Here is a 41,665-nt window from a genome sequence, read left to right on the forward strand (position 1 = left end):
CGGTCACGGTGAATTCGTGTCCCGAGGCCGTGGTCACCACGACGGCAGGCCCGGTGCGCGTGACCAGGCCGTACCGCTTGCCGCCCTTGACCCGCAGGCCCCAGCCGCCCCAGTCCTGGAACGGGCGGGTCTCGGTGACCTTCGCCCCGACGATCTCGTCGAGGTCGTATCCGAGCGCGTCGGTGGCCAGATTCGACACCCGGATCCCGTCCGCGTCGACCACCACGGTGTAGCGGAGCAGACCCAGCACGAGCAGAGCGACGGGCGCGATCAAACCCAGCGGCCACCAGCTCTGCGTCGCACCGCACACGACGAGCGCGGGGATCAGGACGAGCAGCGACAGTCCCGCCGTCGTGCCCACACCGGTGCCCACCTGCTCGACGATCGGCAGTTCGGCACGACCGCGCGGCAGCGCCGGATCCGGAGCGGCGGTCGCCGCCTTCCGCTCCCGACCGTCGCGCAGGAGCCGTCCCCCGAACCAGCCCACCGCGATACCCACCCACATGCCGAGCACCGCCGGCCAGCCCTCCAACGCGGCCTGCGTGGCGTCGGTCGTGTCGAGCTGCCCCGCGAGACCGGCCAGGAACAGTGCGGTGATCGTGCCGGTGACCCCGAGACCGATCGCGAGCATGTAGCGACGCATGAGCAGTTGCGCCTGCGCGATCGCGGCGATCGCGCAGCACCCTCCCCCGACGAGCACGATCAGCAGGGCGGCGGTCCACGCCGAGGTCATGGGTGGTCCGAACGAATCGGGTGTCGTGCCCGACCAGTGCGTGGCGATCTCCTCGGGCAATCGTGGGATCCACGAGCGGGTGAGCACGAGTACGGCCACGGCACACAGCAACGGAACGGCCAGTCCGAGCAGCGCACCGACGGGGTCGACCTGACGCGTCGTCATGGGGTCAGCCTAGGGTGCGGGCCTCCACCGGCGCCGTCCTCGTTCCGCTCTCGTCGAACCATCCGTCGGGTCGCAGGTCGCCACCGAACCGGGGCATGTACTCGGTACACGCGAGTCGCGAGACGAGGCTGCGCCGGCTGTTCACACCGGTCTTGGTGAAGATGTTCTTCAGGTGGTCCTGCACGGTGTACGGGCTGATGAACAACCGACTCGCGATCTCGTTGCGAGACCGTCCGGCGAGCACTTCGACGAGTACCTCCGATTCGCGTGGCGTCAGACCGTAGGCGGCGGTGACCAGGGCGACGACCTCGGGCAGGCGTGCCCGCTCGAAGGTCATGACGACGCGGCCGGTCTCGTCGAAGATCGCGGCGCGCAGTACGAGCCATTCGCCGTCGAGGGTGCGGACACGCACATCCGCGGGCACGGGTCGTGTTCTACGGACCTGACGGGCGATCACATGCGCCGGTCCGGGGCGCCCCCGAGCGGGACTCTCCCAGCCGAGGCGTTCGAAGAAGATCATCGCTGCGGCAGTGACGGAATCGAATTCGTCGTCCGCCCCGATTACCACCACGGCCGGACCCGAGCATTCGCAGGCGGTGCCCTCGACGACCGTGTTCCGTGTTCGTGCGGATGCGTGCCGGATCAACGTGGTGCGGAATCCGTTCGCGATGTCGTCGAGAACGTCGTCGAGCATCGTGAGTTCGGCGTCGGAGAAACCTCGGCCCGACGCGCGGAGCAGATCACCGACACCCCAGCACCGACGGTCTCCGTCCCGGAAGACCAGCTGCACTTCGTGTCCCATGCCCAGATGCGACACGAGTTCGAGATACCGCCTGTTGCCGTATCCCGGTCCGCGGCCGGAGGGTTCTTCGATCCGCCGCACTCCGGACCGGTGCTGCATGAGCGCGTAGAGGCTGTCCGGATCGAGGTCCGGACCGTACTCGAACTCGATCGACAATCGGAGTACCTCGGCTGGGTCGTCGAGGCCGCGGGTGGTGAAGCCGGTGGGAACCCCGACGGCCGGGTCCACGGGTGCGACACAACCACCGTCGTACGGAATGAAAGCGCCGAGCACATCCATCACGAACTCGCGAAACTGCGCCCCGTCCGCAGCCGCGGATGCTGCGTCGTGGATGCCTGCCCTCAACCGCTGTGCAGAGCGCATATCCCGAAGTATCCCCCTCGAATGTGGGATTGAGAACACCTCACGCGGCGACGAGGCTCCATGGACACGGGGACATTCATACGGAAGTCGAGGTACCCGCCATGACCACCACTCACGCCACGCCGTTGTCCGCCGAGGATCTGGAGGTCGTGCATCTGATCCACTCCGCTCTACGCCGGGACACCGAACGTCTCGCCGACTTCGCACAGAAGTGGCGGACCGCCGATCCCGGCACGCACGATGCGCTGCTCCTCGGCTGGCACGGATTCAGCACCGAACTGCACACGCACCACTCCGTCGAGGACGTCTACGTCTGGCCGTTCATGCGGCCACGCCTCGCACACGATGCGGGGGCGATGGAGGTGCTCGATGCGATGGAGGCCGAACATTCCGTGATCGACCCGGCGTTGGCGGAGATCGAGGCTGTGCTCGACGACCGGGAGACGGCGACCGAGCGGCTCGGCGGTCTGCTCGACGGTCTCGTCACGTCGCTGGGTGCTCACCTCGCGCACGAGGAACGGGACGCCTTCCCGCTGATCGAACAATCCATCACCAAGGAGGAATGGCACGACATCTCGATGCGGGCGTTCGCGCAACTGGACAAGCGCGAGGTCTCCGAAATGCTGCCCTACCTCTTCGAGGGAGCACCGAAGGACCGCGTGGCCGTCGTGCTGAAGAGTCTCCCGGTACCGGTGCGGGTGCTCAACCGGTTCTGGTGGACACCGCGCTACGCACGGGAGCGCCGCTGGGCGTGAGGACTGCCGGTGGGAGGACCGTCAGGCGGTCGGCTCGCACGCCCCGCGCAGGCTGCACGCCCCGCACGAGGTACCGCAGCCGGCTGTCTCCTCCGGCTTCGTCGCCGCAGCGACCCGCGCTGCGACGGATCCGCCGGCTCCGGCGGTGATCAGGGCGGCCACCACGGTGACGACGACTGCGATGATCCCGGCGACGGTGGGCAGCGTCAGCGACGCGACACCACCGAGGGCGAGGAGCACCGCGGACCCGAGCATGCTGGGTGCGGCAACCTTGTTGGCCAGGGCGAACGCCTCGTCGTCACGCAGCGCGTCGGGGGTGCGCACACCGGCCCAGCGGTTGCGCGGGAGCTTGCCGGTCAGTGCCGCGACACCCACCGCGCCGACGACGAGAGCGAGCACGAAGAGCAGGACAGCGACGATGAGCACCCGACCAGGATACGCGGCCGGTGGTGCCACCGGTCTGCGCGGGTGCGGGCACGTTCTACCCTGGTGGGAGCACTCACACGCCCGGCCGAGTAGATAGTGATCACCGTGACCCGTCCCGAACAGACCTCCCAGCACGAACCCGGCAGCACTCCGCAGCATCGGTACACCGCCGAGCTCGCGGGGCGGATCGAGCAGCGCTGGCAGGAGCTCTGGCGCGAGCGCGGCACCTTCCACGCCCCCAATCCGGTGGGCGATCTCGCCGGCGAGGTGCCCTCCGACAAGCTGTTCGTGCAGGACATGTTCCCGTACCCCTCGGGCTCGGGCCTGCACGTGGGGCACCCGCTCGGGTACATCGCCACCGACGTGTATGCGCGCTTCAACCGCATGCAGGGCCGCAACGTGCTGCACACCCTCGGTTACGACGCCTTCGGTCTGCCGGCCGAGCAGTACGCCGTGCAGACGGGCACGCACCCGCGCACGACCACCGAGGCCAACATCGGGAACATGAAGCGGCAGCTCTCCCGTCTCGGTCTCGGGCACGACGAGCGTCGCTCGGTCGCGACGACCGACGTCGACTTCTACCGCTGGACGCAGTGGATCTTCCTGACGATCTACAACGCCTGGTACGACCGCGAGGCCGGCCGGGCGCGTCGCATCTCCGAACTCGAGGCCGAATTCGCCGACGGCACGCGTCGTCTCGAGGACGGACGCGACTGGGCGTCGCTGTCGGAGGGTGAGCGCGCCGACGTCATCGACTCGTACCGCTTGGTCTACCGGTCGGATTCGCTCGTCAACTGGTGCCCGGGTCTGGGCACGGTGCTCGCCAACGAGGAGGTCACGGCCGACGGCCGCTCCGAGCGCGGCAACTTCCCGGTCTTCCGGAAGAACCTGCGCCAGTGGATGATGCGGATCACCGCCTACTCCGACCGCCTGATCGACGATCTCGAGCATCTGGACTGGACCGACAAGGTCAAGTCCATGCAGCGCAACTGGATCGGGCGCTCGCACGGCGCCCAGGTGAAGTTCGCCGTCGCCGACCACGATTCGGCGATCGAGGTGTTCACCACCCGGCCCGACACCCTGTTCGGTGCCAGCTACGTGACCCTCGCTCCCGAGCACGAACTCGTCGACCGGATCGTCGCCGCGTCCTGGCCCGAGGGCGTCGACCAGCGCTGGACCGGTGGCGCCGCCGATCCGGCTGCCGCGGTCGCGGCCTACCGCGCGTCGATCGCCGCGAAGTCCGATCTCGAGCGGCAGGAGTCGAAGGAGAAGACCGGTGTCTTCCTCGGCGCCTACGCCGTGAACCCGGTCAACGGCGAGCGACTGCCGATCTTCATCGCCGACTACGTCCTCACCGGCTACGGTACCGGCGCGATCATGGCCGTTCCCGGCCACGACCAGCGCGACTGGGAGTTCGCGACCGCCTTCGGTCTGCCCATCCGCGAGGTCATCTCCGGCGGCGACGTCACCGCCGAGGCGTACACCGGCGACGGTGTGCTGGTGAACTCCGGCCTGCTCGACGGTCTCGACGTCGCCGAGGCGAAGAAGACGATCGTCGCGAAGCTCGAGGCGGACGGCGCCGGACGCGGCACCATCCAGTACAAGCTGCGCGACTGGCTGTTCGCGCGGCAGCGGTACTGGGGCGAGCCCTTCCCGATCGTCTACGACGAGCAGGGACGCGCCCATGCTCTGCCCGAATCCGCTCTGCCCGTGGAACTTCCCGAGGTGGAGGATTACGCGCCGGTCTCCTTCGATCCGGACGACGCCGATTCCGAACCGTCCCCGCCGCTCGCGAAGGCGGTGGATTGGATGAACGTCGAGCTCGATCTCGGCGACGGCCTGAAGCGCTACACGCGCGACACCAACGTGATGCCGCAGTGGGCCGGCAGCTCGTGGTACCAGCTGCGCTACATCGACCCCACCAACTCGGAAGCCTTCTGTGACAAGGAGAACGAGGCGTACTGGACCGGCCCGCGGCCGGAACTGCACGGCCCGAACGACCCGGGTGGCGTCGATCTCTACGTCGGCGGTGTCGAGCACGCGGTGCTGCACCTGCTGTACGCGCGGTTCTGGCACAAGGTGCTCTTCGACCTCGGGTACGTCACCTCCTCGGAGCCGTACCGTCGCCTGTTCAACCAGGGTTACATCCAGGCCTACGCCTACACCGACTCGCGCGGCGTGTATGTGCCGGCCGAGGAGGTCGTCGAGCGCGACGGCACGTTCTACTGGACCGGCCCGGACGGTGAGCAGGAGGTCGCTCGCGAGTACGGGAAGATGGGCAAGTCGCTCAAGAACTCCGTCAGCCCCGACCAGATCTTCGACGAGTACGGCGCCGACACCCTGCGCGTCTACGAGATGTCGATGGGCCCGCTCGACCAGTCGCGTCCGTGGGCGACCAAGGACGTCGTCGGCGCGCACCGCTTCCTGCAGCGCGTGTGGCGTCTCGTCGTCGAGGAGGAGGGTGGCGCGCTGCGCGTCACCGACGACACCCCCGGCGACGACACGCTGCGGGCGCTCAACAAGACGGTCGCGGGTGTGTCGGACGACTTCACCCACCTGCGCGACAACACGGCGATCGCCAAGCTCATCGAGTACACGAACCACCTGACGAAGCAGTACCCGTCGGGTGCGCCGCGCAGCGCCGTCGAACCGCTCGTGCTCATGCTCGGCCCGGTCGCCCCGCACCTCGCCGAGGAGATGTGGTCGCGTCTCGGACACACCGAATCGCTTGCGCACGGCCCGTTCCCGGTCGCCGACGAGAAGTGGCTCGTCGAGGACAGCGTCGAGTACCCGATCCAGGTCAACGGCAAGGTGCGCAGCCGCATCACCGTCCCGGCCGACGCCGCACCCCACGCGATCGAGGCCGCCGCGCTCGTGGACGAGAAGATCGCCGACCTGCTCGGCGGTGCCGCACCGCGCAAGGTGATCGTGGTTCCCGGCAAGATGGTCAATGTCGTGAAGTAGCAACCGCTTACGACGGACGAGACCCCGGTGCACAGGATGCACCGGGGTCTCGTCGACTACAACCGGGATCAGGGGTGCTTGTGTTCGATCTTCTCGAACTCGGCGACCTCGCCCGCATCGTGCGCGCGCTCCTCCGCTTCCTTCGCCTCGAGCTGCTTGGCGACGGCATCCTTGAGGGAGACCTTGGCGGGCTCGGCGGCCTCCTGCTCGGCCTTGCGGATGCGCTCCTCGCCCTTCTTCTTCGCGGTCTCGGCGGCCTGGCGCTTCGCGGCGGCCTCCTGGTCGGCCTTCGCGGTCTCGGCGGCCTTCTTCTGCTCGGCCTCCTTCTCCGCCTGCTTCGCGCGTTCCTGCGCACGCTCCCGGGCCTGCTCGACTTCGTTCTCGCGGTCGCGTCGCGCGGCTTCCTGCTGGGCAGCGGCACGTTCACGCGTTCGACGGAGTTCGGCGTCTGCCGCGCGCTTCTCGGCTGCGGCCTGCGCGTCGAGTTTCTCCGCGCGCTTCACCGCCTCGGCGCGTTCGGTGGCGAGCGCCCCGCGGGTGGCGATCTCCTGGTCGTCGAGCACGCTGCCGACGATGCCGTCCAGCATGCCCAGCCCCCGCTCGTACATCAGGCGCGGCGGGGCGTCGGTGGGCAGGAACCGCAACTGCTGCTCGATCAATCCCAGCGGGAAGCGGGCGATCTTGTACTGCAGTCGCAGAACGCTCTTGGGCAGAGTGGCGAGGTTCATGGGCGCATCTCCAACTTCGATGGGGGTACAGCTCCGGTAGGGAATGTCGGTGGTGTTCGTCAGCGATCCGGCTCGTCGGTCAGCGTGCGTTCGAGAGCGTCGGCCTTGCGGCGTTCCTCCTCGGCCTGGAGGCGTGCACGTTCGGCGTCGTGGGAGGCTCGTCGGTGGTCCTCGTCGGCGGCCGCGACCTCTGCGGCGGCATCCGTGACCTGCTCGTTCTCCTCGCGACGTGCCTGTTGTTCGGCGGCTGTGGCCTCACGGGCGGCGTCGGATCGCCCTCGGACGATGTTCTCCTGATGTTCGAGGTCGGCGGCCTGTTTGCGGACCCGTGCCTCCCGCTCGGCCTGCGACTCGACGGCGTCGGTCCGCTGCTGCACGGCCTCGCGTTCCTGTTGTCCGGCCTCGCGGACGGCGTCGAGCTGTTCGACCGCCTCGTCGCTCTCGGCCTCGGCCATGTGCGAGAGGGTGTCGGCCTTCCTGGTCTGCCGAGCCTGCTCCTGCTCGAGACGGCCTTCGGTGGTGAGGGAGTCGTTGCCGGTCAGAGCGCCGGCGACCTCCTTCGCCTTACCGACCACGGTCTGCTTCAACCCGAGGCGTGCCTTGTCGGCCGGACCGGGGCGAGCCCTGTCGGATGCACCAGGGCGAGCCCTGTCGGATGTGTTGTCTTCGACCACGGTCATCTCCTTCCGTACGGGACACGAAGGGGACGGCCCCCATGGCTTGGGGTAGCCAGACGCGGTCGGCTTCAATCCTCGAGAGTCTCGAGAGGGTGGATGTGCGCGCCGACGAAGTCGACGACATCGCCCAGGACCTCGTCCCGATTCGTCTCGTTGAAGATCTCGTGCCGCGCTTCGGGATAGGTCTTCGACGACGCCCCGCGACCTGCCAGCGACGACCATCCGGTGGCGGTGCCGTCGAGGGGAACCAGTCGATCGTCCTCGCCGTGTAACCACAACACGGGCACGTCGTCGACGGCACCGGCGGCGGTGATCGTGTCGATGCAGGTCTTCAGCGCCTGCACGGTGGTGCGCTTGAACGGGCCGTGCCAGACGAGCGGGTCGGCCACGTAGGCGCGACCCACCTCGGGATCACGGGAGAGGGTGGACGGATCGATGGGGGTATCGGGGATCTCCTCGGCCGCGAGCAGGGCGTCGACGGTGGCCCACCTGCCGAGGACCGGCCCGGACAGGACGACCGCGGTCAGCTCCGCTCCGTATCGCTGCGCGTACCGGGCGGCGATCATGCCGCCCATCGAGTGCCCGACGAGCGCGACCGGCAGGTCGGGATGTTCGCGTCGCGCCGTGAGATCGAGCAGGCGGAAGTCGTCGACCACCTTCTCGAAGTCGTCGATCAGAACGCGTTCGCCGTCGCTGAGACCGTGACCGATGTGGTCCACCGCATAGACGGCGGCGCCGTCGGCGACCAGGCGCGCTGCCACGTATTCGTAGCGTCCGCAGTGCTCGCCGTAACCGTGGCACAGCAGCGCCACGTAGCGCGGGGTCTCGTCGACCCACTTGCGCGCTGCGAGGGCGCCGGCGTGTCCGTCGAGGGTGAAGGCGACAGCGTCGATCATCGGGTCTCCGATCGTTCCGGGTGATGGCGATGTCATCGTCCTCCGGCGCGGGGTCTTCCGAGTGGGAATCGTGAGTGCATCCGCGGAACCGGCCCACTACCGTCGATTGAAACGTGTTCCCGATTCGAACGAAGGAGACCTCATGTCACCGAGTCGGGACGCGATCCGCGCCACCGTCGAGAACTACGTGAAGTCCGTTGCCTCGGGCACCGTCGACGACGTCCTCGCCCTGTACGCACCGGGCGCGACCGTCGAGGATCCGGTCGGCACACCCGTCCGCGCGACCGAGGCCGAGATCCGCGAGTTCTACGGAGTGGTCGAACCACTCGCGCAGACCGGTGAGGTGATCACCCTCAAGATCGCGGAGAACAACGCCGCTTTCGTGTTCCGCCTGGTCACGCACCTGGGTGAGCAGGATCTGATCATGGAGGTCGTCGACGTGATGACCTTCGACGACGACGCGAGGATCACGAGCATGAGGGCGTTCTGGAGCCAGGAGGACATGCAGACCGTCCCCGCCTCCTGATGGGCAGCCGCATCGTCGAGGTCGATGGTTTCACGTGGAACATCGACGATCGGGGTGACGGGCCCGCGGTCGTCTGTGCCACGGCTTCCCCGGCCTGGGGTATCGCTACCGGCACCAGTTCGCGCCGCTCGTCGACGCCGGATACCGTGCCGTCGCCCCCGACATGCCCGGCTACGGCCGAACCGACCGGCCCCGGGAGGCCGAGGAGTACACGAACGTCGCGATTTCCAATCGCCTCGTCCGACTGCTCGACGTCCTCGGGACGATGTCGGGGTCGTCGGCGCTCGAACGGATGCGTGCCTTCGTCCCCGATCTGCGCGGTGCCCACCTGCTCGAGGGCGCGGGGCATTTCGTGCAGATGGAACGTCGCGACGAGGTGAACAACCTCCTCCTGCGTTTCCTCTCCGGATCCGGATACCGACGAGAACCGCCGAACAGCACTTTCACCGGCGATCATCGACCTAGCATGACGGCGTGGCCAGCGACACGGTTCGTGGATTCGGTCTGGCACTCGCCCTGACGGCACTGGTGGCGGGTGCCTGCTCGTCGGGCGGTTCGGTCGAGACGACGACGCCCGTGCAACTGCATGTCGCCACCGCGCAGGACGACCCGTGGACGCCGCGTCTCGTGCCGCCGCAGGTGCCGGTCGCGGTGCCGCCAGCTCCCCCCGAAGTCGTCGAGGAAGGCGGTGATCCGGTCACCGCGACCGCCGGGACCCCGGCCGTTTCCGGTGATCGGCCGGCGCTCTACGGGGGCAGTCTCGACCGGCCCCTGTGCGACCGCGAAGGGCTCATCCTTCATCTGGAGGAGGATCCCGCCAAGGCCGAAGCGTGGCGCGGTGTCCTCGGCGTGCCCGACATCCGCGGCTACACCGACACCCTCACGGCGGTCCTGTTGCGCGCCGACACCCGGGTGACCATGCACGAGTACCGCGACGGTGCGGCGCGGCCCGTGCAGTCGCTGCTCGAACGCGGCACGATCGTCCTCGTCGACGAACTCGGTGTTCCGCGCGTGCGGTGCGTGCGCGGCAATCCGCTGTCCGCGCCGGTGCTCACCGGAAACGACGAACTCGAAGGTCCGAAATGGCCCGGACTGAACGCCGAGCGGATGTTCGTCGTCCAGCCCGCCGCGACTGCCGTGCGGGAGTTGGAGGTCATCGACATCACGACCGGCGCGATGGTCCCCGTGCCGGTCGGTGAGGCCCTGCCGAAAACCATGGCTCCGGCCGCACCGGAGACCACGGAGGAAACCCGCCCGGAGACCGAGGCGCTGCAGGTACCCGTTCCTGCACCGCGGCGCGATCCGGTGCCGGAAGCCGCGGCACCACCACCGCCTCCTCCCCCGGCCGCCGCCTCCGCAGATCCAGATCCAGATTCCGGGCGCTCCCCCGGTCGTGATCCCCCTGCCGTTCTGAGCCGCCAGCTCTTTCGAGTCGTCAGCGAGGACGCAGAACGACCTCGGTGGGGTGGGCGTCGACCGGCGCCTCGACGACCTGCCGCACCGCACGCGCCACCGTGCCGGGGCTGAGGAACTGCGACGGGTCGTACTCGCGGCCCTCCGACGCGACGATCGCGCGCTGCATGTCCGTGTCGATCCGGCCCGGGTGGATCGAGGTGACCCGCAGCGCGGGTTCCTCCTCGCGCAGCGCGTCGCCGAACGCCCGCAGTGCGAACTTGCTCGCGGCGTAGGCACCCCACCCGGGGCGAACGCGCAGACCCGCCCCCGAGTTGATGAGCACCACGTGGCCGTTCGCGGTCCGCAGGGCCGGTAGCAACACCTGCGTCAGGGCGACGACGGCGACGACGTTCGCCTCGAACGTCTCGCGCCACTGCCGGGGCTCGCTGTCGGCGATCGTGCCCAGTTCGGCGACGCCCGCGTTGTGGACGAGCACGTCGAGCCGATCGATGTCGGCGGCGGCCGCGGCGACGGCGACGTGATCGAGCAGGTCCACGGGCCACGGCGTGGCGTCGGGCAGTTCCTCGAGGATCGCATCGAGCGACTCGCGACGTCGTCCGCCGAGGAGCAGATCGTGGGTGGGAGCGAGTTCCTGGGCGATCGCGGCGCCGAGACCGCGACCCCCTCCGGTGACGAGAGCTGTGGGGCGCATGATCACGAGCCTAGGAAGCAGACGGTGGGGCGGCCACCGCACCGTGCTCGAGACCGGCCAGGATCTCGGCGAGCCGGTCGTCCGGAGGGGTCTCCACCGCCGGGTCGCGCGGGAACCGGAGTTCGAGGAACGCCTTGGGTCGCGACAGCACGTACTCGCGCGCCAGATTCCTCAGCCGCGTGCGCAGTCGCACGTCGTTGGCGGCGCGGACTCCGGCGATGTCGATGCCCGCCCGCCGGCACAACGCCACTGCGCGCGGAAGGTGGAAGGCCTGGGTCGTGATCAGCGCCTGCCGCACGCCGTAGGTGGCCACCGCACGCCGGGCGGTGTCGTAGGTGTCGAGACCGTACGGGTCGGCGACGATCCGTTCCCGGTTCACACCCTGCTCGACGAGATACGCGATCATCGCCTCGATCTCGTCGCCCGAGGTTCCGGCCCCGTCGCCCGAGACGAGCACGGCTTGCACCCGTCCCCGTGCCATCAACGCGACCGCGACGTCGAGGCGGCTGCGGAGCACCCGCATCGGACGGCCCTCGTGCACCCGCGCGCCCGGCACGATCACCACCGGGGCGGGCGGCGCGCCGTCCACCTCGTACATGAGGTCCTTCGCTTCGGACGCCACGCGGGCGGAGACGAGTGTCAGCGCGGACACCGCACCGACGACCAGTGCGGAGACCGCACCGAGGGGGGACGACGACCGGACGGATTCGAGCATGCGTCCCAGATTACGGACGCCCGGCGGCCACAATGGAGGGGTGGACCCCGTCGACGCACTCCGCGAAGTCGCCTTCTGGCTCGAACGCGAACACGCCGACACCTACCGTGTGCAGGCCTATCGACGCGCGGCGGAGGTGCTCGCCGAGGTGAGCGACCACAAGCGGGAGGTTCTGCGGAAGACCGACTCGTGGACCGATCTGCCGGGCGTCGGGAAGAAGACCGCGACGGTCGTCCGGGAGTCGTTCGACAAAGTGCCCGCCTATCTCGAGCAGTTACGCGAGGAGGCCGACCCGATCGGGCGCGGCGGCCGCGACCTGCTCGAGTCCCTGCGCGGCGACCTGCACACCCACTCGAACTGGTCCGACGGCGGCAGCCCGATCGACGAGATGCACCGCGTCGCGTCGACGATGATCGGGCACGAGTACTTTGCCCTCACCGACCACTCCCCTCGCCTGAAGGTCGCGAACGGGCTCACCGCGGAGCGGTTGCGCTCGCAGCTCGCCGTCGTCGCGGAGATCAACGAGAATGGCAGTGGTGCAAGGATTCTCACGGGTATCGAGGTCGATATCCTCGACGACGGGTCGCTCGACCAGGACGAGGGGCTGCTCGCCGAACTCGACGTCGTCGTCGCGAGCGTGCACTCGAACTTGCGGGCCGACCGGTCGGCGATGACGAAACGCATGCTGCGTGCGGCGGCGAATCCCCACGTCGACGTCCTCGGGCACTGCACCGGCCGGCTCGTCGCCGGGGGGCGCGGAAACCGTCCCGAGTCGAAGTTCGACGCCGAGAAGGTCTTCGCCGCGTGTCGCGATCACGACACCGCCGTCGAGATCAACTGCCGGCCCGAACGCCGCGACCCGCCGTCGCGTCTCATCGATCTCGCACTCGGGATGGGTTGCCTGTTCTCCATCGACACCGATGCACATGCACCGGGACAACTCGATTGGCTCGGGTACGGTTGCGAACGTGCCGCCGAGCGGGGCGTCGAACCCGAACAGGTGATCAACACCTGGGAGGTCGACGACCTGCTGGCGTGGGCCGACAGGTAGGAGATGCGCGTGGAACACGTCGACGTACTGATCGTGGGAGCCGGGCTGTCCGGCATCGATGCCGGTTACCGGTTGCAGACACAGTGCCCGGATTTGGGGTACGCCATCCTCGAGAGTCGCGACGCGATCGGTGGTACGTGGGATCTGTTCCGCTATCCCGGGATCCGGTCGGACAGCGACATGTACACGCTCGGCTTCCCGTTCCGCCCGTGGCGGGGTGAGAAGTCCATCGCCGACGGCCCCGACATTCTGCAGTACATCCGCGACACCGCTGCAGAATTCGGCATCGACCGGCAGATCCGTTTCGGCCACAAGGTGATCGACGCATCCTGGTCGTCGGATGATGCCCGGTGGACGGTGCGTGCCTCGACCGGGCAGGGTACCGTCGAGATGTCCTGTTCCTTCCTCTATCTCTGCAGCGGCTACTACAGCTACGAGTCCGGATACCTCCCCGACATCCCCGGCCTGCAGGACTTCGCGGGTACGGTCGTACATCCGCAGTTCTGGCCCGAGGACCTCGATTACGAGGGGAAGAAGATCGTGGTGATCGGCAGCGGCGCCACGGCCGTCACTCTCGTGCCCGCGCTCGCGGAGAAGGCCGAACACGTGACGATGCTGCAACGCTCCCCCACCTACGTGATGTCGCTGCCGGCGCGCGACCCGATCGCGACGCGGATACGACGCCTGTTGCCCGACAAGGTGGCCCATCGCGCGGTGCGGACGAAGAACGTCGTGGTCAACCTCGGTTTCTACCAGTTCTGTCAGCGGTTCCCGTCGGCTGCGAAACGCGTGCTGCGCACTCTCACCGAACGTCGCCTGCGCGGCAGGATCCCGGTCGATCCCCACTTCTCACCGCGTTACGACCCGTGGGATCAGCGACTGTGCGTGGTCCCCGACTCCGATCTGTTCCGCACCCTGCGCGCCGGGAACGCCGAGATCGTCACCGACCGGATCGACACCGTCACCGAGAAGAGCGTCCACCTCGAGTCCGGCCGCGAACTCGAGGCCGAGATCCTGATTCCCGCAACGGGTCTGCAACTGGTGCCCGCCGGGGGGATCGAGTTCGTCGTGGACGGGGAGAAGATCGACCTCTCCACCCGGTTCATCTACCGCGGGATGATGCTCGACGGCCTGCCCAATGCCGCGATGTGCCTCGGTTACACCAACGCGTCGTGGACCCTGCGCGCCGATCTCGCGTCCCTGTACGTGTGCCGGTTGCTGCGGTACATGCGCCGCAACGGCTACCGCTCGGCGGTGCCGAGGTATTCGGGCGACGGGCGTACCCGCCCGCTGCTCGGTCTCGACGCCGGCTACATCCACCGCGCGGAAGGTGCTCTGCCCAAGCAGGGTTCGCGCAGCCCATGGCTGATGCGGCAGAACTATCTCCTCGACCTGCCCACCATGCGGCTCGGGCGTGTCGACGAATCGATGCAGTTCACGCCCTGACGGTCAGCGCCGGCGCGCCGCCAGGTGGACGTCGGGAAAGCGATGGTCGGCGTCGGGACGGCCGACCGTCCGCCACACCTCGTCGAATCCGGCGTCGGACAAGGCCGCGGCGAGACGATCCGGGTGCCACCGCCAGGCCGGCGCCACCGCGTGGTCGAACTCGACCACCTCACCCGGCTCGTCGGTGGTCTGCCCCGCGACGAGCACCACGCCCCCGGGCGGGATCCTCTCCGCCCACCCGGCCAGGACCCTGGGGATCTCGAGCGGCGGAACGTGGATGAGGCTGAACCGCGCGATGATCGCGCTCGGAACCACACCGCGGAGATCGTCGGACCCAAGTCGCGCGTCGTCCCGCACGAATCGCAGCGCGGGGTAGGCGCCCCGCGCGATGCGCAGCATCTCGGTGCTGGGATCGAGGCCGATCACGTCGAGTCCGCGGTCGGCGAGATCCGCGGCCACGTATCCGGGCCCGCAGCCCACGTCCAGCACGACACCCTGCACCTGGCTCTGGCACACCATCTCGGCGAAGGCGGCGACGGTGTGGCGTTCGAGCGGAGTCAGGTACGGATCGGGAAACAGCTCGACGTACAGATCCGCGAGGGCATCGTATCCGGGCTGGGTCACCCCGGCATGGTACGACGGGCCGCGATGAGTTCGACCCCGTTCGCAGGTCCTATCCACGACGAGGCAGTGACCACGGGAGGGAATTCATGATCATCGTCGCAGGACATCTCACCGTCGACGCCGACAGGCGTGAGTTCTATCTGGCGACCTGCAGGTCCGTCGTCGAGGCCGCCCGTAGAGCGCCGGGCTGCCTCGACTTCGCTGTCACCGCCGACCTGATCGAGCCCGACCGCGTCTGCATCTACGAACGGTGGGAGTCACAGGCACACCTCGACGACTTCCGCGGCAGCGGACCCGACGACGATCAGGCCCGGGAGATCCGGTCGATGGAGGTCTCCGAGTACCTCGTCCCGGACGTGCAGCCGTCGAACGAGTAGTTCTCGTCGCAGATCCCGCCGGAAATCGACAGGATCTGCGCACGCCGTCAGCGTTGCTCGAGCTTCTCGTCGGGATACCGCGCGAACCGGCCGGCGTCACGTTCGTGCACGGGACCGTCGCTGTCCCAGGGCCATCCGCCGAATCCGGTGCGGCGGTAGTCCTCGAACGCCTGGCGGACACCCGCCTCGTCGTTGAGCACGAACGGGCCGTACGAGACGACGGGTTCGCCGATCGGGCGACCCTGCAGCATCAGGATCTGCGTGCCCTCGTCGCCGCCGGTGAGGTGCACCGGCACCGACGCGTCGACGACGACCCCGTGCCCGGACTCGATCGTCCGGTCACCGATCCGCACGGGGGAACCGTTGTACACGTACAGGACCCGTTGCGTCTGCTCACCGCGCGCGGCCGGCAGTTCCCAGCGCGCACCGGACGACAGGTCGATGTTCCAGATCGCCACGTCGGTGCCGGGTCGGGATGCCCACGAATTCGGCGGGGGCGGCGGCGGAGTCGCGCCGTCGAGCTCACCGGCGATGACGCGGATGGAGACGGTGCGTCCGTCCTCGTCCGCGACCGTCACGGTGGGGGTGTCCTCGTTCCACAGCATCGAGAAGTGCGGGTCGACGGTCTTCGACTCGGCGGGCAGGTTCAGCCAGATCTGGAACAGCTCGAGGGGATTGCCCGAATCCTTGTTCAGCAGAGGGAACATCTCGCTGTGGACGATGCCGTTTCCGGCGGTGAGCCACTGCGTGTCGCCCTCACCGAAACGCGCCGCCGCACCCACCGAATCGGAGTGGTCGACGAAACCCGAGCGCACGAAGGTCACCGTCTCGAAGCCGCGGTGCGGATGGCCGGGGAATCCCGGGACGGTGGTTCCGTGGTACATGCTCCAGCCCGCCGGGTTTCCGAAGTCCTGGCCGAGCGGGCGGCCGTCGAGCGACGCGTCGGGTCCGAGTTCGTCGTTGCCCGCCGGATACGCGTCGACATGGTGCGCGACGAACAGGAACGGATCGATGGTCTGCCAGGGCATACCGAGCCGGAAGACCTGGAGTACCGGAGTAGGGGCTGCTGACGTCATGACCCGTGCAACTCCGTGCCCGTGCTCTTTGTTCCGGGTGGTGTGGTGGCCTCGCTGTCGTCGAGCACACGCGCCCCGGCGGCGAACTTCTCCACCTGGTCACCCAGCCGGATCTGTGCCGGGACGGCACCGCCGAGCAGGTCGCGGGCCAGGGCCGGGGAGTCGCCGAGCGGCAGGTCGCTGCCGGCGATGACGACGTTGCCGTAGCGGCGTCCCTTGAGCATCGCGGGGTCGGCGACGATCACGGTGTGCTCGAAGACCGCACCGATCGTCGCGGCCTCACGTTTCGCGACGGTCAGGTCGCGGAAGTCGCCGCAGTTGACGACGTAGACACCGCCGGGCGCGAGCACGCGTCGGGCGTGCTGTGTGAACTGGAGGGTGGTGAGTGCGACGGGAGTGCGGTTGTAGGCGAAGACATCCCGCACGATCACGTCGCGGCTCGCGTCGGAGAGCGAGGTGAGGACCTGACGGGCCTCCCCCACCCGGATACGCAGCAACGGAGCGCGGGGCAGATCGAACCAGTGGCGGACGAGTTCGGCGAGGCGACCATCGATCTCGACGACGACCTGCCGAGCGTCGGGGTAGACCGCGGCGAAGTAGCGCGCCATCGTGCACGCACCCCCACCGAGGTGCAGCACGCGCAATCTCGAGTCGTGTTCGAACCTGCTCTCGACGAGCATCGCGATCCACCGCATGTACTCGAACTCGAGCAGGGCCGGGTCGCTCAGGTCGATGTGCGAGCTGGGCACCCCGTTGATCTCGAGGACCCATCCGTCGGCGAGATAGCGGTCCTTGACGAGCTCGCACGTACCCGTGTCGATGTCGTACAACCCCTCGGCCGGGCCGCCCGGTGCACCCGTCTTCTCCTTGCGCGGCGACGATGCGGCGCGGCCACCTCGTTGCCTGCTCATACGACGAGCCTAGTACCGGCTCGTTTGCCTCGGATCAGAGGCATCGTGCCGACGAACGAACTCTGGTCGGGGAAGAACAGCTGGTTGAACACCAGGCTCGCAGCCGTCGCGTAGAGGAAGAAGTCGTACCACTCCACCGTGGTGCCGAGCAGGCTCGCCGCGACCACGGTGCGTAGTCTCCTGCGACGATCGAGATCGGACTCGGGTGCGGAACTGGGCTGTGACAGCGTGGTCACGGACTCGATTCCCGGTGGTGGACAGCGTGCAACCCGGCGACGCCAACCACGTCCGACACATTCACACACGGGCGGGCAACGGCCCGGTCGACTTCAAGGCCGAATACATCCAGGTCGAGAACGCCCAGCTCCAGCGCATCCCCGATCCGGTGCCGCCGCTCTTCTTCGGCGGGTCCTCTCCCGCCGCCGGCACCGTCGCATCGCAGTTCTGCGACACCTATCTCACGTGGGGTGAGCCGCCGGCCGCCGTCGCCGACAAGATCGCGTGGATCCGCGGCCTTGCCGACATCCAGGGACGCACCCTCGACTACGGCATCCGCCTGCACGTCATCAGCCGGGACACCTCCGACGAGGCCTGGGCCGAGGCCGACCGCCTGCTCTCCGCGCTCGACCCCGCGACCATCGAGAAGGCCCAGCAGAGCCTGGCCCGCTCCGGTTCCGAGGGGCAGCGCCGGATGGTCGAGCTGCACGGCGGCGGCAGCGCTTACGCCGCGAGCAAGGACGCCCGCAGCCTCGAGGTCTCCCCCAACCTGTGGGCGGGCGTCGGACTCGTCCGTGGTGGCGCGGGCACCGCGCTCGTGGGTTCCCACGAGGAGGTCGCCGACCGCATCGCCGAGTACGCCGAGATCGGACTCGACCACTTCGTGCTGTCGGGCTACCCGCATCTCGAGGAGGCCTACCGCTTCGGTGAGGGCGTGCGTCCGATCCTCGAGCGTCGCGGCCTGCTCGTCCCGGCCTCCCACCGCCCGGGCGACCTGTCGGGCTCGACGGCCTTCCTGCCCTCCGCGCACTGACCATCCCCTGACACATCGATACAGCACAGCTCGACACAGCGCCGGCGCGAAATGTGTCGGCGCTGTTACAGCTGCGGCCCTCGTCGTGCGGATCCGTCCGCAGCACAGAGAATGGGGGCCATGCCGGACCGAGGATTCACCTCCACACAGCTCGCCGCACGCGCGGCGTACCTGCTGCGTGGGAACGACCTGGGCGCCATGACGAGTGCCGCTCCCAAGCTTTATCCACACATGTGGAGTTGGGATGCGGCGTTCGTCGCCGTGGGGCTCGCGCCGCTCAGTGTCGAACGGGCGGTGGTCGAACTCGACACCCTGCTCTCGGCGCAGTGGAAGAACGGGATGATCCCACACATCGTCTTCGCCAACGGTGTCGACGGCTACTTCCCGGGCCCAGCGCGCTGGGCGGTCTCCGAACTGGCCGCGCACGCACCGGCGCAGGTGCAGACCTCGGGTATCACACAGCCTCCCGTGCACGCCATCGCCGTACAGCGCATCCTCGAGCATTCACGACGGCACGGCCGCTCGACACGTGCTGTCGCCGAGGAGTTCCTGGATCGCCGGTGGGCGGATCTCGTGCGGTGGCACCGCTGGCTCGCGCACGCACGCGATCTCGACGGCAACGGCCGCATCGCGCTGTACCACGGGTGGGAGTCGGGCATGGACAACTCCCCGCGCTGGGATACGGCGTACGCCAACGTTATCGCCGGTCCGGTGCCGCCCTTCCATCGCGAGGATCTCGAGCACGTCGCCGACGCCACCCAGCGACCCACCGACCGTGAATACGCGCGTTATCTGTGGTTGCTCGAGGAGATGAAGACGGCGCGTTACGAGGACAGCGTGCTCGCGAAGGCCATGAGCTTCGCGGTCGAGGACGTCTTCGTCAGCGCGGTGTTCTCGCTGTCGTGCGAGGTGCTTGCAACCATCGGTGAGGAGCATTCCCGTCCCAACGCGGATGTGCGCGAGCTGTATCAGTGGGCCGAGCGGTTCCGGAAGGGCGTGATCACCACGACCGACTCCCGCACGGGCGCGGCGAAGGATTTCGATCTACGCAGCGGGAAGTGGGTCGCCACCGACACTCTCGCGATGTTCGCGCCACTGCTGTGCGGCGGTCTCGACCGGCAGGCCGAGAGGGCGCTGCTGCGCACCTTCGAAGGGCCGAAGTTCTGCGGGCATCCGGATCTTCGCTATGCGGTACCGCCGTCGACGTCCCCCGTCTCGGGCGACTTCCGTCCCCGCGAGTACTGGCGCGGACCGGTGTGGCCCGTGATGACGTGGTTGTTCTCGTGGGCGTTCGCCCGTCGTGGTTGGGCCGAACGGGCCAACGTGCTTCGCGCGGAAGGACTCCGGCAGGTGAGCGACGGCACCTTCGCCGAGTACTACGAACCGTTCACCGGCGACCCGCTCGGCAGCATGCAGCAGTCGTGGACCGCCGCAGCGGTATTGGACTGGCTCGGATGACCCGTGCGTGGTTCCGGGAGCGAGCGCGACCGGAACCACGCACGAGGTGTCAGACCCCGATACGTCCGCCGTCGGACTTCCACGCCGCGACCACGGCGGGACGCGGCTGGGAGTCGCCTCCGTCGGGCCAGTGCGAGGCCGGCGACGCCCACGACGCGTCGTCGGTCTCCCCGGGATGCTGGACGCACACCACGACCCGGCCGTCCTGCACGATCGGCCCGCACGTCTCGGCGCCGATCGGCACGGTGAGGAACTGCTTCGTCTCACCGCGGCGCGGTCCGTCGAGGACGACGCTGAACAATCCGTCGTTGGAGCCGAGTGCGTTGCCGTCGGTCGAGATCCACAGATTGCCGTACGAATCGAAGGCCAGGTTGTCGGGGCACGAGATCGGACTGACCTGCGACTTGTCGAAGCCGCCGAAGTAAGTGTCGGCCTCGTTCGGGTCCCCGCACACGAGCAGCAGCCTCCACGTGAAGGACGTACCCGCGTGGTCGTCGTCGATCTCGAGGACCTGACCGTTCTTGTTGTTCTCGCGCGGATTCGCCTCGTCGGCCGGCGCGGCGCCGTCGACGCCGCGCTTGGTGTTGTTGGTGAGTGCGACGTAGACCTTGCCGGAGACCGGATTCGGTTCGAAGTCCTCGGGGCGATCCATCTTCGTCGCGCCCACCCGGTCGCCGGCGAGGCGGGTGAACACCGCGACCTCTTCGGCGCTCATGCCGTCGACCAGCGACTCGGCGCTGCCGTCCTCGTTCGCGCGCAGCAGCGGGATCCACTCGCCGCTGCCGCGGAACTCGCCGGCCTCGGGAAGTGTTCCGGATCCGTCGATCTCGTCCGGATGGTCATCGCTGAGCTTCGCGACGTAGAGCGTGCCGGCGTCGAGCAGGGTCATGTTGTGCCGCATCGCAGCTCGCGAGTTTCCGGGCTGCATCTTCCGCGACGAGACGAACTTGTACATGTAGTCGAAGCGTTCGTCGTCACCGCTGTACGACACGACGGTGCCGTCGTCGGTGATGTGGACGGTGGCCGCCTCGTGCTTGAACCGTCCCAGTGCGGTGTGCTTGACGGGCACCGAATTCGGATCCCACGGATCGATCTCGACGATCCACCCGAACCGGTTGACCTCGTTGGGTTCCGCGGCGATGTCGAAGCGCCGGTCGAATCGTTCCCACTTCCGTTCGGTGTCGGCGCCCTCGAGTCCGTACCGGGCGAGACGTTCGGCGACGACCGGGTCGGTGACGCTTTCGGCGTTGGCGAAGTACTGGTTGAAGTTCTCCTCGCCCGACAGCACGGTGCCCCACGGGGTGAGCCCGCCGGCGCAGTTGTTGAACGTCCCCGAGACCCGCGTGCCCGTCGGGTCGGCGGTGGTCTTCAGCAGGCCGCTGCCCGCGGCCGGTCCGGTGAGGAGGAACTCGGTGGTTCCGGTGATACGACGGTTGTATTCACCGAATTCCGGTGTCAGGCGGCCGGTCCCGGGCTCGCCCTTCACCTGGACGACCGACATCCCGTGACCGGCGATGCCGATGCGCACCTGTTCCTCGGTGGGGTCGTCCGCATCGTAGTCGGCGAACATGAAGGGTTCGGTGGTGTATTCGTGATTGACGACGAGCAGGTAGGTGTCGGGTCGGCCGTCCACCGGGAGCAGGCCGGCGAAGTCGTTGTTGAACCCGAACTGCTTCTCCTGCGCGGTCGCCGTCTGGTTCCCGATGTCGAAGGCCGGGGCATCGGGCAGCACCGGATCGCCCCAGCGGATGACGACGTCGTTCTCGTACCCCTCCGGAACCGTCACCGCGTCATCGGTGTTCGGCGCGACCGCCGTGAAGTTGGTGCCGTCGGGCACCGGCCCGAGATCTCCCGCCGCCCCGGCGTCACTGCCGGCGGCCGCAGCGGAGTCGTCCGCACAGGCCGTCAGGACACCACCGGCGCCGACGGCGAGCACGGCCATGGCACCGCCTCGCAGGACCCCGCGACGCGAGACGGCGGCGCGCACGATGTCGCCGAAGTATTCACCGCGGGAGGTGTTCGGGACGGCGTGCGAACAGGCATCCCCGCACTTGTACTTGCACGTGATGTTCGAGCGCGACGATATGCCGTCGTGCGTGACGAACAAGGGCAGGACTCTACGGGCCACAACGTTCTCCTCGGAAATCGGTTCGACGCCGGAACCGTAGGAGCGTCAGGCGAGTCGGACGGAACGAGAAGGTGAACACCCGATGAGCATTCGGCGGCCGTGAGACGGCGGTCACAGAACGGGCCGAGGTCAGCCCGGGGCGATGCGGTCGAGATCCACGATCGGCCGGACACCGGGACGGTCGTCATCGAAGAACGCGCCATCCGGCGACTCCTCCTCGTCGTCCTCGACCTCACCGGGCCTGCCGTCGACGAAGGGCACCACCCGGTTCGTGATCGCGGTGTTGTATTCCGCGGGAGCCTGGATCGGATTGGCGTGTCCGGTGCGGTCGAGTTTCGACACCAGCAGCGTGCCGTCGACACCGCCGGACTGGTCGATCAGGATCCGGTGACTGTACTCGACGTCGACGACGTTGTCGTTGACGGCGTTCCGTGGCCGGAGGAACGCTATGGCGGGACGGATCTTGTCGTCGCGTTCGTCGGCGAGTGCCCTCAGGTTGTCGATTGCACCGGAGGCGACGATCGCCCGGAACTGCGATTCGATCAGTCCGTTGCTCGCGGCGTCGGTCGAGAAGATCTTGTCGTGGAGCACCTCGACCGCGACGTCGTGCAACTCTTCGGTGTCGATACGGCGGTACCACCGGTCCGAGGGGAGCACGAAACGGTCCATGCGGGCGACGACCTCGACGAGCATGCGCATGCTGCGGCTCTCCCGTGCGCCGGGCAGCCAGCCGATCCAGCGCAACAGGTCCTCACCGGCGTCGCGCGCGTCGGCCCGCACGGCGTGCAGGTCGAGCGGCGTGCAGTCCAGGATCACGCCGGTCACCTCGAGATCGGTGTCCTGATACAGGTGCTGGGCGACCTCGAGGGCGATGATCCCACCCATGCTGTGCCCGGTGAGCACGATGTTCTCGATCCCGGACCACGCGGCACGCTCGTGGATCAGGCGGCTGACGACGGCGGTGTCGAGACCGCTGTTGTCGTACTCGACCGCCCACACCTGCCCGAGTTCGCTCAGTGCGGGCAGTGCCGTGGCGGTCTCGGTCGCGTCGAGGTTGCCCAGGCCCACCAGGTCGACGACCGCCGTGTCGCGGTCCTCCCGCGTCGCCGCGTCGTGGATCGGATGTAGCTGTGGCTGCGTGAGAGCGAGTCGCTCACGGACCGGCGCGACGTCCCATGCCCAGTACTGGGTGAACAGGGCGACGAGCGGGAGCGCCGCGACGGCGGTGCGCGCGAGGGCTCGTCGAAGCCGGCCGAACCGTACCCAGTGATGACCGGCGCGGGTATCGCGGAGACGTCGCCGCCGCCGACCGTCGTCCCAGTCGTCGGCGGTGCAGGGCGGTAGCCATGGTGCGTTCGACATGCACCACCGATGCTACCGACGTACTGTGCTCGGCTCAGGGTCCGTCGGCACGGGCCGGGATCAGCTCAGCCCCGTCAGCGGGGGTGCGGAGTTGTCGTCTCGCCACGCGATGGCTTCGCGCAGTTCGGTGAGGTCGTAGTCGGGACCACCGACACCCACCGTGAACTGCGTGATCCCGAGCTCCACATAGGACGGGGCCGCGTCGGCGCCGGGCCACGAGGTGGACCGTTCGATGTCCTCGGGTCGACGACCGGCCTCGGCGCAGCGCTGCGCGAGGATCTCGGATTTCTCGGCGTGGGTCTCCATCTCGCCGAAGCTGTGCCAGATGTCCGCGTACTTCGCGACCATCGGAAGCGTCTTCTTCGGGCCGCCGCCACCGATGAGGATGGGAATGTGCCGGGTGGGCTGCGGGTTCAGCTTGCCGAGGCGATTCACGATGCGGGGCATGTACTCGGCGAGCAGGTCGAGGCGGGAGCCCTTGGTGCCGAACTCGTAGCCGTACTCGTCGTAATCTCGTTCGAACCAGCCCGAGCCGATGCCGAGGATGAGACGACCGCCGCTGATGTGGTCGACGGTGCGGGCCATGTCGGCGAGCAGGTCGGGGTTGCGGTAGCCGCCACCGGTGACCAGTGCGCCGATCTCCACGCGCTCGGTCTGCTCCGCCCAGGCGCCGAGCATCGTCCAGCACTCGAAGTGGGCGCCGTCGGGGTTGCCGTAGAGCGGGTAGAAGTGGTCCCAGTTGAACACGATGTCGGCGCCTGCGTCCTCGGCGCGGAGCACGGTGTCGCGGATGACGCCGTAATCGGGTTGCTGCTGGGGCTGTAGTTGGAGTCCGATGCGAATGGGGCGCGTCATGGAGTCCAGGTTAAGAGAGTGTGTCTCATGTGGACGGCTTCTTGAAGCAAGTGAGTGCAGCACCGAGATGGAGGAACCCGACGAAATGTTCCCCGCCGGGCTCGATAGCGATCGGCGGACGAGGGGAACGCGCACGACGATGACCTCCAACTCGGGCGCAGCCGGACGGCGGGCCGGGTCCGGGGCCATGTCGGCAGTTTCCCGCGCGTCCTTCTCCAGAGTCGCTGCGGTCTCGGCCAACTGGTCGAGGGCGGGATTCACGCCGACGAGTGTGAATCGCGTCCGATCACGGTGACGTCGCCACCCCACAGGTCGCCGAGGATTCGGACGAGGAACGCGGTGCTGTGATCCCAGCCGTCGCGCGGGGCGCCGGCGCCGTAAGAGCCGCCGCGGGTGATGAGTAGAGCGACGGGCTTACCGTCGAGGAATCGATCGCTGGCGGCGCCACCGGCAATGACAAGGTCGATCAGAGGTACTGCAGTCGGGACCGGCGGGGGATGTCGCCGAATTTACCGGCGTGAAAGTCCTCGAATGCATTGGTGATTTCCACCTTGGTGTTCATGACGAACGGTCCGCCGAGCACCACGGGTTCGCCGATCGGCGGTCCGCTGAAGGTAAGGATTCGTGCGGGGGTGTCGCCGTCGGTGGTGTCGATGTCGATGGTGGACGAGCCAGCGTGCGTGCACCCGGAGCGCAGCGCCGGCAGATGGACGAGCAGAGGGAACGAAAGCCGCACCTCACACCTTTTGGTACCGAATGCCGTACCGAAGTGGTACCGTTTAATGTACCGGTTCAAGAGCTGGGCCGAGAGACTTCGGGGAAGGAGTACCTATGGCTGCCATCACTGCTACCGAAGCGAGAAAAAACTTCTTTCCGCTGCTCGAACAGGTCAACAAGGACCACACCCCTGTGGAAATCGTATCCAAGCGGGGCAATGCCGTCCTGATGTCGAAGGATGACTACGACGCCATGCTCGAGACCTCGTACCTGATGCAGTCTCCGGCCAACGCCCGACGACTGCTCGCCAGCATGCAGAGAGCTCGCGGAGGTGAATACACCGAAAGGGAACTCATCGAGTGAACATCACCTTCACCGACGAAGCGTGGGACGACTACCAGTTCTGGATCTCGACCGACAGAAAACAGCTCGAGCGTGTCAACGAGCTGGTCAGGGATTGCCAACGAGACCCGTACTCGGGGATCGGCAAACCCGAACGGCTCAGACATGCCCTGTCAGGACTGTGGTCTCGACGTATCGACAAAGAACACCGCCTGGTCTACGAGGTCATCGACGGTGCCCTGGTCATCATCGCCGCCCGCTACCACTACTGACCCGATCCACGGTCCGACGACCGAATCCGGGCAGGATTATCACTTCTGACTGAGCAACCGCAGACACATCCTTGCCGATGGTCGGGGGGGTTGCTTGCAGGTCAGCGACAGTCGACATGCACCGAGACATACACCCGGCCACTGTGCTCGCCGCTCCACTGGTCCGGACCTTCGACGGCCGCGGCGATGTCGAACTGGTCGGGTTCGGACCAGTCCACCGGCTCGGGTGCCGCGATCAATGCGGTGGTGTCGAGCTCGGCGGACGGGAACTGCTGGTCGGTGTTGCCCACCGTCAGTACCGGCGAGCCGCACGCAGCGCGGAGCAGATGGTCGATGGCCGATGTGCGCCACGCGGTCGCCGAGAACCGGATCGTGTCCTGAGCGAGTAAGTCCACTGCCTGCCCGACACCGACGATGTGCGCCGCGGCCATCTCCACCCCGGTGCTTATGCCGCTGTCGAGCAGCCACGCATGGAATATGGGTATGAGCCGCTGGTACTCGTCGACCGCGGTTCGGCGAGAGCGATCTGCGAGCGAGACCATCGTCCCCTGGTTCTTCTGCGCTCGCTTCTTGGCTTTCGCGGCGCGCTTCTGCCCGGCCGAACCTCTGCTCTTGTCGGACATGTGGCAGGACCTTTCATCGACGACCGGTTTCTGTCGCGCCCACCCGATGCATTCCTGCCTCGCACACGCGTGTCCGGCAGGCTTGTCGGCGGGCGATCGGTATCGGACACTGCTCGGTATGTATCGCCGAGCGAAAGGCCGCCGAACTTCGTGGACATGGTGATCGCCCGCAACCCGGACCCGGAATCACGGCTGCCGTTCCTGCTGCGCCTGCCCCTGTCGGACGGACTGGTGTTTCGCACCTCCGACACCTGGCCGCGTACCAAAGCCCTGTTCTGCTATCCCGTTCCGGCCGACGAGTGGCCTGAGGACCCCGAGATCGTCGAGCAGGTTCGGTTGCGTTCGTGTGTGCGTCGCGGCGCCGCGATCGACGTGGTCCTGGACCGGGGACGGGAGAACCGGTCGCAGATCGTGTTCACCCAAGCTCGGGGGCGCGATGCTGTGTTCTGGCAATCCCCGCGCACTCGGAAGCAGGCACGTCCGAATGTGCGCACCCCCACCGCCCGAGCCGCCGGCATCGCCGAACTGACGATCGTCGTCGATTCCCACGAGCGTTACCCCTACAAATTCCCCGGGCAGCAGGTCGACACCGTCCGCCGTGCGCTGGCGTGCGGAGACTACGGTCTGCTCGTCGACGACCGGTTGGTCGCCTCGGTCGAACGCAAGTCGTTGGCCGACCTGGTAGGCAGCCTGACCAGCGGGAGGCTGCGTTTCGCGATGGCCGAGCTCGCTGCCCTGCCCCGCGCCGCAGTGGTGGTCGAAGACCGTTACTCGGCGGTGTTCAAGTTCGAACGGGTCCGGCCGGCGATGATCGCGGACGGTCTCGCCGAGCTGCAGGTCCGCTACCCCGGTGTGCCGATCGTGTTCTGCGAGACTCGTCAGCTCGCCGAGGAGTGGACCTACCGCTATCTCGCCGCCGCGCACGAGTGGACCGGCGTCGAGGACGCGGCGTGTGACCGCATCACACCGCAGCACAAGGACGCTCCCACCGCGGAACCGTCCACCGCCGACGTACGCGCGTGGGCCCGCGGCGAGGGCATGAAGGTCCCCGATCGTGGCCGGCTCCGTCCCCAGGTGTGGGCGGCCTGGCGCAACGCTCACGCCTCGGGGTGAGGCTGAACGCCGCAGCAGCCGATGCCACGTCCTGCCGTTTCGTGCGGAAGGCGCGGCGACTGCCACGCGCGCTCGATAGACCGCGCCCCATCCAGCGGTTCGACGCCACGCCGTGCTGAGCACGGCGATCACGTCATCGTCGAGCATGATTACTGAATCGTCCCTGATTTCATCGAGGGTGAGCCAGGCATCCCGGAAGGATCACCCCAGACTCATCATGGCGAACTACAAATACCCTCAGGAACTGGCGTGAGCGAGCGACCCGACTCGCCGTCGAAGCCCGCCGTGACCCCGACACCCGCACCGGCGCGCCATCAACCGGATCGCCGAGCAGACCGGCGTCCACAAGGAAGCCCTGCGGACCTGGGTGCGCAAAGCCGAAGACGACGAGCTCCCGACCGAGCCGGTCGATGCCGAAGCGCGCATCCGCCGTCCGGAGAAAGAGAACCGCGAACTACGGCAGTTGATGGAGATACTTCGCTCTGCCACAGTGTTTTTCGCGAAGGCGGAGTTCGTCCCCCGCAAGTGGGAGGTGGCCCCACGCCGACTGAAGTAATCGCCTGTGTTCATCGACGAACACCAACACCGCTGGGGGATCGAACCGATCTGTCGCGTTCTGTCGGAGAACACCGGCCGGGAAGACGTCGAAGCGGCCACCGTGCAATGGGTGCATTGGTTCGATACCGAACGGGTCCACGGCATACTCGACTACCGCACCCCGACCGAGATCGAGACCGCCTACTACGCACAACCACCGGCCGCACCTGCGGCCTGAGGACTGAACACACGCTCAGCCTCAACAAGACTCGGGACTTGACGATCCAGTGGAACAACCCGACCCGAGTGGTCGGACGATCAGCCATGCCAGCAGAGCGATCGTTACCGCACAACCATATTCACAGCAACGCGCTCAGCTGATCGGTGCGTTCGGGCTAAGGAAACATCTCGTATCGTCGCCCGAGTTCCCGCAGGAAGGACTCGAGAACGAGGTCGAAGCTCTCGGCATCGATCTCGGCGGCGTACTCGCGAAGCCGATGCGCCTGCGACAGATGCGGATACCGCTCGTTGTAGGTGTCGATGTGATCGTCGAATCCGCCCGCGAACGAGGTGATCGCGGAACCGATGACGATGTACTTGATCGAGGCTCCGATCATCGTCGCGAAGCGGGGCGGCCAGCCGGCGCGGGTGAGGCCGCCGTGGATGGCGTCGGACGCCTGGAGGGAGACGGGCCGCGTGCCGGGACTCGAGGCGAGGAAGGGCACCATATTCGGGTGCGCGGCGAGCGCGTCGCGGTAGGTGCGAGCCCAGCGTCGGAGCGCTTCCTGCCAGTCGTCCTCGGCGAACCCGCTGACATCGACCGATTCACCGATGGCGTCGGCGATGTCGTCGAGCAGTTCTTCCTTGGTGGCGTAGTGGCTGTACAGCGACGGGGCGCGAACACCCAGTTCGGCGGCGATCCGACGCATCGAGACGGCGTCGAGGCCGTGCTCGTCGACGAGTCGTAGCGTGACGTCGCGGATGAGCTCACGGCTGAGCAGAGGCGTGCGCGGGCGCGCCATCCATCGTCCTCCTTCCGGCCCGGCCTGGACGAGCTAACGATGTAAGGTTAGTTTGGAATCGCGAGAAGCGCTACGGCGCCGGCATCCCTGGAAGGTCCCTCCATGAACCTGAAGCTCACCGAGGAGGAGCGTGCGTTCCGCGACGAACTGCGCACCTTCTTCACCACCGAGATCCCCGCCGAAGTGCGTGCGAAGACCGCCTCCGGCACTCCGCTGGGCAAGGACGACTACGTCGCCGTCCAGCGCATCCTGCATTCGCGCGGCCTCGCCGTTCCCAACTGGCCCGTCGAATGGGGCGGTCAGGACTGGACGCCGATGCAGCGCAACATCTGGCTCAGCGAGCTGCAGCTCGCGTCGGTGCCCGACCCGCTGCCGTTCAACGCGTCCATGATCGGGCCGGTCATCGCGCAGTTCGGCTCGCAGGAGATGAAGGAACGCTTCCTCCCCGCCACCGCCAACCTCGACATCTGGTGGTGCCAGGGCTTCTCCGAGCCCGAGGCCGGCTCCGACCTCGCGTCCCTCAAGACCCGCGCCGTCCGCGACGGTGACGACTACATCGTCAACGGTCAGAAGACGTGGACGACGCTCGCGCAGCACGCCGACTGGATCTTCTGCCTCGTCCGCACCGATCCGAACGCGAAGAAGCAGGCCGGCATCTCGATGCTGCTCTTCCCGATGGACACCCCGGGCGTCACCCTCCGTCCGATCAAACTGATCGACGGCAGCTACGAGGTCAACGAGGTGTTCTTCGAAGACGTGCGCGTTCCCGCCGAGAACCTCGTCGGCGAGGAGAACACCGGCTGGACGCAGGCGAAGTTCCTGCTCGGCAACGAGCGCACCGGCATCGCCCGGGTCGGCGCCACCAAGGTCAAGCTCGCGCGGGCGAAGTCCCTCGCGGCCGAGACCCGCTACGGCAGCGGCTCGCTGCTCGACGACCCGATCTTCGCGGCACGCCTGGCCGAACTCGAGAACGAGCTGCTCGCTCTCGAGCTCACCCAGCTACGCGTCGTCGCCGGCTCGGCCGACGGCAAGCCCAACCCGGCATCGTCGCTGCTCAAGATGCGCGGCTCCGAGTTGCAGCAGGCCGCGACCGAACTGCTCGTCGACATCGCCGGCCCCGATTCGCTGCCCGCCGGCGAGGCCGGTATCGACTCGCCCGACTGGGCGCAGCTGACGATGCCGACCTACCTCAACAACCGCAAGGTCACCATCTACGGCGGGTCGAACGAGGTTCAGCGTTCGATCATCGCTTCCTCGATTCTCGGACTGTGAGGCCCCGGACATGAACTTCGAACTCGACACCGAACAGGACATGCTCCGCGCGACCGTCCGCGACCTGCTCTCCGGCGCGTACGACGTCGAGTCGCGCAACCGGGTGGCCGAAGGTGACCTGGGCTGGAACCGCGACGTATGGAAGCAACTCGGCGAACTCGGCGTGCTCGGCCTGCCCTTCGCGGAGGAGCACGGCGGCATGGGAGCCGGACCGGTGGAGGTCATGGCCGTCATGACCGAGATCGGCCGCGCGCTCGCACCCGAGCCCGTGCTCGACTGCGTCTACCTGCCCGGCCGGCTCGTCGCCGAGGTCGGCACCGAAGCGCAGCGCTCCGACATCCTGCCGCGACTGTCCGAGGGCACCGTGCTCCTCGCGTTCGCGCACGACGAGCCGGGCAGCCGCTGGCCGCACACCGAGGTGGCCACCACCGCGGCGCGCGACGGCGACTCCTGGACCGTCTCCGGTCGCAAGAATCCTGTGCTGCACGGTGATTGCGCCGACACCTTCATCGTCTCCGCGAAGCTCCCGGAGGGTGGCGTCGGACTGTTCGTCGTCGACGCATCGGCCGACGGTCTGGTCCGCACGCCGTACCGCACCCACGACGAGCGTCGCGGTGCGCAACTCGTGCTCGACGATGTTGCGGCGACCCCGCTCGGTGAGGCGGCCGACGCGTCCGCCGCCATCACCGCGGCGCAGGTGCACGCGCAGGCGGCACTGTGCGCCGAGGCGGTCGGTGCCCTCGACTCCTCGGTGCAGCTGACCACGAGCTACCTCAAGCAGCGCAAGCAGTTCGGTGTGCCGCTGTCGATGTTCCAGGCGCTCACCCACCGTGCGGCCGACATGTACGTGCTGTACGAGCTGGCGTCGAGCATGAGCCTGTACGCGACCATGGCCCTCGCCGACGGCATCGTCGACCCGACCATCGCCTCGCGCGCCAAGCTGCAGGTCGGCCGGTCCGCTCGGAAGATCGGCCAGGAGTCCGTGCAGATGCACGGCGGCATCGGTGTCACGGCCGAGCACTCCATCGGCCACTACCTGAGCCGCCTGACCGCGATCGAGCACACCCTCGGCACCATGGACGATCACCTGCGGGTGCTCGCCGGCGGTGTGAAGGACTACGAGCTCGTGGAGATCGCCGGAATGTGACCGATCGGGCTCACTCCCGGGGCAGCAGTGTCCCCAGTGGACCGAGATCGATGTTGAGATCCTCGGGGGTGAGCCCGAAATGGTCGCGCAGTTCGCCCATGCGCTGCTCGAGCAGCATCAGTGTCGTGCCGAGCCGTTCGATCTGCTCGTCGCTGAGATCCCCTGCATCCATGCGGTGCAGGGCCTGACGCTCCATCAGCTGCCGGAGCAGTTCGACGAGCGTGAGCACCAGCGTCACCAGACCCCGCTCCACGGATTCGGGATCGGCGTCGATACGCGACGGGAAGTTCACCGGCTCGCTCACGAACCCTCCCGGGCCCCACGGGGAACGGGGACGTCGACCCCGGGCAGCGACAGGGTACTGATCGACGAGATCAACGCGCGTAACGAGATCCGCACCAGATCGATATTCGCGATCGACAGTGTGATGTCGCCGGTGATGACCACGCCGCCCGACAGCACCCGATCCAGCAGATCGATCAGAGCGATCCGCCGTTCCTCGTCCACCGATCCGTCGGCGTATCTCACGGCGAGATCCGTTCTGCTCCAGCGAACGAGTAGGGCGGCCACGGGCCGCTCGTCTCGAGCCTGATCCCCGGATTCAGGGACCCGAGTTCCTCCACCTCGGAATAGAATTCGTCCGCCCTGTCGTCGTCGACGAGATATGTCCCGTTGAGCAGCATCCACTCCTGGCTGCCGCTCAGTGCCGGATCGGTCGGCGCGCTCCGACGACCCGCGGCCGACACACGCAGCAACCGATCGTGGATATCGGCGGCGCGTTCGGCCGCATCGCGTTCGATGCTCTCCTGCGCCGCCAGTTGCGCGCGGCGACGCAGCAGATAGGCCGTGCCCCTGCCGGAACCCGCACCCTCCGCATGCGCTTCCGCGGCGGCCGCGGTCAGCGCCTTGCGATCGGCGAACGCCTTGACCCCCCATTCGGTACGACCGGTCACGAGGGCGAGCGCAGACGCGAACTGCTCCCGGTGCTCGGTGAGCAGGGCCCGGACCCGTTCGTCGTCGAGGCAGACGGTCGCGAGTCGAAGGGGTACCACGGAGACGTGCCGTGCCGATCCGGCGACGACCGAATCATGGGCGCGGGCCACTCTTTCCAGCCAGTCCAGGTCCTCGAGATTGCGAGCCAGTGCGGCCTCGCCGAAATCGTCCAGGGGCACCGTTCCGACGACGGCGGTCAGTCCGCCCTCCTGCACCATGCGGACCTGCTCGCCGGCGACGCCGGAGGCGCCCTCGGTCTCGGGGCCGACGAGCGTCCCGTCGGTCACGGCGTACATCCAGGTCCCGGTCGTGTCAGTCACGGTTCTCCTCGTCCACGATCTCCGCCGGTTCCGGCTCCAGTTCCTCCGCTCGGGCCTCGAGTGCGGCCAACCGTTCGCGAAGCTGCCGGTTCTCCAATTCGAGTTCGTCCTGCCGCTCGAGTTCGACGAGGACGGCGATGTGCACGGCATCCTGCTCGTGCGTGGGTTGCCGCTCGTTGACCATCGGGTCGAGCGACGACAGGGCCTCGACCGTGCGGCGCGTGTCCTCGTTCCGTTTGGCCTCGATCGCCGCGTTGATGATTTCCCCGAGCGCCATTCGCGCCTCGCGGGTCGCGTCCTCGGACTGCCCACGGATCTGCTCACGCAACTGCGCCGCCTCGGAGTTCTCCTCGAGGATCTCCTGCAGGATCGTCTTCTCGACGTAGCGCCCCTTCACGACGTACTGTGCGAGACCTTCGAGTTGGTCGAGGGCCGAGGCGAGTTCGTCCTCGTTCCCCTCGAGCAGTTCCGCGGCCACCGCATCCCGATCGGTGAGGACCGCCCCGAATCTCAACGGGAGCACGGGGGCGACCGTCACGGTCCCGTCGAGCAACTCGGCGTGCGCCTCGAGATCGTCCGGTGTGCCGAGGGCGCGATCGGTGGGGATCTCGCTCACCAGTGCGGCGACGCGACCGGATCTGACCACCGACACCTCGGCCGGCGGATTACCCACCCCTTCCGCATGATCCTCCGGCTCCACATCCGACGGGACGATCCCGTAGACGTAGACCGCAGTGGTCGTGGCGGTTTCGTCGTTGTCGCCCTGCTCGGGCCGTTCGGTCTGTCCGGTCGACATCAGTCCTCACCCCTGCGAGATCGTCGAGCGGGCTCGCGCTGCTCCTGGACGTCCCCGAGGAACTCGCTGACCTTCTCCCCCGCAGCCTCGAGTGCTCCCTTCGTCTTGTGTTTGGAACCGCCCGAAGTGATGTCGCCGACGAGATCCGGAAGGCCCTTCGGCTCGTTGTCGGAGATCTCGAGCCGGTTCACCGCTTCCGCGAAACGCAGGTAGGTGTCGACACTGGCCACGACGACGCGGGCGTCGATGGTGAGCAGTTCGATACCGACGAGCGAGACACGCACGAACGCGTCGATGACGAGGCCCTTGTCGAGGATCGTGTCGATGACGTCGGCGAGGCCGGACGAATTGGGACGGGCCATACCGCCCCCGCCGCCTCCACCGCCGCCGCCCCCTGCAGGTTGGATGGTCATGACCGGGATCCTCTCGAGCGGGCCGAGCGCGTACCGGTGGCCTTCGTCGCGCGGGTCCGCTTCGCGGGCGCGCGTTTCCGAGGCGGTTCGGGCTCGTCCTCTTCGTCGTCGGGTTCTTCGCCGGAGGTCTCGTCCTCCTCGGTCTCGTCCTCCTCTTCGGGATACTCGTCCTCGAGATCCTCCTCGTCCTCGGGCGACTCCTCGTCGCTTGCGTCTTCGGGCGACTCCTCCTCGTACTCGTCCTCGGACGGTTCACCCTCCTCGAAATCCTCGTCCTCGTCGCGGATCTCGTCCTCGTCGCCGGAGGTGTCGGTCACCCCCTCCTCGCCGTTCTCGCGGGCGTCCTCCTGTTCGCGCTCCTCTTCCTCCTGACGCGCGGTCTCGTCGTCCTTGACGACCTCGCTCTCGCGGATCTCGCCATGCCAGCCGACGATGTCATCGGGATGCAGGATGGCCTCGGTCATGGCGTAGCGCCGGAAGTGCTTCAGCTCCAGGCGTGACCGGCGACCGACCGCCCGCCACAGATTCGCGGTGCGCTCGAACAGACCCCGGGGGTGGTACTCAAGGACCATGAGGATCCGGGTGAGATCGGGTGTGAGTTCGTGGAAGGTCACCGCACCGTCGATGTAGCCCTTGCCGCCCTTGGAACGCCACACGATCCGTTCGAACGGCACCTGTTCGAGGATCGTGGACTCCCAGTTCCGGCGCGACCAGAACACCTTGCCGGTCCAGTGGAGCTTCTCGTCCTCGACCTGTTCGACCTTCTTCATGAACTTCGGCCAGTCGGCAAACTGGGTCCACAGGTCGTAGGCGAGGTCGATCGGCACGCCCACGTCGATGCTCTCGACGATGTTGGTGAGCTTGAGCTTCTTACCGCCCCCACCCTTGCCTCCACCACCACCGGTGACGGACTCCTTGACGTCCTGGAACTTGTCCTTCGCGGTGTTCTTCAGGTTCTCGAATCCCGAACTTGCCGCCGCCTTCAACGGCGACTCGCCCTGAGCGAGCTTGTCGACACCGGTGAGCGCACTGGTCAGGTTCCCGCCCTTGCCCTCGGAGTAATCCTGTAATCGTCCCGCCGTGCCGGTGACCCTGTCGGACAGGCTCGACAACGCGTTCTGGGCGACCGTCCCCGCGAGGCCCTGCAACGACTGCTGCAGTCCACCGGTCAGTCCGCCCGTGGCCTTCCCCGCCGTGTCCGTGGCGGTGCGACCGGCCTCACCGGCGGTATCGGTAGCGGTCTTCCCGGCCTTGCCCACCGCGTCGGTGACTCCGCCCGCGACGCCCTTCGACCTGGCCATCGTCCTCACCGTCCCGTTCGGCGGACCGGGGCGCGGCCGGACGACGAGCCACTGCTGCGCGCCGCGCGCTTACGCGGCTTGGCCGGTGCCTCGTCCGAATCGTCCGAGTCCTCGCTGTCGGATGCCTTCTTGCTGCGGGATGTTCGCGGACGGGAGGACGCGCGGGTGGTGCGGCGTCGGGGTGCGGGGCGCTCGGGTTCGGTGTCCGACTCCTCCTCGGCGCCCTCGTCGTCGCCCGTCTCGTCCTGCACGGCGTCGCTCTCGTCGGCCTCGTACTCCGGTTCCTCGTCGCGCTCGTCGTACTCGTCCTCGTACTCGTCCTCGTACTCGGCGTCCTCGGGTTCGTCCTCCGATCGCTCGCCGCCACCGCTCGCGCGGGACTGCAGACGTTCGTTGAGGGCGTCGATCCGGTTGCTGGCCGCGGTCACGGCAGCGGCACGAGCCGCATGCATGAGTTCTCCGCGTACGGATTCGGTGATCTTGTTGATCTCGGGAGACGAGCCGAGCATCGAGGCGCTGCGCTGCAGGAGTTCCTGCGGATTGCTGGGCAGTTTGCCGGTCATTCCGGCACCGGCGAGCATCATGGCCACCCGCATCTTCTTGGTACGGCCGAGGAAGTATCCGATGCCCACACCGAGGGCGACTCGTGCTCCGGGTTTCATCACCGTTCTCCTTCGTATGCCGCGCGTCGTGTGGCGTGCTCGGAAGGGGCCGGGGAGGTCTCGGTACGGTACGCAGCCGATGCGCGTCTTTGTGTGATGCAAACCGCAGTACGTCACTCGAGGCCTTGATTCGCGTGCTTCGTAGGCATGCGGATTCCGGAGTGAACGACGGGCTCGAAAAGTACCAATCAGTATGTCGTGCAGCAGGATACGATGCTTGCTACAGATCTCGACCGGCCGTCCGCGGGCATGCCAAAGAAAGGTTCTCGAGCCGGTAAGGATTCCGGAAACCGGAGGCTATCGCCGCGGATGCACCGGGGTGGCGATCCCTGTCGCCTGCAAAGCGAATGCTGTTTCCGGACCGATGATTTCGCCGACGAGTGCGAGGAAGCGGTCGACGAAGGCCGGCCCGTGGGCCCCCTCGGTGGCGTCGTCGGGATCCTGCGGATCGAGATGGTGCGCGAGTTCGTGCAACACCACCATCTCGCGGAACGCCCACGCGGTGTTCACCCGGTGCTCGGGAAGAGCGATCGTCGCGCAGTCGCGTTCGTAGTGTGCGGCCGCGTTGCCCGCACGGGCCCGCACGCGCACCGGCACGGCGGCGCGCTCCCACCGGGTGCGTACCCAGTCGAGGGCGAGCACGGCGTCGATGTAGTCCTGGACCGAGGCGATGGAGGCGAACCGTCTCTCCACCGGGAGCGTGACGTGGGAACCGGCGACCTCGGCGGTCCGCAGACCGCGCTCGTCGGCGCGGTCGAGCATCTTCCGTACGATGGACTCCGCTTCGTACACAGCGGTTCTGCGGGTGTCGCGCACCTTGGTCACCGTTCCAGCCTCCTCGGAGCCGACGGCAGTTCGGGTGCCGTTCCCAGCCGGGCCGCGCGTCCGGCGCGGTCGCCCGCGCGCCGGGCATCGGCCGAGCGCGCCGACGGGGCCCGGTTTCCCCGCCAACTGCCCCGTGCCTGCGACGTACTGCGGTAGAAGTCCTGCAGTTCCAGACTCTTCCCACGCAACACCAACGCCGTACCGGGCGAAGATGTTTCCACCTCGCGTTCGATCTCCTGCTTCGCCTCGGCCAGCCGGGCGCCGATGCGGGCGGCAAACGCCGACTGGAAGTTCAGCCGGGCCGTCACCGCGGCAACGGGCTTGCGCACGCGTGTGCGCACACGGCGGCCACCGCGTTCCTCGACGACGGTGCGCACCGTGGTCTCCTTCCGGTAGGTGCCCTCGCGCAGATATGCGTCGGACGCCCGCACCATCTGCACGAGCAGGGAGGAGTACAGCGCCTCGCACACGTCGATGTCGTCGGCGAAGCCGTAGGCGTAGATGACGGTGGAGTTCGCGGTGATGTCGCACTGCACGTCGTTGGCCCCGGCGATCGCGATGAACAACTGGGCGTAGGTGCGCAGTCCCTTCTTGCCCGTCTCGCCGATGGTGATCAGTCGCTGCACGGGAGTCGCGCGGCGTTCCTTCGCCGCCGTGTGACTGCGCGCGACCGCCAGATCGATCGAGGAGGACGTCGCGAGCCGCTGCGCCGCGGCGAGGAAGGCGTCGGCCTCGTGAGGGTTGTCGGTGGACTCCGCCTGGCGGAGCAACCCGCCGATACGACTCAACATCTTGTCCGAACTCACCCAGCGAGCGTAGAGCTTGGCACCGACTCCGCCCACGAGACCGGGAACACGCACGAAGTTCCTGCGAAACCACCCGCGACCCACCAAGATCGTGCAGGTGGACACTGCGGTCGATTTCGTCACCGATATCAACGACACGTTCTGGTATGCGGTGATCGCACTGCTCATCGGTTCGGGTCTGTACTACACGTTCCGGTCCCGGTTCATCCAGATCCGGCTCCTGCCCGACATGCTGCGCTCCGTCGTGGAGAAACCCGAGAAACTACCCAACGGGGAACCGGGCCTGTCCGCATTCCGGGCCTTCTCCGTCTCGGCCGCCTCCCGCGTGGGAACGGGCAACGTCGCCGGTGTCGCGATCGCGATCAGCCTCGGTGGTCCCGGAGCGGTGTTCTGGATGTGGGCCATGGCCCTGATCGGTGCGGCGACCGCCTTCCTCGAGTCCACTCTCGCCCAGCTGTACAAGGTGCGCGACGAGGACGGCACCTTCCGCGGCGGCCCCGCCTACTACATGCAGTACGGGCTGCGGAAACGCTGGATGGGCATGATCTTCGCGGTCATCATCACCATCACCTACGGTTTCGTGTTCAACGCGGTGCAGACCAACTCGGTCGTCGATGCGGTGTCGGGTTCCATCGGGGAGAAGACCACGGCCCTCCAGGTGATCGTGGGCCTGGTCGTCGCCCTCCTCGTCGGCGTGGTGATCTTCGGTGGGATCCGCCGCATCTCCGGCGTCTCCCAGGTCGTCGTGCCGGTCCTGGCGTTCGTCTACCTGGTCATCGGCATCATCGTCGTGATCCTCAACATCGGTGAGGTCCCGACCGTCTTCCGGCTCATCGTCGAGAACGCCTTCGGTCTCGAGGAGATCGTCGGTGGTGGTTTCGGCGCCGCCTTCATGAACGGCATCCGACGAGGGCTCTTCTCGAACGAGGCCGGTATGGGCTCCGCCCCCAACGCCGGTGCCGCCGCCGCCGTCTCCCACCCGGTCAAGCAGGGCCTGGTCCAGAGCCTCGGCGTCTACTTCGACACCCTGCTGGTCTGTTCGATCACGGCCTTCATCATCCTGCTGTCGGAGCCCGAGTTCGGCGGCGGTCTCGAGGGCGCCGCCCTGACGCAGAATGCGCTCGCGCTGCAGCTCGGCGACTGGACGGTGCACTTCCTCGCCGTGCTGATCTTCTTCCTCGCGTTCACCTCGATGATCGGCAATTACTACTACAGCGAATCCAACATGGAGTTCCTCACCGGATCGCGCCGCATCCTGCCCTACCTCCGGTCGGCGGTCGTGCTGTGCGTCTTCCTCGGGGCCATCGGATCGCTGCCGCTGGTGTGGGCCCTGGCCGACCTCGCCATGGGAGTCATGGCCATCGTCAACCTCATCGCCCTGATCCCGCTGTCGGGTATCGCCTACGCCCTGTTCCACCACTACAGCGCGCAGCGCAAGCAGGGCCGTGATCCGGTCTTCCACGCCGGTGACGTCCCGGGCGTCCGGGGGATCCAGGTCTGGAACGACGACGACATCACGCCGGTCGAGAACCGATCGAGCGACGCACGGTAGATTCCCCTACCGCACGAGCGTGTTCCGCTTCGGAAAGGATCTGCGAGATGGCGTCGGTGACCTTCGACAAGGCCACGTGCCTGTTCCCCGGCTCGACTACGCCCGCGGTCGACGCGCTCGACCTCGAGATCGAGGACGGCGAATTCCTCGTCCTGGTCGGGCCGTCGGGCTGCGGCAAGTCGACCTCGCTGCGCATGCTCGCCGGCCTCGAGGAGGTGCACAGCGGGCGCATCCTCATCGGTGACCAGGACGTCACCGGGCAGGATCCGAAGGAACGCGACATCGCGATGGTGTTCCAGAACTACGCCCTCTACCCGCACATGTCGGTCGCGGAGAACATGGGCTTCGCGCTGAAGCTGGCCAAGACACCGAAGAACGAGATCCGTGAGCGGGTCGTCGAGGTCGCGAAGATGCTCGACCTCGAGCAGTTCCTCGACCGCAAGCCCAAGGCACTGTCCGGCGGCCAGCGTCAGCGCGTCGCGATGGGCCGCGCCATCGTCCGCCAGCCGCAGGTCTTCCTCATGGACGAGCCGCTGTCGAACCTCGACGCCAAACTCCGCGTGCAGACCCGCACGCAGATCGCACAGCTGCAGCGCCGCCTCGGCACCACCACCGTCTACGTCACCCACGACCAGGTCGAGGCCATGACGATGGGCGACCGCGTCGCTGTGCTCGAGAAGGGCATCCTGCAGCAGTGCGCGTCGCCGCGCGTGCTCTACAACAAGCCCGCGAACGTCTTCGTCGCCGGTTTCATGGGCTCGCCCGCGATGAACCTGTTCCGCCTCCCGGTCTTCGACCGCGGCGCGATGATCGGCGACACCCACGTACCGGTGCCGCGCGACGTGGTCGGCCAGGTCACCGAGAAGGAGGTCGTGCTCGGGATCCGGCCCGAACACCTCGAGATCTCGAACGAGGGTCTGGCCATGGATGTCGACGTGGTCGAGGAGCTCGGCTCGGAGGCCTACGTCTACGGCCGGGCGGACGTCGGCGGGATCGGCCAGCAGATCGTCGCCCGCAGCGACTGGCGCAACCCTCCGCAGAAGGGCGACCGGCTGTACCTGCGCTTCGACCCCGAGCACGTGCACGTCTTCGGAACGTCCGACGGGAAGCGGATCGGCTGATCACCGCTCCGGGATCGGTCTGCGGAGTCGACACTCGACCGATTCAGGATGGGCGGAATGCCGACTTTTACCGGTGCTGCGTGCCACAGTAGTGGCCGGTGTCGGTGCAGCTGGGTCACCGACGTGTGTTCTACGACCTCGAAATGGGGAGTTGTTGATGGTTCTGAATACGAAGGCGATGCGGAGGGCTGCGATCGCCGCTACGGCCGCGACCGCGCTCGTTCTCGCGGGCTGCTCGTCGGACAACGGTGGCGACGACACCTCGACCGGCGGCGAGGATACCGCTGCTTCCGGTGAGGGCCGCGGCCCGATCACGATCGTCGAGGGGCAGGATCCCCTGAACGCGGCGCTCGAGAGCATCATCGCCGACTGGAACGCCGAGCATCCCGACGAGCAGGTGACGTTCAAGCCGCTGGCCAAGGAGGCCAACGACCAGTACGACGACATCGCCCAGCGGATGCAGGCCCGCAGCGACGAATACGACCTCATCGCCGTGGACGTCACCAACACGGCGGAGTTCGCCGCGAACGGCTGGCTGCTCCCCCTCGAGGACGACCTGGCGATCGACACCGAGGGCCTGCTGCCCGCGACCGTCGAGTCGGGTACCTACAACGGCACCCTGTACGCCGCCCCGAAGAACACCAACGGCGCGTTCCTCTACTACCGCACCGACCTCGTCGACGAGGCCCCCGCGACCTGGGACGACCTGAAGGCCGAGTGCCCGAAGGCCGAGGAGGCGGGTATCGCCTGCTACATCGGTCAGTTCAAGAACTACGAGGGCCTGACGGTCAACGTCACCGAGATCGTCAACGCTTTCGGTGGCTCCTTCGTCGCCGAGGACGGCCTGACCCCGGCCGTCGACGACAAGACGGCCGAGGGCCTGCAGTTCATCGTCGACAACTTCGAGGACGGCATCATCCCGGCCGCCGCGCAGACCTACACCGAGGGCGAGTCGCAGACCGCCTTCGGCAACGGCGAGGCACTGTTCCTGCGCACGTGGCCCGGCTTCTACACCGACGGTGAGACCTCATCGGTCGCCGGCAACTACGGCATCGCCGTCCTGCCCGGCGTCGACGGCCCCGGCGTCTCGACGCTCGGCGGTTACAACGTCGGCATCAGCGCGTTCTCGGATGCTCCCGCCACCGCGCGCGACTTCCTCGAGTTCATGCAGACCCGCCAGGCGCAGATGTACTACGCGGAAGCGGGCGGCGCCCCGGTTCTCGCCGAGGTCTACGACGACGCCTCGATCCTCGAGCAGTACCCCTACTTCTCGACGCTGAAGGAGGCCCTCGAGGCCGCCAAGCCGCGTCCGGCGTCGCCGTACTACTCGGCCGTGTCGAAGGCGATCGCCGACAACGCCTACGCTGCGATCCGTGGCGAGAAGACCGTCCAGCAGGCGCTGGACGACACCCGGGCCGGCATCGAGACCGCCGGCAACTGATGCTCTAGGAGCAGTACATGGCTGACCCGCAGGTCGACACTCCCGCGGATCCGCCACACGCCCCCGCGGGGGGGGGCCCCCCCCCCGCCCCCCCCCCCCCCGGGGGGGGGGGGGGGGGGGGGGGGCCGGGGCGGCCCGAAAGAAAACGGGGGGGGGGGGGGGGGGGGGGGGGGCCGGAGACGCGAGAAGGACGGCGGGGGCGGCGGTGCAGGTGG

General features: G+C 67.7%; 44 protein-coding genes and 2 pseudogenes (1 of these 46 only partly in view). 19 read left to right on the forward strand and 27 right to left on the reverse strand.

Annotated elements, in window-relative coordinates:
- Window positions 1-898: the 5' portion of a DUF1648 domain-containing protein gene (locus A5767_RS16085; RefSeq protein WP_064852684.1), read on the reverse strand. The gene continues 56 nt to the left of window position 1, outside the view; only the first 898 of its 954 coding nucleotides appear in the window; its start codon is at window positions 896-898; the stop codon falls past the left edge of the window.
- A gap of 4 nt (window positions 899-902) precedes the next feature.
- A complete protein-coding gene (locus A5767_RS16090) occupies window positions 903-2,063 on the reverse strand; it encodes a helix-turn-helix transcriptional regulator (protein ID WP_033098062.1) in 1,161 nt (386 codons plus the stop codon).
- Between the two features lie 101 nt (window positions 2,064-2,164).
- Between A5767_RS16090 and A5767_RS16095 the strand changes: the two genes are divergently transcribed.
- Window positions 2,165-2,818: a hemerythrin domain-containing protein gene (locus A5767_RS16095; RefSeq protein ID WP_006550878.1), complete on the forward strand. Its 654-nt coding sequence runs from the start codon at window positions 2,165-2,167 to the stop codon at window positions 2,816-2,818.
- Window positions 2,819-2,839: 21 nt separating this feature from the next.
- Here the strand turns inward: A5767_RS16095 and A5767_RS16100 are convergent, their stop codons facing one another.
- Window positions 2,840-3,244, reverse strand: coding sequence for an SdpI family protein (locus A5767_RS16100; RefSeq protein ID WP_016691037.1), 405 nt, complete (start codon window positions 3,242-3,244; stop codon window positions 2,840-2,842).
- A 96-nt stretch (window positions 3,245-3,340) separates the two neighbouring features.
- On the opposite strand from A5767_RS16100, the gene leuS reads away from it, so the two are divergent.
- Entirely contained in the window at window positions 3,341-6,208 is a 2,868-nt protein-coding gene (leuS, locus tag A5767_RS16105) for a leucine--tRNA ligase (RefSeq protein WP_006550876.1), read from the forward strand.
- Between the two features lie 68 nt (window positions 6,209-6,276).
- On the opposite strand, the gene A5767_RS16110 is transcribed toward leuS, so the two are convergent.
- The 3 genes from A5767_RS16110 to A5767_RS16120 all read right to left on the reverse strand — a co-directional run bounded on the left by A5767_RS16110 (window position 6,277) and on the right by A5767_RS16120 (window position 8,509).
- The gene (locus tag A5767_RS16110; RefSeq protein WP_064852685.1) at window positions 6,277-6,936 is read right to left on the reverse strand and encodes a hypothetical protein; all 660 of its coding nucleotides are present in this window, start codon (window positions 6,934-6,936) and stop codon (window positions 6,277-6,279) included.
- Window positions 6,937-6,995: 59 nt separating this feature from the next.
- On the reverse strand, window positions 6,996-7,616 hold the full coding sequence (locus A5767_RS16115) for a CsbD family protein (protein ID WP_082937718.1): 621 nt from the start codon (window positions 7,614-7,616) through the stop codon (window positions 6,996-6,998).
- 65 nt (window positions 7,617-7,681) lie between these two features.
- Entirely contained in the window at window positions 7,682-8,509 is an 828-nt protein-coding gene (locus A5767_RS16120; RefSeq protein ID WP_064852686.1) for an alpha/beta hydrolase, read from the reverse strand.
- Between the two features lie 142 nt (window positions 8,510-8,651).
- Here A5767_RS16120 and A5767_RS16125 point away from each other — a divergent pair, with 142 nt between their 5' ends.
- The 3 genes from A5767_RS16125 (at window position 8,652) to A5767_RS16135 (ending at window position 10,562) form a co-directional block, all read left to right on the forward strand.
- Entirely contained in the window at window positions 8,652-9,035 is a 384-nt protein-coding gene (locus tag A5767_RS16125; protein WP_059381922.1) for a nuclear transport factor 2 family protein, read from the forward strand.
- A 94-nt stretch (window positions 9,036-9,129) separates the two neighbouring features.
- Window positions 9,130-9,555 (forward strand): hypothetical protein, encoded by a 426-nt coding sequence (locus A5767_RS24180; RefSeq protein ID WP_231913207.1) that lies wholly within the window; start codon window positions 9,130-9,132, stop codon window positions 9,553-9,555.
- Window positions 9,510-10,562, forward strand: coding sequence for a DUF6777 domain-containing protein (locus tag A5767_RS16135; protein ID WP_231913206.1), 1,053 nt, complete (start codon window positions 9,510-9,512; stop codon window positions 10,560-10,562). Before A5767_RS24180 ends, A5767_RS16135 begins: the two co-directional genes overlap by 46 nt.
- Here the strand turns inward: A5767_RS16135 and A5767_RS16140 are convergent.
- Complete coding sequence (locus tag A5767_RS16140; RefSeq protein WP_037217432.1) at window positions 10,471-11,142, reverse strand: SDR family oxidoreductase; 672 nt, start codon at window positions 11,140-11,142, stop codon at window positions 10,471-10,473. The two genes, A5767_RS16135 and A5767_RS16140, sit on opposite strands and share 92 nt — an antisense overlap.
- A 10-nt stretch (window positions 11,143-11,152) precedes the next feature.
- Window positions 11,153-11,857: a SanA/YdcF family protein gene (locus tag A5767_RS16145; RefSeq protein ID WP_006550869.1), complete on the reverse strand. Its 705-nt coding sequence runs from the start codon at window positions 11,855-11,857 to the stop codon at window positions 11,153-11,155.
- A gap of 40 nt (window positions 11,858-11,897) precedes the next feature.
- On the opposite strand from A5767_RS16145, the gene A5767_RS16150 reads away from it, so the two are divergent.
- A complete protein-coding gene (locus A5767_RS16150; protein WP_064852688.1) occupies window positions 11,898-12,908 on the forward strand; it encodes a PHP domain-containing protein in 1,011 nt (336 codons plus the stop codon).
- Window positions 12,909-12,911: 3 nt separating this feature from the next.
- Window positions 12,912-14,354 (forward strand): flavin-containing monooxygenase, encoded by a 1,443-nt coding sequence (locus A5767_RS16155; protein WP_064852689.1) that lies wholly within the window; start codon window positions 12,912-12,914, stop codon window positions 14,352-14,354.
- A gap of 3 nt (window positions 14,355-14,357) precedes the next feature.
- On the opposite strand, the gene A5767_RS16160 is transcribed toward A5767_RS16155, so the two are convergent.
- Window positions 14,358-14,978 (reverse strand): class I SAM-dependent methyltransferase, encoded by a 621-nt coding sequence (locus A5767_RS16160; RefSeq protein ID WP_064852690.1) that lies wholly within the window; start codon window positions 14,976-14,978, stop codon window positions 14,358-14,360.
- An 86-nt stretch (window positions 14,979-15,064) separates the two neighbouring features.
- Here A5767_RS16160 and A5767_RS16165 point away from each other — a divergent pair, with 86 nt between their 5' ends.
- The gene (locus tag A5767_RS16165) at window positions 15,065-15,355 is read left to right on the forward strand and encodes a putative quinol monooxygenase (RefSeq protein WP_006550865.1); all 291 of its coding nucleotides are present in this window, start codon (window positions 15,065-15,067) and stop codon (window positions 15,353-15,355) included.
- A gap of 47 nt (window positions 15,356-15,402) precedes the next feature.
- Here the strand turns inward: A5767_RS16165 and A5767_RS16170 are convergent, their stop codons facing one another.
- The 3 genes and pseudogenes from A5767_RS16170 to A5767_RS22725 all read right to left on the reverse strand — a co-directional run.
- Window positions 15,403-16,431 (reverse strand): pirin family protein, encoded by a 1,029-nt coding sequence (locus A5767_RS16170; RefSeq protein WP_442978766.1) that lies wholly within the window; start codon window positions 16,429-16,431, stop codon window positions 15,403-15,405.
- A complete protein-coding gene (locus A5767_RS16175; protein ID WP_064852692.1) occupies window positions 16,428-17,342 on the reverse strand; it encodes a spermidine synthase in 915 nt (304 codons plus the stop codon). Before A5767_RS16175 ends, A5767_RS16170 begins: the two co-directional genes overlap by 4 nt.
- Before the next feature lie 41 nt (window positions 17,343-17,383).
- Window positions 17,384-17,578, reverse strand: a pseudogene (locus A5767_RS22725) (MFS transporter); the annotation flags it as partial.
- Between the two features lie 71 nt (window positions 17,579-17,649).
- On the opposite strand from A5767_RS22725, the pseudogene A5767_RS16180 reads away from it, so the two are divergent.
- Both A5767_RS16180 and ggh read left to right on the forward strand, forming a co-directional pair.
- A pseudogene (locus tag A5767_RS16180) lies at window positions 17,650-18,372 on the forward strand (LLM class flavin-dependent oxidoreductase); the annotation flags it as partial.
- A 120-nt stretch (window positions 18,373-18,492) separates the two neighbouring features.
- Window positions 18,493-19,830: a glucosylglycerate hydrolase gene (ggh, locus tag A5767_RS16185; RefSeq protein WP_064852694.1), complete on the forward strand. Its 1,338-nt coding sequence runs from the start codon at window positions 18,493-18,495 to the stop codon at window positions 19,828-19,830.
- Between the two features lie 49 nt (window positions 19,831-19,879).
- Here ggh and A5767_RS16190 read toward each other — a convergent pair whose 3' ends face one another.
- The 4 genes from A5767_RS16190 to A5767_RS23935 form a co-directional block, all read right to left on the reverse strand.
- Window positions 19,880-21,958, reverse strand: a complete 2,079-nt coding sequence (locus A5767_RS16190; protein WP_064852695.1) for a PhoX family protein — start codon at window positions 21,956-21,958, stop codon at window positions 19,880-19,882.
- A gap of 129 nt (window positions 21,959-22,087) precedes the next feature.
- Window positions 22,088-23,320: an alpha/beta fold hydrolase gene (locus A5767_RS16195; RefSeq protein WP_064852696.1), complete on the reverse strand. Its 1,233-nt coding sequence runs from the start codon at window positions 23,318-23,320 to the stop codon at window positions 22,088-22,090.
- 60 nt (window positions 23,321-23,380) lie between these two features.
- Window positions 23,381-24,175 (reverse strand): LLM class F420-dependent oxidoreductase, encoded by a 795-nt coding sequence (locus tag A5767_RS16200; RefSeq protein ID WP_006550857.1) that lies wholly within the window; start codon window positions 24,173-24,175, stop codon window positions 23,381-23,383.
- 466 nt (window positions 24,176-24,641) lie between these two features.
- Window positions 24,642-24,911 carry a pirin-like C-terminal cupin domain-containing protein gene (locus A5767_RS23935; protein ID WP_019290514.1) on the reverse strand — a complete coding sequence of 90 codons (270 nt, stop codon included), beginning with the start codon at window positions 24,909-24,911 and terminating at the stop codon, window positions 24,642-24,644.
- A 95-nt stretch (window positions 24,912-25,006) separates the two neighbouring features.
- Between A5767_RS23935 and A5767_RS16210 the strand changes: the two genes are divergently transcribed.
- Together A5767_RS16210 and A5767_RS16215 are read left to right on the forward strand one after the other, a co-directional pair.
- On the forward strand, window positions 25,007-25,255 hold the full coding sequence (locus A5767_RS16210; protein WP_006550855.1) for a type II toxin-antitoxin system Phd/YefM family antitoxin: 249 nt from the start codon (window positions 25,007-25,009) through the stop codon (window positions 25,253-25,255).
- A complete protein-coding gene (locus tag A5767_RS16215) occupies window positions 25,252-25,506 on the forward strand; it encodes a Txe/YoeB family addiction module toxin (protein WP_006550854.1) in 255 nt (84 codons plus the stop codon). Before A5767_RS16210 ends, A5767_RS16215 begins: the two co-directional genes overlap by 4 nt.
- Before the next feature lie 101 nt (window positions 25,507-25,607).
- Here A5767_RS16215 and A5767_RS23395 read toward each other — a convergent pair whose 3' ends face one another.
- Complete coding sequence (locus tag A5767_RS23395) at window positions 25,608-26,129, reverse strand: hypothetical protein (protein WP_197483258.1); 522 nt, start codon at window positions 26,127-26,129, stop codon at window positions 25,608-25,610.
- Between the two features lie 156 nt (window positions 26,130-26,285).
- Here A5767_RS23395 and A5767_RS16225 point away from each other — a divergent pair, with 156 nt between their 5' ends.
- Entirely contained in the window at window positions 26,286-27,242 is a 957-nt protein-coding gene (locus A5767_RS16225) for an ERCC4 domain-containing protein (protein ID WP_019290518.1), read from the forward strand.
- Window positions 27,243-27,555: 313 nt separating this feature from the next.
- Window positions 27,556-27,798, forward strand: coding sequence for a transposase (locus A5767_RS24185; RefSeq protein ID WP_082331778.1), 243 nt, complete (start codon window positions 27,556-27,558; stop codon window positions 27,796-27,798).
- 376 nt (window positions 27,799-28,174) lie between these two features.
- Here A5767_RS24185 and A5767_RS16240 read toward each other — a convergent pair whose 3' ends face one another.
- Window positions 28,175-28,801 carry a TetR/AcrR family transcriptional regulator gene (locus A5767_RS16240; protein ID WP_006550849.1) on the reverse strand — a complete coding sequence of 209 codons (627 nt, stop codon included), beginning with the start codon at window positions 28,799-28,801 and terminating at the stop codon, window positions 28,175-28,177.
- A gap of 102 nt (window positions 28,802-28,903) precedes the next feature.
- Here A5767_RS16240 and A5767_RS16245 point away from each other — a divergent pair, with 102 nt between their 5' ends.
- Window positions 28,904-30,073, forward strand: coding sequence for an acyl-CoA dehydrogenase family protein (locus A5767_RS16245; RefSeq protein WP_064256074.1), 1,170 nt, complete (start codon window positions 28,904-28,906; stop codon window positions 30,071-30,073).
- A gap of 10 nt (window positions 30,074-30,083) precedes the next feature.
- Window positions 30,084-31,220: an acyl-CoA dehydrogenase family protein gene (locus tag A5767_RS16250; RefSeq protein ID WP_064852697.1), complete on the forward strand. Its 1,137-nt coding sequence runs from the start codon at window positions 30,084-30,086 to the stop codon at window positions 31,218-31,220.
- A gap of 10 nt (window positions 31,221-31,230) precedes the next feature.
- On the opposite strand, the gene A5767_RS16255 is transcribed toward A5767_RS16250, so the two are convergent.
- The 9 genes from A5767_RS16255 to A5767_RS16295 form a co-directional block, all read right to left on the reverse strand.
- Window positions 31,231-31,524, reverse strand: a complete 294-nt coding sequence (locus A5767_RS16255) for a gas vesicle protein K (protein ID WP_016693994.1) — start codon at window positions 31,522-31,524, stop codon at window positions 31,231-31,233.
- Window positions 31,521-31,748, reverse strand: coding sequence for a gas vesicle protein (locus A5767_RS16260; protein WP_033098480.1), 228 nt, complete (start codon window positions 31,746-31,748; stop codon window positions 31,521-31,523). The genes A5767_RS16255 and A5767_RS16260 overlap by 4 nt, the downstream gene beginning before the upstream one ends.
- Complete coding sequence (locus A5767_RS16265; RefSeq protein WP_064852698.1) at window positions 31,745-32,533, reverse strand: GvpL/GvpF family gas vesicle protein; 789 nt, start codon at window positions 32,531-32,533, stop codon at window positions 31,745-31,747. The genes A5767_RS16260 and A5767_RS16265 overlap by 4 nt, the downstream gene beginning before the upstream one ends.
- Window positions 32,526-33,329 carry a GvpL/GvpF family gas vesicle protein gene (locus A5767_RS16270; RefSeq protein ID WP_082937720.1) on the reverse strand — a complete coding sequence of 268 codons (804 nt, stop codon included), beginning with the start codon at window positions 33,327-33,329 and terminating at the stop codon, window positions 32,526-32,528. Before A5767_RS16270 ends, A5767_RS16265 begins: the two co-directional genes overlap by 8 nt.
- The gene (gene gvpJ / locus A5767_RS16275; protein ID WP_059381897.1) at window positions 33,329-33,742 is read right to left on the reverse strand and encodes a gas vesicle protein GvpJ; all 414 of its coding nucleotides are present in this window, start codon (window positions 33,740-33,742) and stop codon (window positions 33,329-33,331) included. The genes A5767_RS16270 and gvpJ overlap by 1 nt, the downstream gene beginning before the upstream one ends.
- A complete protein-coding gene (locus A5767_RS16280) occupies window positions 33,739-35,043 on the reverse strand; it encodes an SRPBCC family protein (protein WP_064852699.1) in 1,305 nt (434 codons plus the stop codon). Before A5767_RS16280 ends, gvpJ begins: the two co-directional genes overlap by 4 nt.
- 5 nt (window positions 35,044-35,048) lie before the next feature.
- Window positions 35,049-35,705, reverse strand: coding sequence for a hypothetical protein (locus A5767_RS16285; protein WP_064852700.1), 657 nt, complete (start codon window positions 35,703-35,705; stop codon window positions 35,049-35,051).
- Between the two features lie 297 nt (window positions 35,706-36,002).
- On the reverse strand, window positions 36,003-36,530 hold the full coding sequence (locus tag A5767_RS16290; protein ID WP_064852701.1) for a TIGR04338 family metallohydrolase: 528 nt from the start codon (window positions 36,528-36,530) through the stop codon (window positions 36,003-36,005).
- The gene (locus A5767_RS16295) at window positions 36,527-37,336 is read right to left on the reverse strand and encodes a DUF2786 domain-containing protein (RefSeq protein ID WP_039957911.1); all 810 of its coding nucleotides are present in this window, start codon (window positions 37,334-37,336) and stop codon (window positions 36,527-36,529) included. The genes A5767_RS16290 and A5767_RS16295 overlap by 4 nt, the downstream gene beginning before the upstream one ends.
- A gap of 97 nt (window positions 37,337-37,433) precedes the next feature.
- Between A5767_RS16295 and A5767_RS16300 the strand changes: the two genes are divergently transcribed.
- The 3 genes from A5767_RS16300 to A5767_RS16310 all read left to right on the forward strand — a co-directional run bounded on the left by A5767_RS16300 (window position 37,434) and on the right by A5767_RS16310 (window position 41,450).
- Window positions 37,434-38,888 (forward strand): alanine/glycine:cation symporter family protein, encoded by a 1,455-nt coding sequence (locus A5767_RS16300; protein WP_064852711.1) that lies wholly within the window; start codon window positions 37,434-37,436, stop codon window positions 38,886-38,888.
- Window positions 38,889-38,935: 47 nt separating this feature from the next.
- Complete coding sequence (locus A5767_RS16305) at window positions 38,936-40,009, forward strand: ABC transporter ATP-binding protein (RefSeq protein WP_064852702.1); 1,074 nt, start codon at window positions 38,936-38,938, stop codon at window positions 40,007-40,009.
- A gap of 157 nt (window positions 40,010-40,166) precedes the next feature.
- Entirely contained in the window at window positions 40,167-41,450 is a 1,284-nt protein-coding gene (locus tag A5767_RS16310) for an ABC transporter substrate-binding protein (protein ID WP_006550832.1), read from the forward strand.
- Window positions 41,451-41,665: the final 215 nt, after the last annotated feature.

Source organism: Rhodococcus sp. 852002-51564_SCH6189132-a, from assembly GCF_001665495.1.
Lineage (GTDB): Bacteria > Actinomycetota > Actinomycetes > Mycobacteriales > Mycobacteriaceae > Rhodococcus > Rhodococcus pyridinivorans.

Coding starts and splice junctions, on each gene's coding strand:
- A5767_RS16280 (WP_064852699.1), bottom strand. CDS start 35,043: ATGGCCAGGTCGAAGGGCGTCGCGGGCGGAGTCACCGACGCGGTGGGC.
- A5767_RS16110 (WP_064852685.1), bottom strand. CDS start 6,936: ATGAACCTCGCCACTCTGCCCAAGAGCGTTCTGCGACTGCAGTACAAG.
- A5767_RS16140 (WP_037217432.1), bottom strand. CDS start 11,142: ATGCGCCCCACAGCTCTCGTCACCGGAGGGGGTCGCGGTCTCGGCGCC.
- A5767_RS16225 (WP_019290518.1), top strand. CDS start 26,286: ATGGTGATCGCCCGCAACCCGGACCCGGAATCACGGCTGCCGTTCCTG.
- A5767_RS16195 (WP_064852696.1), bottom strand. CDS start 23,320: ATGTCGAACGCACCATGGCTACCGCCCTGCACCGCCGACGACTGGGAC.
- A5767_RS16090 (WP_033098062.1), bottom strand. CDS start 2,063: ATGCGCTCTGCACAGCGGTTGAGGGCAGGCATCCACGACGCAGCATCC.
- A5767_RS16310 (WP_006550832.1), top strand. CDS start 40,167: ATGGTTCTGAATACGAAGGCGATGCGGAGGGCTGCGATCGCCGCTACG.
- A5767_RS16240 (WP_006550849.1), bottom strand. CDS start 28,801: ATGGCGCGCCCGCGCACGCCTCTGCTCAGCCGTGAGCTCATCCGCGAC.
- ggh (WP_064852694.1), top strand. CDS start 18,493: ATGCCGGACCGAGGATTCACCTCCACACAGCTCGCCGCACGCGCGGCG.
- A5767_RS16270 (WP_082937720.1), bottom strand. CDS start 33,329: ATGTCGACCGGACAGACCGAACGGCCCGAGCAGGGCGACAACGACGAA.
- A5767_RS16155 (WP_064852689.1), top strand. CDS start 12,912: ATGCGCGTGGAACACGTCGACGTACTGATCGTGGGAGCCGGGCTGTCC.
- A5767_RS16200 (WP_006550857.1), bottom strand. CDS start 24,175: ATGACGCGCCCCATTCGCATCGGACTCCAACTACAGCCCCAGCAGCAA.
- A5767_RS16165 (WP_006550865.1), top strand. CDS start 15,065: ATGATCATCGTCGCAGGACATCTCACCGTCGACGCCGACAGGCGTGAG.
- A5767_RS16120 (WP_064852686.1), bottom strand. CDS start 8,509: ATGATCGACGCTGTCGCCTTCACCCTCGACGGACACGCCGGCGCCCTC.
- A5767_RS16245 (WP_064256074.1), top strand. CDS start 28,904: ATGAACCTGAAGCTCACCGAGGAGGAGCGTGCGTTCCGCGACGAACTG.
- A5767_RS16210 (WP_006550855.1), top strand. CDS start 25,007: ATGGCTGCCATCACTGCTACCGAAGCGAGAAAAAACTTCTTTCCGCTG.
- A5767_RS16285 (WP_064852700.1), bottom strand. CDS start 35,705: ATGAAACCCGGAGCACGAGTCGCCCTCGGTGTGGGCATCGGATACTTC.
- A5767_RS16145 (WP_006550869.1), bottom strand. CDS start 11,857: ATGCTCGAATCCGTCCGGTCGTCGTCCCCCCTCGGTGCGGTCTCCGCA.
- A5767_RS16170 (WP_442978766.1), bottom strand. CDS start 16,431: ATGACGTCAGCAGCCCCTACTCCGGTACTCCAGGTCTTCCGGCTCGGT.
- A5767_RS16250 (WP_064852697.1), top strand. CDS start 30,084: ATGAACTTCGAACTCGACACCGAACAGGACATGCTCCGCGCGACCGTC.
- A5767_RS16175 (WP_064852692.1), bottom strand. CDS start 17,342: ATGAGCAGGCAACGAGGTGGCCGCGCCGCATCGTCGCCGCGCAAGGAG.
- A5767_RS16125 (WP_059381922.1), top strand. CDS start 8,652: ATGTCACCGAGTCGGGACGCGATCCGCGCCACCGTCGAGAACTACGTG.
- A5767_RS16115 (WP_082937718.1), bottom strand. CDS start 7,616: ATGACCGTGGTCGAAGACAACACATCCGACAGGGCTCGCCCTGGTGCA.
- A5767_RS23395 (WP_197483258.1), bottom strand. CDS start 26,129: ATGTCCGACAAGAGCAGAGGTTCGGCCGGGCAGAAGCGCGCCGCGAAA.
- gvpJ (WP_059381897.1), bottom strand. CDS start 33,742: ATGACCATCCAACCTGCAGGGGGCGGCGGCGGTGGAGGCGGCGGGGGC.
- A5767_RS16305 (WP_064852702.1), top strand. CDS start 38,936: ATGGCGTCGGTGACCTTCGACAAGGCCACGTGCCTGTTCCCCGGCTCG.
- A5767_RS16095 (WP_006550878.1), top strand. CDS start 2,165: ATGACCACCACTCACGCCACGCCGTTGTCCGCCGAGGATCTGGAGGTC.